This window comes from Candidatus Harpocratesius sp. (genome assembly GCF_054039255.1).
Map to the genome: position 1 here is coordinate 1 of NZ_JBPLBG010000027.1, position 42,377 is coordinate 42,377.

General features: G+C 33.0%; 35 protein-coding genes, 1 tRNA gene and 1 rRNA gene. 13 read left to right on the top strand and 24 right to left on the bottom strand.

Annotation, left to right across the window (positions count from 1 at the left end; translation table 11 throughout):
* A partial coding sequence (locus ACXLDF_RS04970; RefSeq protein WP_457557392.1) for a hypothetical protein occupies positions 1–1,220 on the top strand: 1,220 nt, incomplete at its 5' end.
* A 61-nt stretch (positions 1,221–1,281) separates the two neighbouring features.
* A complete protein-coding gene (locus ACXLDF_RS04975) occupies positions 1,282–1,995 on the top strand; it encodes a V4R domain-containing protein (protein WP_457557393.1) in 714 nt (237 codons plus the stop codon).
* Between the two features lie 138 nt (positions 1,996–2,133).
* Here the strand turns inward: ACXLDF_RS04975 and ACXLDF_RS04980 are convergent, their stop codons facing one another.
* Positions 2,134–4,629 carry a M1 family metallopeptidase gene (locus ACXLDF_RS04980; RefSeq protein WP_457557394.1) on the bottom strand — a complete coding sequence of 832 codons (2,496 nt, stop codon included), beginning with the start codon at positions 4,627–4,629 and terminating at the stop codon, positions 2,134–2,136.
* Between the two features lie 385 nt (positions 4,630–5,014).
* Here ACXLDF_RS04980 and ACXLDF_RS04985 point away from each other — a divergent pair, with 385 nt between their 5' ends.
* Entirely contained in the window at positions 5,015–5,242 is a 228-nt protein-coding gene (locus tag ACXLDF_RS04985) for a hypothetical protein (protein ID WP_457557395.1), read from the top strand.
* A gap of 124 nt (positions 5,243–5,366) precedes the next feature.
* Here the strand turns inward: ACXLDF_RS04985 and ACXLDF_RS04990 are convergent, their stop codons facing one another.
* On the bottom strand, positions 5,367–8,387 hold the full coding sequence (locus ACXLDF_RS04990) for a cation-translocating P-type ATPase (RefSeq protein WP_457557396.1): 3,021 nt from the start codon (positions 8,385–8,387) through the stop codon (positions 5,367–5,369).
* 115 nt (positions 8,388–8,502) lie between these two features.
* Between ACXLDF_RS04990 and ACXLDF_RS04995 the strand changes: the two genes are divergently transcribed.
* Complete coding sequence (locus ACXLDF_RS04995; RefSeq protein WP_457557397.1) at positions 8,503–8,958, top strand: hypothetical protein; 456 nt, start codon at positions 8,503–8,505, stop codon at positions 8,956–8,958.
* 327 nt (positions 8,959–9,285) lie between these two features.
* Here the strand turns inward: ACXLDF_RS04995 and kamE are convergent, their stop codons facing one another.
* From kamE to kdd, 6 genes are all read right to left on the bottom strand, one after another.
* Positions 9,286–10,077, bottom strand: a complete 792-nt coding sequence (kamE, locus tag ACXLDF_RS05000) for a lysine 5,6-aminomutase subunit beta (protein WP_457557398.1) — start codon at positions 10,075–10,077, stop codon at positions 9,286–9,288.
* A 1-nt stretch (position 10,078) separates the two neighbouring features.
* Positions 10,079–11,665 carry a lysine 5,6-aminomutase subunit alpha gene (gene kamD / locus ACXLDF_RS05005; protein ID WP_457557399.1) on the bottom strand — a complete coding sequence of 529 codons (1,587 nt, stop codon included), beginning with the start codon at positions 11,663–11,665 and terminating at the stop codon, positions 10,079–10,081.
* A 90-nt stretch (positions 11,666–11,755) separates the two neighbouring features.
* Positions 11,756–13,354, bottom strand: coding sequence for a lysine 5,6-aminomutase reactivase ATPase KamC (gene kamC, locus ACXLDF_RS05010; protein WP_457557400.1), 1,599 nt, complete (start codon positions 13,352–13,354; stop codon positions 11,756–11,758).
* 18 nt (positions 13,355–13,372) lie between these two features.
* Entirely contained in the window at positions 13,373–14,416 is a 1,044-nt protein-coding gene (gene kamB, locus ACXLDF_RS05015; RefSeq protein WP_457557401.1) for a lysine 5,6-aminomutase reactivase subunit KamB, read from the bottom strand.
* A 35-nt stretch (positions 14,417–14,451) separates the two neighbouring features.
* Positions 14,452–15,732, bottom strand: coding sequence for a lysine 2,3-aminomutase (kamA, locus tag ACXLDF_RS05020; RefSeq protein ID WP_457557402.1), 1,281 nt, complete (start codon positions 15,730–15,732; stop codon positions 14,452–14,454).
* Between the two features lie 107 nt (positions 15,733–15,839).
* Positions 15,840–16,883 (bottom strand): L-erythro-3,5-diaminohexanoate dehydrogenase, encoded by a 1,044-nt coding sequence (gene kdd / locus ACXLDF_RS05025; RefSeq protein WP_457557403.1) that lies wholly within the window; start codon positions 16,881–16,883, stop codon positions 15,840–15,842.
* A 224-nt stretch (positions 16,884–17,107) separates the two neighbouring features.
* On the opposite strand from kdd, the gene ACXLDF_RS05030 reads away from it, so the two are divergent.
* Together ACXLDF_RS05030 and ACXLDF_RS05035 are read left to right on the top strand one after the other, a co-directional pair.
* A complete protein-coding gene (locus tag ACXLDF_RS05030) occupies positions 17,108–18,616 on the top strand; it encodes a zinc-binding metallopeptidase family protein (protein ID WP_457557404.1) in 1,509 nt (502 codons plus the stop codon).
* A gap of 7 nt (positions 18,617–18,623) precedes the next feature.
* Positions 18,624–19,094, top strand: a complete 471-nt coding sequence (locus ACXLDF_RS05035) for an Lrp/AsnC family transcriptional regulator (protein WP_457557405.1) — start codon at positions 18,624–18,626, stop codon at positions 19,092–19,094.
* A 78-nt stretch (positions 19,095–19,172) separates the two neighbouring features.
* Here the strand turns inward: ACXLDF_RS05035 and kce are convergent, their stop codons facing one another.
* The 6 genes from kce to ACXLDF_RS05065 all read right to left on the bottom strand — a co-directional run bounded on the left by kce (position 19,173) and on the right by ACXLDF_RS05065 (position 24,436).
* A complete protein-coding gene (gene kce, locus ACXLDF_RS05040) occupies positions 19,173–19,994 on the bottom strand; it encodes a 3-keto-5-aminohexanoate cleavage enzyme (RefSeq protein ID WP_457557426.1) in 822 nt (273 codons plus the stop codon).
* A 60-nt stretch (positions 19,995–20,054) separates the two neighbouring features.
* Positions 20,055–21,296 (bottom strand): aspartate aminotransferase family protein, encoded by a 1,242-nt coding sequence (locus ACXLDF_RS05045; protein WP_457557406.1) that lies wholly within the window; start codon positions 21,294–21,296, stop codon positions 20,055–20,057.
* 457 nt (positions 21,297–21,753) lie between these two features.
* Positions 21,754–21,836 (bottom strand) — tRNA-Ser (locus ACXLDF_RS05050).
* 178 nt (positions 21,837–22,014) lie between these two features.
* Positions 22,015–23,421: an HflX-like GTP-binding protein gene (locus ACXLDF_RS05055; RefSeq protein WP_457557407.1), complete on the bottom strand. Its 1,407-nt coding sequence runs from the start codon at positions 23,419–23,421 to the stop codon at positions 22,015–22,017.
* A 46-nt stretch (positions 23,422–23,467) separates the two neighbouring features.
* Entirely contained in the window at positions 23,468–24,073 is a 606-nt protein-coding gene (locus ACXLDF_RS05060; RefSeq protein WP_457557408.1) for a helix-turn-helix domain-containing protein, read from the bottom strand.
* A gap of 156 nt (positions 24,074–24,229) precedes the next feature.
* Positions 24,230–24,436: a MoaD/ThiS family protein gene (locus ACXLDF_RS05065; RefSeq protein WP_457557409.1), complete on the bottom strand. Its 207-nt coding sequence runs from the start codon at positions 24,434–24,436 to the stop codon at positions 24,230–24,232.
* A gap of 340 nt (positions 24,437–24,776) precedes the next feature.
* Between ACXLDF_RS05065 and mfnA the strand changes: the two genes are divergently transcribed.
* Positions 24,777–26,069 carry a tyrosine decarboxylase MfnA gene (gene mfnA / locus ACXLDF_RS05070; RefSeq protein WP_457557410.1) on the top strand — a complete coding sequence of 431 codons (1,293 nt, stop codon included), beginning with the start codon at positions 24,777–24,779 and terminating at the stop codon, positions 26,067–26,069.
* Positions 26,070–26,294: 225 nt separating this feature from the next.
* Complete coding sequence (locus ACXLDF_RS05075; RefSeq protein ID WP_457557411.1) at positions 26,295–28,325, top strand: ATP-dependent helicase; 2,031 nt, start codon at positions 26,295–26,297, stop codon at positions 28,323–28,325.
* Between the two features lie 79 nt (positions 28,326–28,404).
* Here the strand turns inward: ACXLDF_RS05075 and ACXLDF_RS05080 are convergent, their stop codons facing one another.
* On the bottom strand, positions 28,405–29,988 hold the full coding sequence (locus tag ACXLDF_RS05080; RefSeq protein ID WP_457557412.1) for a xylulokinase: 1,584 nt from the start codon (positions 29,986–29,988) through the stop codon (positions 28,405–28,407).
* Positions 29,989–30,236: 248 nt separating this feature from the next.
* Between ACXLDF_RS05080 and ACXLDF_RS05085 the strand changes: the two genes are divergently transcribed.
* From ACXLDF_RS05085 to ACXLDF_RS05095, 3 genes are read left to right on the top strand one after another with little or no spacing between them, the layout of a single operon-like run.
* On the top strand, positions 30,237–31,667 hold the full coding sequence (locus ACXLDF_RS05085; protein ID WP_457557413.1) for a hypothetical protein: 1,431 nt from the start codon (positions 30,237–30,239) through the stop codon (positions 31,665–31,667).
* 12 nt (positions 31,668–31,679) lie between these two features.
* Positions 31,680–31,922, top strand: a complete 243-nt coding sequence (locus ACXLDF_RS05090; protein ID WP_457557414.1) for an Lrp/AsnC ligand binding domain-containing protein — start codon at positions 31,680–31,682, stop codon at positions 31,920–31,922.
* Complete coding sequence (locus tag ACXLDF_RS05095; protein WP_457557415.1) at positions 31,910–32,203, top strand: Lrp/AsnC ligand binding domain-containing protein; 294 nt, start codon at positions 31,910–31,912, stop codon at positions 32,201–32,203. Before ACXLDF_RS05090 ends, ACXLDF_RS05095 begins: the two co-directional genes overlap by 13 nt.
* Here ACXLDF_RS05095 and ACXLDF_RS05100 read toward each other — a convergent pair.
* The 3 genes from ACXLDF_RS05100 to ACXLDF_RS05110 form a co-directional block, all read right to left on the bottom strand.
* Complete coding sequence (locus ACXLDF_RS05100; RefSeq protein ID WP_457557416.1) at positions 32,158–32,514, bottom strand: nucleotide pyrophosphohydrolase; 357 nt, start codon at positions 32,512–32,514, stop codon at positions 32,158–32,160. The genes ACXLDF_RS05095 and ACXLDF_RS05100 overlap by 46 nt on opposite strands.
* Before the next feature lie 34 nt (positions 32,515–32,548).
* Complete coding sequence (locus ACXLDF_RS05105) at positions 32,549–34,327, bottom strand: GTP-binding protein (RefSeq protein WP_457557417.1); 1,779 nt, start codon at positions 34,325–34,327, stop codon at positions 32,549–32,551.
* A gap of 164 nt (positions 34,328–34,491) precedes the next feature.
* On the bottom strand, positions 34,492–35,244 hold the full coding sequence (locus ACXLDF_RS05110) for a hypothetical protein (protein ID WP_457557418.1): 753 nt from the start codon (positions 35,242–35,244) through the stop codon (positions 34,492–34,494).
* 121 nt (positions 35,245–35,365) lie between these two features.
* Here ACXLDF_RS05110 and ACXLDF_RS05115 point away from each other — a divergent pair, with 121 nt between their 5' ends.
* On the top strand, positions 35,366–35,686 hold the full coding sequence (locus ACXLDF_RS05115) for a hypothetical protein (protein WP_457557419.1): 321 nt from the start codon (positions 35,366–35,368) through the stop codon (positions 35,684–35,686).
* Between the two features lie 21 nt (positions 35,687–35,707).
* On the opposite strand, the gene ACXLDF_RS05120 is transcribed toward ACXLDF_RS05115, so the two are convergent.
* The 4 genes from ACXLDF_RS05120 to ACXLDF_RS05135 form a co-directional block, all read right to left on the bottom strand.
* Entirely contained in the window at positions 35,708–36,019 is a 312-nt protein-coding gene (locus tag ACXLDF_RS05120; RefSeq protein WP_457557420.1) for a hypothetical protein, read from the bottom strand.
* Between the two features lie 69 nt (positions 36,020–36,088).
* Positions 36,089–36,607, bottom strand: a complete 519-nt coding sequence (locus ACXLDF_RS05125; protein ID WP_457557421.1) for a nascent polypeptide-associated complex protein — start codon at positions 36,605–36,607, stop codon at positions 36,089–36,091.
* A gap of 60 nt (positions 36,608–36,667) precedes the next feature.
* Positions 36,668–37,177: a PUA domain-containing protein gene (locus ACXLDF_RS05130; RefSeq protein ID WP_457557422.1), complete on the bottom strand. Its 510-nt coding sequence runs from the start codon at positions 37,175–37,177 to the stop codon at positions 36,668–36,670.
* Positions 37,178–37,245: 68 nt separating this feature from the next.
* Positions 37,246–38,463: a proteasome-activating nucleotidase gene (locus tag ACXLDF_RS05135; protein ID WP_457557423.1), complete on the bottom strand. Its 1,218-nt coding sequence runs from the start codon at positions 38,461–38,463 to the stop codon at positions 37,246–37,248.
* 345 nt (positions 38,464–38,808) lie between these two features.
* On the opposite strand from ACXLDF_RS05135, the gene ACXLDF_RS05140 reads away from it, so the two are divergent.
* A complete protein-coding gene (locus ACXLDF_RS05140) occupies positions 38,809–40,011 on the top strand; it encodes a protein-L-isoaspartate O-methyltransferase family protein (protein WP_457557424.1) in 1,203 nt (400 codons plus the stop codon).
* A gap of 8 nt (positions 40,012–40,019) precedes the next feature.
* On the opposite strand, the gene ACXLDF_RS05145 is transcribed toward ACXLDF_RS05140, so the two are convergent.
* Together ACXLDF_RS05145 and ACXLDF_RS05150 are read right to left on the bottom strand one after the other, a co-directional pair.
* Positions 40,020–40,280 carry a hypothetical protein gene (locus tag ACXLDF_RS05145; RefSeq protein WP_457557425.1) on the bottom strand — a complete coding sequence of 87 codons (261 nt, stop codon included), beginning with the start codon at positions 40,278–40,280 and terminating at the stop codon, positions 40,020–40,022.
* 159 nt (positions 40,281–40,439) lie between these two features.
* A 23S ribosomal RNA gene (locus ACXLDF_RS05150) occupies positions 40,440–42,377 on the bottom strand; the annotation flags it as partial.

Below are 42,377 nucleotides of genomic sequence, written 5' to 3' on the forward strand. Positions count from 1 at the left end.
TTAAATTTGAGTTTTTGGAAAATATCGATAAAATCACAGAATTTGGAATTTGGGATTGTCATTTTATTGACCCAATCATCGATTTTTCATCATTCAAAAAATGTAGTGTAATAGGAATAAGCAGGTCAGATCTCCAGGAAATTATAAAATTACCCACCAATATCGAAAAATTATATATATCCGACTGCAAACAATTAAAAAAGATTGATTTAGATACTGAAAGCTATAAAAATTTGAAAAAAATAGATTTTACCAATTTTGTTTTAGAGGATTGGGAATTTGAATATGATGAGCGAATATCAACTGTACTTAGATTCGAGCGGACGAATATAAACACCAAATTAATAAAAAGCATGGATAAATTTGCCATGGTCTCTTTTAAGGAATGCCATTTTATTGACGATTGCATTGATTTTTCGCTGCTTTTAAATTGTAAGAAATTATACTTAAGTAATTGTGATCTGCATTCTGTCTCAAAATGGCCTCCTAAAGTTCAAATTTTACATCCATCTGAATGTAAAAATCTCAGAAATATTCCTCTGGAGGCCGATCAATACAAATATTTAAAGGAAATCATCTTTATGCACATTTTTCTGGATGATTGGAATATCGATTTTTCAAAATCATACTACTTAAAGAAAATTTGTGTTTACGAATATTTAGCTGATGAAGATACTGATTATGTTAATTGGAGTCGAGAACGCTTTAAGAACCCACTCCCTCTTGCACCACCTTCTGATAATCTGCCTCGAATTAAGGAGATTCCTAAAAATTGGGCACTGTGTGTCTCTTTGGAAGAGTTTAATATATCCAGCACCCGTGAACTTAAAGAAATACCCATCGAATTCACATACATTCCATGGTTAAGAATGGAAGTTGTCAATTGCCCGTATATTCCTTCATTCTCCTATTTACCCGTTCAATTTTGGAATATAGTTGATAGCGGTGGTGGTGAGAATTTCATGAGAATATATTATAAAAGACCCCATCCGCGACTGTATGAATACCCCGAATTGCTTAATGAGAAAGGTCAATTTTGTGAAGAAACATATGGGCCGAATAATCCTAAATGGACTCGGGAAAAGACACAATTTTTGAGATACATGAAAATGGTGGCCGAACAAGTCGATGATCCTGAGCTAAAAGAGTTTCTTTTGCATAGAGTTAATTATTACTGGCCTTCTGTTCGGTTGAATGATTCATTTAAGTTGTTATTGTAATGAAATTGATACCATTGATAAAAGGAGAACTTTTTTACGTTAAAAATTCCAAATCATTCGTATGTTTAAATACAACAAAGAGAAACATCACGTAAAATTATTTTGTCCTCAATGTAATTCACATATCGAGTTTCTAATTCCTGATTCAATATTTAGTGAACCTCATGATCATTATCCTTTTACTTTTCGTTATATTCATGGTAATCCTGCTCATTCTGTTACACTTTATTTTGATAAAGAATTAAATATCAGAGGAAAAGAATTTGGGGATTCACTTCAACTTTCAAATGAAATAATCGAAAATATGTTTCGAGAGCGTAGGCTAACTCAAAATGATGATTCGTCGAAAATTATTAAGACATTATTCAATACCTTTACCACAATAATCGATGCACGTGTTCCCAAGGCAGAAGAGATACATTATATTGTTGGACAACAATTAGGAGATAAATTTGAAGGATTATTTTTTTCAGAAGAAGAGGAAGAAGCCCTATTGGAGGAAATAACTCGTTTTTGGAAAAGAAATGGATTCGGTATTATTGACGAATTGAGATTCGAACCAGATAGAACAATTTTTAATGTTTATGAGTGTTTTGAATGTTCTCATTTACCAAATTTAGGACGAACAGTCTGTAAATTAGATGAAGGCTTTTTTACTATATTATTTAAAAAAAAGTTTGGAAAAAAATATGAGATTAAAGAATTAGAATGTTTTGCGATGGGTAATGATCATTGTCAATTTCAAATAAAGGAAGTTGGTCGAAAAGTTATTTAGATAACTAGACATATTCGCACAAATTCCTATAAAGATTCAAACAAAAATAAGAGAAAGAATCAAACATATTCGCACAAAATAAATACTTGAATTAGTCAAATAATAATAAAAAAAATAAAAATAGTGAGATTGGTTGAACTATTTGTGTTTGTTATAAAAGGTAGAATATAATTCAGCAATTTCAGCCGCCATTTCTGCAACGCCCCTAGCTGGAGGAACCATTTTTCCAATTTGGTCAAGGAAAGAAAGAACATCTTCTTTATCAGTTAACGCACCTACTGGAGGAATCATGGCGAGAGTGTTTCCTAAAACAGATTTAGGTAATTCTTTCATTAATTGCTGAAAATTGGAATGATAATATTTCCAAATCCAGTCTTTCGCTATGGGATTTCGTGCGATCATTATAAGAATTTGAGCCCGATTCAATTTTGGAATTTTAGTAAGATTAAGATCTAATGCTTTTTTGAGCAATTTTGGATCATTAAAACTGCCAAATGCTGCCAACCAATATTGTTTCACTGCTTCAGGGACATTATGATCGGTTACTTGACTTTCCATATAGTCCCAGGCATCTGGAAATTGTTCAGCACCTAAACGAACGATACTTTGGAAAATATCAGGTGAGATAGTTTCTCCTGCAAGTACAGTTTGGAAATATTCTGATGCAAATTTCTTTATTTTTTCAGACCCAAAATGACCACCCATCCATAGTAAATCATTCCTAGTTTGGGAAATCATAGCAATTTCTTCACTTTTAGGAAGATAACCTATTAATTCTAATCCATTTTCTGCTATAAGTCGGCCAGTTTCTTTTATTTTTTCTACAAATCCAGGTGCTAATAACTCAAGTCTAATTAGGTTGGATGCTATATTTGACAACCCTAATGCGCTGGATTCTTCACTATAATAATCGCGTAAAAAGGCAAGGTAATCCTCAATTGAATAATCTCCCCTCTGCATGAAATTGAAATAATCATTTTGAAGTCCAAAGCGATCGTATACATTCAATTGCATAGATTTGGCAAATTCACCCAATTTACGAAAATGTTCCACTGAATATTTTACGCGATAAAATCCTGTTTGATCTGCATTAAGTTTGAACGTAACTATATCTGAGGGTAAATCAAACTGAAAAGTTCGCGAATTCATAACAAATTTCAAAATTTCATCCGTTCCATTCTCTTTAAATACTCTAATTTTTAGTGGGATAAACCATATGGTTTGACTTTCCATGGGGAGCATGGTAAAGCGATGTTGTTCAAGAATAATGGTATTTTTTTCTTGAGATACTGTGATAAATGGATAACCTTCTTGTTTCACCCAAGAATCTGCAAATTCTGTTATAGGTTCATTTGTAGCTTCTTCAAATGCAGCCCAACAATCATCACTGGTGGCAGAATTAAAGGCAAATTTCTGCAGAAAATGACGAATTCCTTGGAAGAATTTCTCTTCACCAATATATCCTTCTAATATGCGCATTATAAGGGCTCCTTTGGCATAAATGATAGGAGCACTTGATGCATCTATGTTAATCTCTTGATCTCCAGGTAATTCAATTGGAACTGTTGATTTTAAGGAGTCTCTTGCAAATCCACCTAAACCTCGACCACCAATTAAAGATTCCCACGATTTCCATTCAGGAAAATAATAATCGGGTATAGCAGAGGTGAAATATGTTGCAAAAGATTCATTCAACCAGATATATTTCCATCGGGCTGGAGAAACTAAATCTCCAAACCACATATGAGTGATTTCATGAGCTACAACTGCTGCAATTGCAACCATTTGAGGTTTAGATGTTTTATTAGGGTAAGCAAGCAATAAATTTTCCCGAAAAGTGATAGCGCCATAATTCTCCATAGCTCCAGCAGCAAAATCTTCTACTACAATGAAATCACATTTTGAGATTGGATAGGGTGCTTGGAAGAATTTCTCTCCGTAATCAAATGATTTTCGTGCAATATCTAAAGCGAATTTTCCATATTTTGCCTTTCCTGGGGGAGCTACTATACGCAATTTTGGTGACTTACTCGAATCTTCTAAGAATTCAAATTCACCCACACCGAAATAAAGCAAATATGTACTCATAATGGGAGTACGCTCAAACTTAACCAGTTTTTTGCCTTCATGAAGTAATTTTTCTTCTAAAATATCAGTATTGGCTACTGCTTTAAGATTTTCTGGAATAAGGAATTCGAGATCGAAGGTTGCTTTTAAAGCAGGTTCATCAAAGCAGGGAAAAGCAGCACGCGCGTCTCTTTCCTCAAATTGAGTAGTTGCCATATAGGTAACTTTACCATCATAAGTTAGCCTGCTACGGTAAAATCCGTAAAGCATATCATTAAGAGTTCCATCAAATTCGATCTCCATTGTATATAATCCTTGCACAAGATTATCAGCCTTAATAACCAATTCTTCTTTTTCTGCTTGCAGTTCAAACGAACAACCAATTTTTTCGGAATTAGAAGAATAATTCAACATTACATTTAAGATCTTCAACTCTTTAGCATTTAGGCGGATTTCTGTTGTTGATTCAGATAACGAAAAATCAATACGGGTTAATCCATGAAATGTAAATTGTTTCAGATCAGGTTCTAAATGAACCCAATAATGGGTGGGTTTAATCTGACTCATAGTTTTCATCTCAAAAGAAATAACTGAAGTAATTGGATAAGCATCTGTTAATATTAAAATCTTCTCTACTGTTTATTCTTTCAATTAAGAATTACTGGAATTAATTCTAAAAGCACATACTTATGTCGAGTTTTGTCAATCAACAAGAGGATGTAAGAAATGTTTAAATGAAGTAAAATTCTAAGAGTATAGTAGTATATATTATTATTAGATTATATTGTGCGAATAAATTTACAAGCTAATGTTATTTAATGAACCCCTAATAGGGAAATTTAAGTAAAAAATGGAACAAACAAAACTTACCAACTGCGAATTTTAAAATATATTTTGAAAAAATGAAGGAATATTCAAAATTTTGCTGTTTTGGAGAGTGAAATGAAAATTGATGCCCTATGGAAATGATCATACAAAATTATCTGGAATAATAAGAGACATTCAAAAACATCGTGCTGTGGTAGAATTTCCCCAATTTAATAAAAAAATAATTATCCCTTTCCAATGTATTCACTCTCAAATTAACAAGGCACTTAACCAAGAAAGGGAATTGGAGATAGATACATGGTACTTGAAAAAAACAAGAGTAATTCCCCTTTTTGATCCCCACTCTTTTTAATCTTTTTATTTTACAGCGATGTATCCCAATATGGTTAAGAGATGAGCATCAATAAGATGATCATTTTTACGACATTTGATTTAAGAAAGCTGCAAATTAATTTTGACTTTTTTGATCATATATATTAAAAATATACTTCACGGCGACGATAGAACCATTTAACACCTTCAAAGGGAAGAATGCAAATGCCAAAGGCAATCCCTATCGAAACAAGCCAATCAATAAGGTTCATTGGAACAAAATTTAAAGAAATACCTTTTTTAAGCATCCAAATCTGAAATCCAGGAAAATATAAAGTAAATAAAAACAAAGCAAATAAAAAACAAAGAACTGAAATCACAACAGGATTAATATCTTCTCTCAAACTACGAAACAATGATTTATTTGGACGACGAATTTGGAGTGCTAACGAGGTTTCACAAATAAAAAGCGTTGACATCAACATGGTTAAAGTTTTAGCGTTAGTAAAATCCACATTTTTCCAAAGAACATAAGTTTCATGGGTAAATAAATAATGAATATTCCCTTTTCCAAAAAAATTATTTTGAGCGTTAGAATAAACACCTGTATAAACTAAGAAATATATACTTAACATAGAAATACTTAATAAAATCCCATAAACAAGAAGAAGTAAAAGAACATGTCGGGAAAGAATTTCTTGGGAATCTCGCGGTTTTTCACGCATAATATCAGATGAAATTCGATCAAATGTTAACATTAACCCAGGAAACATATGAACTGTGAGAGAAAGAAACACCCATTGGAAATAGAATTCTTCGTTTAAAAAATAAGGTAGATTGAGAATAACTGCCAATATAAATTGAACGATTCCTTCAAATAAATTAATACAAATGAAGAAGAACACCAAAGATCGAATATTTGAAAAAATCCCTCTACCTAGTTTAATACCTTCAACTAATGTAACGAAATTGTCATCAGAAAGAATCATATCGGCAGCTTCTTTCGCAATATCTGTTCCTTGAACACCCATAGCAATACCAACATCAGCATCATGTAAAGCCAAAGCATCATTAACACCATCACCTGTCATTGCCACAATTTTATCATGTTTATGATATGCTTCAACAATTTCTTGTTTATTCAAAGGAGAAACACGTGCAAAAACCTTAATTTGAGAGATATTTGGTATTTTATTAGTATCAGAAAAAATTGATTCAAGACCTCCTAAATGTACATTATTAGTAGATAAAGCAGACATTCCAATTTGAGCAGCAATAGCCTTTGCTGTTGGCAAACTATCACCAGTTATCATGACAACATCAACACCAGCATTATAGCAAGATTGAACTGCCTCCTTTATTCCATCACGTGGAGAATCCATAATTGCAACAAATCCAATAAAAATTAAATTTGACTCAATATCTTCTCTAATTTTAGGTGAATCCAAATCATCAGATGGAAGATTGTTAAACCTTTTATAGGCAAAACTTAGTAATCTATAACCTTGACTTTCAAATATATTTATACGATTCATAATAACCAATCGTAATTCATCAATAAATGGAATTGCACTATTATTTTCGGCTAATAATCGATCACAGAGTGATAAAACGACTTCACTGGCACCCTTCGTAAAGCTGATAAAGGAATTATCAGAAGTTTGTAAAATTTTTGTCATTCGCTTTAGTTGAGAAGAAAATCCAAACTCATGCACTACAGAAACTGGTGAATTCGAAAAATCATTAATAACTGCAGGATCACCTACCTTCTTCACCAATGTGGCTAAAGCTCCTTCAGTTGGAGTGCCTATTATCGTCCATCTAGATGAGGTCTTTTTTCCAATTTCAATATTCTGAATTTGAAGGGATGCATTATTATTCCACAAGCAATTTGCGAGCAATAATTGTAAATGTGGATAATCTTGAATATTTTCGATCTTTTCGGGTCTTTTCGGATTATCGGTAAGATAAAAATCTCCTTTAGGATTATATCCACTACCAGTTACCATAAAGTGCGATCCTCGAGCCCAAATATGTTGCACACACATTTCTCCTTTCGTTAAAGTCCCAGTTTTATCGCTACAAACGACACTAACTCTACCTAAACTTTCAACAGATGTTAGATTTCTGACAATTACGCCTTGATTAGCCATTGCAAGAGTTCCAGAAAGCATTACAATAGTAGTGAGAAGGGGAATATTGATAGGCATTATATCCATTGCAGAGTTTAAGCTTTTGATAATTTCCACCCTTCCAGTCGTAAATTTGATGATTATCAACACAATTGCCCAAAACGCCATAACTCCAATACCGAACCATTTACCAATATGGTTCAATTTTACTTGTATTGGTATTTCTTGGAAACCTTGCTCTTCTAACTTATGGGAAATTTTCCCTAATTCTGTATGAATACCTGTTGCATAAACAACTGCACGACAATTCCCAGATGTAATGTAAGTTCCAAAGAAAAGAATATTAGATTGTGCTTGTAAAGGTAAAGAACTTTTAACTATTTGAGAATCTTTTGGAGAATTATTAGAAAAAGGACGAGGTTTATATAAATTAAGTAGAGCTTTACCGTGATTTTTCGCCACAATTTCGCTTTCGCCTGTTAATGAAGCTTCATTAACTTGCAAATTGCTTGATTCTAAAATACGACAATCAGCTGGAATTCTGGCACCTGTATCCAAAATTAGAATATCTCCTCGAACAACATCAGTTGTGGGAATATCCATTTTCTGTCCTTCACGTATTACTACACAAGTTGGAGCGGATAAGGCGCGTAAAGCATTTAATTTCTTAACAGATCTGGCTTGTTGAACAACAGCAACAATAGAATTTAATCCAACAATAGCCAAAGTTGTGTAAATCATTGTCATATTTCCTTCACCAGAAACAATTCCGAAAAGAAACATGATAATAGCCGCAATAAGATAAATAATTATGAGCCAATTGAATAAAGGCGCCAAATAGACTCTTAAAAAATGAGGTTTGGGATGAGGAAGTTCATTTTTTCCTTCTTTAATGAGTCGTTCTTCGACTTTTTTGACTGTTAATCCTAATTCAGCATTTGTGTGCAAAAAAGACACTAATTCTTCCTTTTTCATAGCCCAAACAGGTTTAGAATATGAATAATAAAAAGGGGATGTTGTTTTAGTAGAAAATTGAGAAATATTTCGACTCATTTGAATCATCGGTACGATAATTATGGAAATTATATTTTTTTTCCTTTGATCTGATTGTTACTCAGAACCGTAAGAATTAATTTTTATGGTAGGTTAATGCTTCTGGTAGAGTATTATGAGCATCGATTTTCGTTATTTAATTCCAGAACCGATTTTTAATGAATTAATTGATCTTGCAAAGCAAGGTCACGCTGAAAATAATAAAATTGTAGCAGGTTGGATATTTGCTGACAGAAAAGAGAACTTTGGAATCGTAAAAGGTTATGAAATTACAAAAGATCCCGCAAAAGCTCACGAAAAACCAAAATCATGGATGCGGATGAAGAAACGCAAACTCTTCCAAATGCGAAAGTATAAAGAAGAAGATGGGATTGATATCGTATGGCAATTTCATACTCACCCTGATGGAAAAGAGGATTTGCATGATATGGACCTGCAAATTTTAAATTACCTCTCAACTGGAGTTATGATTATTATTACTCCAGATAATGTATTAGGCTGGTATTTTGATAAGCGAGAAACAAAAAAGCCGATTATTGATAAGATGGTCTTTGAAATTATAAATGAATAAATTTTTTAATTTATATATTACTTAACTTTTTTAATTAACCAAAATATCATATAAGACGAAATTATATTCCAATTCTCCATTTTCAAATAAAGAATTCTCAGATAGAGAGTATTTTTTTATATTACTTATAATTTATAATGTTACAACACTAATAATTAATTAATTTCTCTTGGATTAATTTGAATTTTTTATATAGATTAGTTTTAAAAAAAAACACATTCTCACTTTTTTCACCCTTTCTGGCAGAAAAGGAGCCAAAAAGATTGGAATAATATGGAGAATGTCAAACATTGCTAAGAGAATTTCTTTCTATAGTGTTATTTATCTTTACAATTTTCCTAAACGTCTGGTAATCTCTTTTGCAAAAAATGTAGCAACATCGTCTGCATATTTTCCTGGTCCAAATCCAGCGTCAAAACCTAATTCTTTTGCCAAATCATTTGTAATACGGGGGCCACCCACAATCAACACCACTTTTTTACGAAACCCTTCAGCTTCAACCAATTCAACTAATTCGGTTAAATTTTTGATATGAATATTTTTTTGAGTTACAGTTTGCGAAACCATCATTACATCAGCATTTAATTCGATAGCAGTTTTTACAAATTTCTCATTGGAGACTTGAGAACCTAAATTATAGGCTTCTATCATTTTATAACGTTCCAAACCGTAATGACCCATATATCCTTTCATATTCATAATTGCATCAATTCCGACGGTATGTGCATCAGTTCCGGTAGTGGCTCCAACAACGATAATTTTTCGACCAATATTGTTTTGTATAAATGCATCTGTTTCTTCCATAGTCAAGGTTTCAATTTCTAATTCTTCCACTTGAATTGCCGTATAATCGATTGTCGGAGTTGCAGTGGCATAGACAACGAAGAAAGTATACTCTTTATCAAGTGCCTCATGATGAACAACTTGAATATCCCGCATATTCAATTTTTCAACGTACTGACGAGCAGTTTCCACAGCACGATCTCCATCTTTAATGGGTAATGTAAAGCTTAGTTGAATTTTACCATCATTCATGGTATCTCCGTAAGGTTTAATCTTCGTTTCATCACGCGTTGTATCAAAATTTTTCTTATGAGAAGAATAAAGTCCGCCGCCCATTTTACTCAATTCCTCCAATGTTCAATTCTTTTCGCATCAAATCGATAAATGGATTGAAATACTGGTGATCTTTAACGACAACACCATTTAGACCCCTTCCACCATCAATAGGGCGTTTGATTCCAGCAAAAATCCCTTCAGATAATGCTTGAAACAATCCTTTTTTCTCTATTTCCATTAATAAATCATGAGCATGTTGTAGGACATTTTGAGCGCGTTGTTCAATGATTCCATTAGGTTTGAATGAAATTTCATCTCCTAAATCCTTCATATTATTAAAAATATACTTAGCATTTTCAATAGATAAGAAACGATCTTGCATAAATGGTGTATGAATTGCTTCGGTTAACATTCCGAGAAGACAAATTCTCTGATTGGTCATAATGGTAACTGCATTAAATAGCGCATCTTGAACATGTCCCCGAAAAATATTACCAGTCATAAACTTAGTAGGAGGCATGTATTTTAGTGGTGCTTGTGGAAAGATTTCGCGAGCCATCTGAGCTTGGGCTAATTCATATAAGAATCCATTCTCAATTTCAGGGTTCATCTCAAATGCATGACCCAAACCCATCTGTTCTGGAGGTAATCCAGCCAATAAAGCAAACTGCTCATTAATAAATTGAGAAGCCAAAACAGTATGTGCTTCTTCGTAAGCATCTGATGTGGTCAAATAATTATCTTCACCCGTATTAATGACTACTCCCGCGTAAGAATTAATCATCCGAGAGAAATATTGATCAATCATGGTTCGTTTCATATTGATATCTCGGAATAGTATTCCATAAAGCGCATCATTAAGCATAAAATCTAAACGTTCAAAAGCGCCCATTGCGGCAATTTCAGGCATGCAGAGTCCAGAACAATAATTGCATAGACGGATATATCGCCCTAACTCTTCTCCTGTTTTATCTAGGGCTTCTCGCATAATTCGGAAATTTTCTTGTGTTGCATAAGTTCCTCCAAATCCTTCAGTAGTGGCACCATATGGAACATAATCAAGTAAGCTTTGTCCTGTGGTTCGAATAACGGCGATGACATCAGCTCCTTGTTTGGCAGCAGCAACAGCTTGCACAACATCCTCAAAAATATTACCCGTAGCAACGATCACATAGATATATGGTCCTGTTTTATCTCCGTATTTATTCAAAAGTTGATCCCGCTTTTCATGATTTTTTGCGATTCTATTTAAGCTTTCTTGGGCAATTTCTTGAATAACAAGTCTTATTTCGAAGAAATCATGTAATGGGATACTGGTTAGATCGATTTCGTTTCGAGCCACACGTTCAGCAATTTCTTGGGGTGTTAATTTAGTTTCTATCATTGCATTCCCAATGTATGTTGCAGCACCTAGTTTAAGTCCATTACCCTGCTTAATGTTCTCCACTACAACATTTGGAAGTGGAACATCGAAATCATTTACCCCATCAATCCCGAGCAATCTGCAAACAGTTCGTTCGACACTGTCGGTTGTATGACGTTTGATAAATGTTTGCATTTGATTGGCAATCTTTCTGGCAGAATTCCGTGCTTCTTCAACCACATGCCAATCTAAATGAAGTTTACTTCTATTTGTTGGATCTTGCATTTCATTTCACATTTCTTTGATTTTCTTTGATTTTCTCTATTTTTCTCTGATTGTTTGATAATTATTTTTTATTTACTTCTCTCGAATTAATTAATATTCGTTCTTCATTAATTGTTTTGCAAATCGAATAATTTCAGGATTTAAGCCCAAAATTCGGGCAATGTTTATAGCATCCATCGGTATTTTACTCCTTCCCATAATGCGTTCTATACGGTAATCCATATGGTCTTGGATAAGAGCTACTGATCTTAAAGCGTTTCCCTTAATTTTTAATAATTCTTGGGATAATTCTTCAAGGTTAGCATTACGCAATCCAATTACTTGAAAATAAGCAATATTTTCATTTAATTCAATATCAAAATCATAATGAGTGGTAAGGATTGAAATCCATGGAACATTTTGAAGATAATGGGTTACAGATTTAAAAATAATTCTACCTTCAGACGGATTAGTCCCTCTTGCGAATTCATCCATAAATAGAAAACCAGGTGTTTTTTCATGTGTGGAAAGGAAAGAATTAAATTTTACAATTTCAGCTCCAAAAGAGGAGAGCCCTTGTTGAATATCTTGAGCATCACTAAATATCGTTCCAAAAAAACTACCAATTGGGATTTCAGCAGATTCTGCAAACACAAATAATCCACAATGGGCTAAAATAAGATTTAATAGTGTAGTATAGAGTAGGACTGTTTTTCCGCCCATATTTGCTCCAGTAATTAAGTTTACTCCTTGAGAAAAATGAACTGAAATAGGTGTAAATTCTTTGCTTCGTTGTGAAAGGAGCATTTCAATATATGGGTTTCTCATCTGAGTGAATGAGAGAGAATGCTTTTCATGAATATTAGGGCGAATTCCTTTAAATTGCTCAGCTAATTTTGACTTAGAGCGAAGCCAATCTAAATATTCTATTGAATTAACAAGAAGCCAAATTTTCTCAAGGAATGTTTGAATTTTTTCTGTTAATTTTTTTCTAATAAGCTTTTTCTCTAATTGTTCTTGCTGGATTATTGAAGATCGTTGTAATTTCAAGTCGTTCAACTTATTCTCCAGCATTCTTTTTTCATCTATAGATCTTGTTGTAAGAGAATGATAAGAAATTTGTGAATCTTTAACCGATTCTGGGTTTGTGATAAAGACATTTAAGGTCCGAGTAATTTTATATATTTCTTCTTCAATTTTTTTACGATTTTCTTGAAAGGATTGAAGAGATTCAGAATATTCAGGATAATAATAAAAAGTTGGCATCCTGTTATATTGTGGATCTAGAATATCAAGGATTTTATTCAAATCAGGAAAAATAATACTTTCAATTGTTATGTTTAAATGAGAATATAATTTTTGTATTTGTGAGGATATTAAAAGAGTATATTTCAACTCATAAAAATCAACTTCATCAAGACTTCTATTTTGAGTTAATTTATGTAAGATTGGTCTTATATCTTTTAGTTTCGTAAGTTCATAGCCAATTTCGATGTGTATTTTTGGATATTGCTTTCTATTTTCAATCATCAAGGCTAAATTATCTAATTCCTTATTTAAAAAAACTAGATCAGAACGACAGAATAATCCTAAATTGGATTTTTTAGTTCTCCCATAGGGTGTTTCAGGATTAAGTAGATCAATAACATATTTCCATCCTATCAAGACTTTTTCTTCTGATGTAAGAGGAATTTGTGTTAAGTTTTGCATCTTTTTTACACCTTTTATTTAATCTCCATTAAGAACATCAATTATAGGAATTTTTATGTGTCGACGGAGTTCTTGTTGAAGTAGAGTACTTTCAAAGTGATAACCTAAGGGGGAATATGGATTTACAGTAATACAGATTAATTTGATTGGTTTCAGAACTTGTAAAGTCCAGCTAGTTTTTTTCAATAGATTAAAATGTTCTCGATCTAAAAAGATTTTGGTGCTATCTGGAACTAAAATTATGATTTTTTTTTGTGGAGAAAGGATTAAGAACAATTTTTCAAGTAAAATATTTGAAAACACACCTTTAATAACAATATAATGGGAGTTGGAAGGAATTTTTTGTAAAATGGATGAATGTAAATCCAAAGAAGTCGATACTGAAAAAGAAATTACTTCTTTTTCATAAGTAATTATACCAAATTTTTGAATTTGTGAAATTAATGTGAGAATGGCTTCATCTTTAAAATATGGAGTTGTTAAGATTTCATATGCAAATTCTGTTTCATTAACAATATCATTAAAATTAGGAGAAAGTGAAGCACCTGTTGCCAAAATTGTGGCATTAGTTATTGTTGGTGAAGCAAAGCTTTTCCGATTTATTGCGCCATCCACAAGAATAATTTCCGCACCATAAAATCGAAATAATTCAAAAACATTTTCCAACTCATGACTTGAAGATGGTCCTGTTAATTCAACATATCCAGCACTTAAGGACCTAATAATAACAATTTTACCTAAAGGAGTATAAATATCTGTCGTTGCAAGAATTTCTGGAGAAATATCCATATTTTCTAAAGATTTTCTGGCAATAGCAAGTATTGTCCCTTCTGGTACGAAAATTTGTGGTTTGGGATTATTGAAGATTTCATCATATTTTTCTCCATCCCTTCCGATAGAAGTCAACGCAAATTGTTGGGTAGATCTAAGTAATTCAATAATATAGTTCAGAGTGGTTGTTTTACCGACATTTTTTCCCAATCCGATAATTGAAATTGTTTTATATTTCAAAATTTGGTTAAGAATATCTGAATTTTGATTGAATGGAAAGTTTGACGGCACTTTTTAACCAACTCTAATAATTCAAAAAAAAGGGATTATTTTGGTGATTTTTTTCTGGCTTCATTCCGCAAGTGTCGTTCTAAAACAGCAGGTTCAATGGTGATATTTTTACCGTTCTCACTTATGTTCTTAATGAGTTTAATAACACCAGTTAATTGCCCTTCTTCATCTTCGTATTCATCATGAATGATTCCAGGCGTATAATTTTCAGGCTCATCATAACGACAAATGACTCCTTCATAATTTCGTAGAATTACCTTGTGATCATTTTGTGATATAACATAATTCGGCTGAACTGGAATTTTTCCGCCACCACCAGGTGCATCAACAATAAATGTAGGAACACAGAATCCACTGGTATGACCACGTAATCCCTCAATTATTTCAATTCCTTTAGAAATTGTAGTTCGAAAATCAACCAAACCCATAGATAAATCACACTGATACAAATAATAAGGTCTTACACGAATTTTAACAAGTTCATGAACTAATTTTCGCATGGTAAAAAGACTATCATTTACACCTTTTAATAAAACGGATTGATTCCCTAATGGAACTCCAGCATTTGCTAATCTTTCACATGCGCGTTTTGAATCTTCAGTAATTTCATGTGGATGATTAAAATGAGTGTTTAACCAAATAGGATGATATTTTTGTATCATGGAAACCAATTCAGGAGTAATTCGCTGTGGCATGACTACTGGTGTTCGTGATCCAATACGGATAATTTCAACATGTTCAATTGCTCTCAACTGAGAAATAATATATTCTAATCGTTTATCAGATACAAGTAACGCATCTCCACCAGAAAGAAGAACATCACGTATTTGTGGGGTATTTCGGATATATTCAATGGCTTTATCAATTTGATCTGTGGAAGGTTGTTTGTCGTGAAAACCTGCAAATCGACGTCTAGTACAATGACGACAGTACATACTACACATATCTGTAATCAAAAATAGGACACGATCGGGATATCGATGTGTTAATCCTGGTACAGGAGAATCTTCATCTTCATGTAACGGATCCACAATATCATTTTTACATTGTATTAATTCACCAGCAGTTGGAACTGCTTGACGGCGAATTGGATCATGTGGATCATTTGGATCGATTAGGCTAAGATAATATGGTGTAATCGCCATACGAAATTTTGCCACGCATTGGCGAGCACTGGCTTCTTCCTCTTCAGTTAGAGGTAGATATTTCTTTAATTCATCGACGGTTTCAATTCGATTACCAACTTGCCACCGCCAATCGTTCCAATCAGAATCAGGAACGTCTCCAAATAATTCTTTTCGTCTGTTTACCCGCATGAAAAACACCCATGAAATAAGAAATTAAAAATATAATATAAAAAAAGATTTTTAGAAAGTCTATAAAAACCATATCTATTTTGGCACAAAATTGTTTCTTCTATAACTTATACGTATTTATCTTCGAATAATTTTCGCAATGTAGAACTTTCACGCAAGAGTTCTAAAGTTATTTCTGCATGATCTTTGGTATATCCATTCCCAATAATCATGGATACATCTTTGCCAACTCCTTCTGCACCTAAAGCGGCTTTTGTAAAGCTGGTGGCCATTGAAAAGAAATAAACAATCCCTCCATCTTTGCATGGTAAAATGCATGACATTTCGGCATCAGGAACATTTAAACAATTGATCACAAGATCAACTTCTTCTCCTCCAGTAGCTTCCATCGTTTTCTCATAGATTTCAGCAGGATTTTGCGCATTTGCAATTACAGCTTTATGGCAAAAACCAAATTTCATTAAATATTCAGCACGACTCTCATTACGTGCATTTCCAAGAATAAGCCCAGTTGGTCCAACACGCTTTCGCGCTTCATAAGCACATAACATTCCAGATTTACCTGTAGCACCAAGGATCAAGACTTTTTGTCCTGGTTTTACCAACTTAGCTGTTTGTGCAGGAGCACCGGCTACATCAAGTGCAGCTAAAGCGACAGCTTCACTAAAATCATCAGGAATTTTGGCATAAATTCCACTTTCAAACAAGATTGCCTTTCCTTTGATATCTACTCTATCAATGTTCATATTGATCTTTAAGATCTCATCAATTCGTAATGGAGTTAATGAAAGTGAAACCAATGTAGCAATCTTATCACCAACATTCAAATTAATTTTACCTTGTAATTTTGAACCAATTCGTTCTACGGTACCCAACAGCATTCCACCAGAACCAGTGACTGGATTACGATGTTTTCCTTGTGTTGCCACGATCTCCATTATTCGAGCTTTCATTTTTTCTTCGTCTGCATTACAAGATTCTTTAATTTGATGAAAGGAAGCTGAATCAATATTCAATGATTGGACATCAATCAAAATTTCATTGTCGTAAAAAATATCCATGTTATTATCGAGTTTATCGCAATTTTGAGGTAGACTACCCACTGGGGAAATAACCCGATGGGTTCCAAATTTGTTTCCTGGTTTTTCCATTTTTATACACCTAAGTTTTGTAAGGTAAATCAGAAGCACCAATATTAGGTTAAAAGAGATGTTCAGAACTTTACTTATATAAGTTCAAGTTTATTAACGAAACTAACTTAAAAAGTATCCATTTCTCCACCTATAATTTCATGCAAATATCTATAAAAAGTATTAGTGAAAATTTCGAATAAGAGAAAGCTAATTAAATAGTTTTTACTTTAAATTAATTATAAATGAAATATAAAGATCTGACACCTTCAAGTATTTGGGCAATATTTGAAGAAATTTATGGAAAATCTTCAAATAATCTGCCCGTAATTCCCATTCATCAGCGTATAAAACGATGGATTGTCAAAAAAAACCAAAAATATCATCTTAATTTACTAATTTCTGAGGACTCATTAGGAAATATTTTTATCACTAAACCAGCAACTCCAGGCTTTGAGCGATATCCTCCTATTTTGCTTCAAGCTCATTATGATTTAGCGACCACACCATCAAATTCTACTCAAGAAATGCTGACTTCAACAATTCACTTAGATCCACCGGGGACATGGTTTGAAATTATCGGGACACCACTTCTTGATGATTCTGTGGTTGGGGTAGGTCTGATTTTGACAGTTCTGACAGATAAATCAGGTAATTTACAACATGGACCAATTGAAGCATTATTCACTGTAAAAAAAAATGGTCAATTTATTGGAGCATTAAATCTTGATCCAACATTTTTTAATATTCAAAGCCATTTTCTATTAAATTTTGATGCAGTAGATATCGCCTCAATTATTAATGGAGCAGCGGGTTGTTCTGAATTTGTATTCTGGAAATCAATCAAGCTCTCATCATCTGATTCATTTGGGTCATTAAATTTCTACCATATTCGGGTTTCAGGGCTACAAGGAGGAGAACTTGGTTCAGAAATCCATTTTTTCAGGGCAAACGCGCTAAAAATTATTGCACGCTGCTTGATTAGTATTAATTCAGAATATTCTGTCTATATTGGAAATTGGAAAGGGGGAGAATTATATCGATTTATTCCACAATCAAGTGATGTTTGGTTTGCCCTTTCAAGTACAGATGCAGCGAGTGCAATAGAAATTCTTCATGATGAAATTCGTCGAATAATAAGAAAATTTAAGCGATTTAGTGAATATGGTCAAAGTTTGGAACCAGATCTTCAAATTATTGTTGAAGAAAGCAAACCATTTCTCATTTTAGATGCCACTCAATCCGCTGAAATATTGAGTTTAGCTGCATGGATACCTCAAGGATTGATACAAAAAACAGCTGTAGAAAACGAAGCGGGTAAAATATCAAATAATTTCGCTAGAATTCGCTTTTTAGATAATAAGATAGAATTATCATGCAAATCTCGAGGGGATAACCAATCAGAATTGCAAGCTTTTAATCGTACATTATCTTGTGCTCAATATTTTGGATGGAATGTGATAAATGATTATAATTTTCCAGTATGGGAACCCACTACTCCTGGAACATTCTTGCATTTAGTAAAACACATTTATGAAGACCGGCTTAATCATCCTGTTCGTGTTAACCGAAGTTATTGGGTCTTAGAACCAGGTGTGATTGCTCTAAAATTCCCACATATGCAAGCATTATCTATTGGTCCTACAGAAATTGGAGTATATCCCTCAAATTATAAAGTTCAAGTTCATGATGTTCAAATTTTATATGATGTCATGAAATCCTTATTATTTACATTGAAAGATCTGGCTGAGTGAAAGTATTATGAATGAACGGAGAAGTTTTCTTGATGATATTGATAAAATATTATTAAAAGAATTACAAAAAAATTGTCAAATCCCACGAAGTAAATTGGCAGAAATTGTAAAAGTTTCTTTATCTACAATTAATTATCGCATTAAACGGCTTGAGCAAGAAGGAATTATCCAAGGATATCACGCACACATTAATCTTACAGGTGTTCAAGAAGAATTTAATATTTGTCTTTTATTAAAAGCAAAAATTCATCCAAATTATATTGTTGAAGTTTCTTCCTTGCTTGAATCAATTCAGGAAGTTTGGGCAGTTTATGCAACATTGGGTTCCAAAAATTTTGTTATTTTCGCTCACACACCCAATCAACACACATTTATGAATAAAGTTTATCAGGAATTACTAAATTCGCATCTGATTGAAGATATTGATATGTTAGTAATCAACAATATTCTTAAGGAGGATTGTCTTCGTCGCTTATAATAATAAGATTGTAATGAAATATATGGTTAAAATAAAAAATATGAAAAAACGCTTAAAATCTTTGGATTAATTCAAATTTTATGGTTTCAATCCCAGAATATTTCGTGCTTCATTAGGTGTAGCAATCTCTCGACCTAATTCTCGCGCAATTCTCACAGCTTTTGCCACTAATTCGCCGTTTGATTTTGCTAGTACTCCTTTTGCAAGATAAATATTATCTTCAAATCCAACTCTTATATGACCCCCCAACAATAGAGACATCGTTATCATAGGAAATTCTGCCCTACCAATGCCACACACAGTAAAAGTTGCATCAGATGGAATACTTTCCACCATAAACAACAGATCTCTAGGTGTTCCACTAATTCCCCCATTAACACCCATTACCATATTGAAATGTAATGGTCCAGGAATAAAGCCCTTTCGATGTAATCTAAGTGCCATGTCGATCATTCCTTTATCAAACACCTCGCACTCAGGTTTAATACCGCGCTCTTTCATTCTGGTTGCAAAATTCTTAATCATATTTTCAGTATTAACAAAAATATCATCGCCTCCGAAATTGCAAGTTCCGCAATCTAAAGTTGCCATTTCAGGGTTTAATTCTGTGGGTTGCAATCGTTCGGAATCAGTCATGCCTACTGCACCTCCAGTCGAAGGTTGAATAATTACATCCGGGCAGCGTTTTTTTATCTCAGCGATGGCAGCTGCAAATCGATCCTTATCTTGAGTCGGTGTGCCATCATCATTTCGAACATGTAAATGAATAATACAGGCACCTGCTTTATATGCACTTTCCGCTTCTCTTCCAATTTCTTCAATAGTATAAGGAACTGCGGGATTATGCTCTTTAGACACTTCAGCGCCACATATTGCAGCAGTTATAATTACTTTTTCCATCATTTTTTTCTCACTATTATATTTTTATCAAATTATATTTTTACCCAATTGCATTAATTATTAGAGATTCTTTATTTCTTTCAAACTTTCTCTAATTGCTTCCAGAGTATAGGAGAGATCTTCTTCAGAATGGCGGAAAGCAATATATCCATGGTGATACGGTTGTAAGAATACTTTCCGGCGAATCAAACTCGTATAGAAGGCAGGACGTAACGTTTTGTATTTTTTCTCGGGGTCATGTTTAAATGTAATAAAAGGCATCCATGGACCACCTGAAAATTCACATGGAACACCAACATCTTCAATAATATCCTGTATACCTTTTCCAAAATCAGTCCCTTTGCGCCGGATCACGCCCAAAACATCATCTCGCTCCATTATTTCAATAGTTTTTAGGGCAGCTACTTGAGCAAGACTATTTGGAAAGAATGTTGAGCTTAAAAAGACGTCGTGTTCTAACACATCCATAATTTCTGCTTTTCCTACAACCACAGAAATCGCATAACCATTTGCAATAGCTTTTCCAAAGACTGCTAAATCGGGAGTTACTCCAAATTCTTTCTGCGCACCTCCTAGATTTACCCGAAATCCACTGCGAATTTCATCAAATATCAAAACTGCACCATATTCATGGGCTAATTTCTTCACTGCTTCTAAATATCCAGATTGTGGCATTTGAACTTTATGTCCTAAAGGATGACCGACAGGAGTAATTATAATAGCCGCTACTTCCGATCCATGAATTTTCATTAAGTTTTCTAACTGTTCTAAATTATTATATTCAAATTCAAAAACATCTTCATATAATTTTTCCGGAATTCCACCTTTAACTTCAACACACCAATCGTGCCATCCATGATAACCACATCGTAGAATTTTAGTTCGATTTGTATATCCACGAGCAATACGGACAGCTGTAGTAGTAGCATCAGAACCTGTTTTGACAAAAACGCATTTTTCACAAGAGGGAATTAGCGTTTGTAATTTTTTTGCTAATTTATTTTGAACGGGTTGAGTTAAAGACATACAAAATCCATTTTCCTGAATTTGAGCGATAACCGCTTCATCAATTTCATTTTCCCTATGTCCAATTATTATTGGTCCATAAGCACATAGATAATCAATATATTCATTTCCATCAACGTCATAAACTTTAACGCCTTTAGCACGTTTAAAAAATATAGGATATTCTCCTTCAACAAAATTATATGGTCTTCTAATTCCTAATATCGCACCAGGAATTAATCCAAGAGCTTCCTTATAGAGTGCATTCGATTTATCTAGTTTTAAAGGTTGTACCATGTATATCTCTCCATTTCGTTTGATCTTCTTTTCCTTGAGATATAAAAATATCAATATTTTTCTCCCAAGATATTCAAACGTATTATTTCACTGTATGAATCCGAGATTCACATCAGAATTCAACAGATTACGATTCCAATGTTCAATATGAATACTTTCATTAAAAGATGCCGAAAAGTTAAATCGTAAAAAATGATTTCTGACAAATTTTATCTTTGGTATTTGATTTCTTAATTTGAGAAATAAAAACTTAGAAATAATTAAAAATATCATTGTCAGATATAAAATCATCAATAGTTATTAATTAGAGTAAAAATTTAGAAAATTTATTTAAATCGGTTATTTTATCTATTGCGATGCTTATTTTTTCTAATTTTTTAGATATTTACAAAATAATTTTAAGTTCTAATGAAATTTTCTAAAATCAAAAAACAACAAAATTTGAAGAAATATTAAGCGCGGCGGGAGGGATTTGAACCCTCGCGCCTGTAAAGGCACTGGATTAGCAGTCCAGCATCTTAACCACTTGATTACCGCCGCTTTGCAAAAAAAAGAGATTTTCTCTTCTAAAAAGTGTTATAAAATCTTCCCTCAAAAAGAGGAAACAAGATAGGAAAGATCACATAACAAAAAAAATTTTGCTTCTACTGTAGTACAATTGATTGGTTATTGGGCAATTTTTGTTGATTTCAGCGATTTATAGAGAGAAATACAGTAATTATTGATGAAAATGCATTCTTTTATATTTTCGTATATCGCTAATTACATTTTCCAAAGTTGATTTATTCTGTGCAGAAATAGAAAACCAATGTTCTTGAGGATAAAGGAGCTTTAGATATTGAATTCGTTCCTTTAGATCATCTGACGTTAGTAGATCAATTTTATTTAACAAAAAGAAGCGCGGAAGATCATCGATATTAATTCTTTGTAGAATAGAAAGGGTTGTTTGAATTTTTTGATTAATATCTACCATAGAATCTGAGCAATCCACCAAAATCAAGAGTAAATTCGAGAATTGGAGCTCCTCCAATGTGCTTAAGAAAGCATCAATAAGAACAGGAGACATATCCATTATAAATCCAACAGAATCAGTAAGAATTACTTCATCACCAGCCCATCGCCCGTAATTATCAAAATGAGGAATGGTTACTTTACGACTTACTGGTGAAATTGTTGTAAACTCATGATTTGCGGTTTCTAGATGAGTTTTAGCCAATGTATTCATTAATGTGGATTTACCTGCATTAGTATATCCGACTACACCAATATTAAACAATTTACTTCTGTTTTTTCTACGAAGATATCTTTGATGCGAGATTTTTATTAATTCTTTTTGAATTTTCTTTTTACGCTGGCGAAAAGCACGTAATTGAGGTTCCCAACCCCGTAATCCCTTTCCCATGAAGTCACGACCTTGTTTTTCATTAAGGTGCATTCCAAATTCTTTTTTAATGATATTAGTTTGAAGAGCCATACGAGCTAATTCAATTTGGAGTTTACTTTCTCGAGTACGGGCATTCAATTCAAAAATTTCAAGAATTACATCATCCCTGTCTTTGACGAGTACTCCAAGCTCTTTGGATAATGTAGAGATTTGTGAATAACTTAACCGATTATTAAAGATTAGTGTCAGTTCAGATCGATGAGAAAGTGAAGGTGGAAAATCAATGGAATCTATTTTTACATTCTCTTCAGAATCTTTAATTTTAGATTCTACACTCTCTATATCATTCTTACTCAAGTTATCATCAAATACTAAAATTCCATCGACTCCCTCATCAGAAGGATGTCCAAAATCAGATTGTAAATTTGAATCATAATTCATTTCAAGATCATTATCAAAATCGGTCTCAAAATCGAAATCATGTGAATTTTTCTCATTTTTAGCAGAATTTACCAATCTAGTCGCATGATCATTAGTATCAAAATATCCATCCAGAAACTTCTGTAATTGCTTGAATTTTCCCTTTCCAATAAAATAGGTGGGGTTGATTCTATTCAATATTTGGGTCACTTGCCCACAGATGGTGTACTCCGCACTTTCCACCAAGCCTTCCATTTCAGCAAATGAGTATTGATGTAAATTTGGATGGAACACTTGGATAATTACTGCATATTTCTTCACAATAAAACGAACCTTAGAAGGTGATCAAATTCAATATTTATGGAGATTACTGGTCATATTCCGGTTTTTCCCCACGTTTACGAAAATAGATGACTGAATCTGCCGATTTCGATCGAGGCGCCATAAATTTAGATAAGATCTCTTCTTCATCTCCAGCATTTTCTTCTTCAACAAGTTTTAGTCGGTATTTTTTTTCAAATTTACGAGCAATATCAATTGGTAATGGAGTAGTGTTTTTCTCAATTCTTTTATAGTAATTATCTTTTACAAGGACAGAATGTGCGAAATCTTTTGCAGAAAGCCCTAATTTGGTACGGCATTTTAATAATATTTCTGGAGCATTATCCACAACTTTTAAATTTGCGATCTTAGCATTTCTTTTGCGTGATATGGATCTTTGCGATGAGTGTTGAGAGCGTAGCTTGGATCCAGAACCTACACCAGAACTAGTGCCAGTTTTGTAAATTGATTGAAATTTTTCTGAATTACGCTTTCTTCGGATTTGTTTTGCTCGAGCTAGGCGATCAGCTTTAGGTTCAACACCATATTCTTTACAATCAGGGCATACATACATAAGAACTCCTTCAATTTCACGTCGCACTAATGAATATGTTTCTCGTCCGCACAACTCGCATTCCTTTCTTGGTCCCATAATCAAACGCTCTCGAACTAAAATATTAAATTAAATTTTTTTTTCCAATAATCAAAATGAAGCACAAAAAATAAAATTAATTAAGATATGAAAAGATGGTGATCTCAATAAATGAAAATTTTTTTGGACATTTCTTTAAATAAATTAATGGTATACTTATCCTCCTGCAATTTTAGGTAACACAGTGATTTCATCATCATCTTTAACAATTGTATTCAAATCTACTTTGTGTCCATTAACCAAGACAGCAAAATGCTTTTCTTCTAAATTTAGTCGGGAAAGAATCTCAGAAATGGTGTGAGTTTGATGGGATACAAAGGTGAGGATGCCAGAGAATTCATTAATTTTTTCTAATTCTTGCATAAATCAATTTAACCTCCTTTTTTATTCGACAATATTGTTTTCTAACATCTTACCTCACACGAACCACTTATAAAAATATTACGATTGTTTACAAATAGGAATTATATATAAAAAATTACCATAATCTTTTCATATATAATTTATCAAGTGATTAAAGTGTAAATTGTCTCGAATAAAATAGTTTATACTAGATCTTTCTAAAGTTTTAAGGTTGTTTTGAATTTGAAGGTAGGATAAGGAGTGAAAAATCTTTCTCTTTGAGAATGTGGCATGAAATCAAGGGTTTATATTTGACATTGAGAAAAATGAGTTATATACATAGAGAATAGAGGATTATATAATGGAATTAAGTCAACGAAGCAAAACTAACATCGATTTTGAAAGCCTCTTTTCTCATAATACACTTACAATTTCTTCTTTTCCTAAATATGGTTCAAACCCCGAATTAATTAACAATATGTTGAGAAATGATGTCCTAAATGATGTTTCATATAAGTCAGGGCGAGTTCTTGGTGCTATGTCAACCCAACCGCATTTTTTTGCTGCAAAACTGTATTCTGAATATATGGAGAAAAACTTGGGTGATCGTGGTTTAAACCCAGGGACGGCGAAAATTGAAGCAAAATTGGTTCAAATGATGGGTTCCTTACTTGGAGCATCACATACTGATACAATAAAAGGAAATATGACTTCAGGTGGAACCGAGTCCAACATTATTGCAATTTATTTAGCAAGATCCCTTCAACCGGAGATTTCTCATCCCAATATAGTCTTATCTGAAGCAGCTCATTATAGTTTTGAAAAGATTGCCCGACTTATGAATATCGAATTACGCTTTGCACATTTAAAAGATGATTTCCATCCTGATATGCACGAATATCAAAGCTTAATAAATGATAGTACCATCGCTTTGGTGGGTATTGCTGGAACAAGTGCTTTAGGTTTAGTAGATCCCACCGATAAAATAGCAGAATTAGCCCGCAAATATCATAAGTTTCTTCATATAGATGGAGCTTTTGGAGGTTTTGTGCTTCCATTTTTAGAAAAATTAGGGCATCAATTTCCAATTTATGATTTTAGATCCCCATATGTTAACACAATCAGCGTAGATCCACATAAAATGGGTATGAATGTAAATCCATCTGGAATTTTTTTAGTAAAAGATGGTGATGATGATAATTCTAAGGTTAAAAAGGAAAATGGATTTAAAATTCCTTACTTAGCAGGAGGAGGTTTTAGAACCTTTAATATTTTAGGAACACGTCCAGGAGCACCAGCCATTTCATTTTGGGGTCTTATCCATTTTCTTGGTTTTGAAGGATTTTTGGAAATTGTTCAGCAAGCATGGGATTTGACTAAATATTTGGAGGATCAAATTCAAAAAATACCTCAGTTAAGTACTGTGTGTTCTCCTGAAACAAATGTATTAGGTATCCAATTTTCTAACGGAAATAATATAAGATCTTCTAAGAAAATTAAAAAATTAAATCAAATTCTGCGAGAACATGATTGGTATTTAGGTTTCTTTGAAAATAGAGGATTATTACGCTTTGTAAGTATGCCGCATGTAAATCATGCTCACATTGATGAATTTCTCAATGATTTAAAACGAATTCTTTATTATCATTTTTAAATTTACTACAATTATCAAGTGCGGATAAGTTCTTATATTATTTATAATATTGATAATTTTCTCCATAAATTTCGCCAAAAATTAATAAGATCACAATACGGGGAATTTTTTTAAAGGAAAAAATTGTTATAAAGATAATTTATTGCAGTCATATCAGCATACAAGAACCAGTCCGATGTTTAAAAAAAAAGAACAACTGGACAAAGTGAACAAGTGATCAATTTTATGGTAAAAAAAGTTATTAAACTGAAGACCAAACCAATAGAAATTCCCCCAAAATTCCAAAAGGAATTAAATTCAGAACAGCTTCAAGCAGTTTTACACTCAAAAGGACCTGCTTTAGTTATTGCCGGAGCCGGTTCTGGAAAAACACGTATGTTAACATATAGAGTTGCATATTTAATTAACCAACACGTTCCCGCTGATGCAATTCTTTTAGTTACATTCACAAAAAAAGCCGCTCAAGAAATGATAAGTCGAGTGCAAGGGTTAGTGGGAAAGGAAATCCGAGGTTTAAAAGCAGGGACATTTCATCATATTGCCAACTTAGCTCTTCGAAAATATGCATCACAGATGGGTTATTCTCCAAATTTTACGATCTTAGATCCTGGTGATCAAAAGCATTTGATGAAATTAATTGTAGCAAATCGCTTTAATGAACATGATCGCCGTCGTATTCCTAAATCACCTCAAATACTTGATATTTCTTCCAAAATAATTAATTTAGGGAAATCATTAAAAGATGTATTATCAGAATATTATCCTTCTTATGAAGATTTGGGAAAAGAAATTGCTGAAACTATAGAAGTATTTAAAAAACAAAAGAAATCCAATAATGTAATGGACTTTGATGATCTTTTGGTGAATTACCTTAAGTTTCTTCGAAATGACTCAATTTCCCAAACATATAGGGATTCGATTCATCATGTATTGGTAGATGAATATCAAGATGTTAATGCTATCCAAGCTCAAATCGTAATCGAACTAGGTAAACATGCAAAATCGGTAACTGTGGTAGGAGATGATGCACAATCTATTTATCGTTTCCGGGGAGGAAATTATGAACACATGCTAGATTTTCCAACAATTTTTCCAAATTGCCAAATATATAAATTAGAGACAAATTATAGAAGTACACCAGAAATATTGGCTCTTGCGAATGCAAGCATTTCTAAAAACAAAATTGGATTTTCAAAAACGCTAAGAGCAATTCGTGAAAGTAAAGAGCGCCCAATGATGGTTCCATGTTATTCTTTAGAACAAGAAGCTCAATTGATTTGCCAACAGATATTATTCCATCGTGATGAAAATATCCCATTACACGAACAAGCGGTACTTTTTCGTGCCAGATTTCATGCAATTGAGCTGGAACAAGAATTGGTCAGACAAAAAATTCCCTATGAAATGCGTGCAGGGGTGAGATTTTTTGAACAAGCCCATATTAAAGATTTAATTGCTTTCCTTAGCATTTTAGCCAATCCAACAGATACAATTCAATGGATTAGAGTACTTTCAATGCACGAAGGGGTTTCGGATAATGGTGCGCAAAAAATCATCACACAATTATCAAAACGTCCGAATATACTAAATGGGTTTGTATTCTGTAATTTAGAAATCGAAATGCGGGGTAAACGTCTACGAAAAATAGGATTGGAAAATCTTCAAACGCTTCAGAAATTTTATCAAAAATTAGCATTTAAGAACCATTCAAAAGAACTACTTCCAGAAGAGCATTGGCCATCTTTACCAGAGATCATTAGAAAAATAACAAATTACCTTGAACCGATATTTCCTTCTCGATATATGAAGAATTATGAAGATAGATTAGCAGATTTAAAAGAATTACAAAATTTTGCTGCAAAGTATCATTCTGTTCGAGAATTTTTAGCAGATATTCTCACCCAATATAATTTACAAGGAGAAACTATCATTCAAGGGGATAAAACTGAAGATGAAAAGCCATTAATTCTCTCTACAATTCATCAAGCTAAAGGATTAGAATGGAAAGTAGTTTATGTTATTAATTTGGTTGATGGTCGAATGCCTTCATCTCGATCTATTGGAGATCCTCAAGAAATCGAAGAAGAACGCAGATTATTCTATGTTGCTTGCACCCGAGCTAAGGATGTTCTTTACCTTACCTATCCTGAAATAATCCCTAGATTTGATCATGATCAGCTTAATGGTCCTTCTCGATTTTTAGAAGAGATTGAAGAAGATGAGGTCTTTGATGAAGTTGAAATTGAAGAAGCTTAATATTGATTTCTTTTAATTCTTTTCATAAAATTAAAGAACATGAAAACATGAAATTAAAAAAATTTCCAGTTTTTTCAATCTAGCGCTTTAATTTATTTAACCGTTGATACATTCTCCGGTTATTGGAATAAATATTTACAAATTCTCTAAATAAACGATCATAAAGTTTTTTATTTTCAATTTTTGGAGTATATTCTGCTTTAAATGAAATTAATTTAGGAATTTCCTCCCATGTAATTTTTCCCAAAGCTACTGATGCAATAAGCGATGCTCCAATTGAATTTGATTCTTTACCATGAGAAACCTGCTTAATCTTCCGATTGAGAATGTCTGCATAAATCTGACACCAGACATCACTACTGGCACCACCACCAATCATGGAAATCTCTGAAAATTTCCTTCCAATCAGTCTTTCTTCAAATTGGAGCAACCACCGTGAATTAAAAGCCACACCTTCGAAAATTGCCCGCAATAAATGACGACGATCAGTATCCAAACTGATATTGAACAATCCTCCACGTAAAGTGTGATCTTCAATTGGACTGCGTTCCCCATACAACCATGGAGTGAAAATGAGATTGTTTGCTCCAGGTGGAATTTCACTTACAAGTTTATCAAAAATCTTATAAACATCTGGCTGACCTTCATCATGAAGGAGCTGATCTTTATGATATAAAATATTGTCTTTTAACCATGCAAGTGTAATTCCTGCAGCTTCTTGTTCCCCAACGATCATATACATGGAAGGGATTGCAGAAGGAATTGATCCAATGTAATGATCAATATCTAATTTTCGGCGTGGAGTGTGAGAAATAATCCAAGATGAACTTCCCAAGCTCACATGCCCTTGTCCAGTTAATATTGCCCCAGAACCGACTGCAGCACTAGCCATATCACCTGCTCCAATTATCACATTTGTATTGCGAGGAATTCCCAATTCTTGTGCAATTTGTGGGAGAACAGGACCAAGAATATGAGTTGCTGTGTGTAAATCTGGTAGTTTTTCTCGATCTAACTGAGCCAAACGGATTAATTTATCATCGAAATGAATATTATTGATATCAGTATCGTTTACAAGCCACGTTAAAATTCCACAGTCATAAGAAGTGGCAATTTTGCCGGTAAGACGATAATTAAGAAAATCTTTGCAATCGAGAAATTTCCATGTCTGATTATAGATATCTGAAAAGTTTGTTTTAAGCCAAAGAATATGGGCAATAATGTCTTTACCAGAAAGTCCCGGAACCCCCCCAGTGCGGAATAACCAATTGAAAATAGTACGGAGGTTGTAGCCACCAATTATACCACCAAATTTCTCTTTAATTACGCTTGAACCTCGACTATCAAGCCATGTAATGCAGTTGTGTAATGGATTCCCATCTCGATCAACTGGAATGGTTCCATCCATTTGATTACTTGAAGTAATCGCAATTATTTTCTTTGGATCAATGTGAGTTTGATTAATTACTTGATGACTAGTTTTCAACAGTGCCTGCCACCAATCTTCAGGATCTTGTTCAGCGCATCCTTGTTCAAAATAATACATACCATAATTTTGAAAAGCAAATCCTAATATCTCACCTTTTGTCGATATTATAGCTGTCTTCATACCTGAAGTCCCGTGATCAAAAGCTAAAATAAAGTCTGATTCTTTGTTTGACATTCCACTCTCGCCGATAAACAGATAAATTAGTACTAACTAAATAATTAAAGCTTTTGCCATACGGATTTTTTGGCAAAATTTAGTGTAAGATTTAAAGAAGTCAGAAAATAAAAGGTATTTTTGCCTTCAATTTGATCAATTAAAAAAAAAAGATCATTTTTGTTCAATAATTATAAATATTTCCAACTTTTCTTATCAATAACTTCAATAACCTTATTTATAAGGATTCCTTATACAAAAGGAGTTTCATGAAGGAGCTAACCCGTAAAATTTTTCTTCTTAGCTTATGCAACTTGCTTTGGGGTTTGATTCCTTTACCAGCGAAACAGCTATTTTCGCAATTCTCATCATTTTCTATAATTTTTATGCGATTTTTGGCAATGACTATTATTTTACTCCTAATTATTATTGGAATTATGATTTTCGAACATTTCAAGAAAACAAACGAAGAGAAAATTAAAGTAATTCAACTTTGGAGTTATTTATTAGAAAAAAATGCAGATTTTTTCTTTTTTCCTCAATGGCTTTATCTGTTAGTTATTGCGATATTTGGCTTGAATGTTATGACTTTTCTCTTTTTCTATTGTCTAAAAACAATTGGAGCAATTACAACAGCAATTGGAGTAATTTTAAGTTTGATAATTATTGCAGGAATTAAATGGGGGATGGGTAAAGAAGAAATTTCAGGTTTTAAATTAATTTACTTAATCACTTTAATTGTAGCTTCAATTATATTAGGATTAAATTCGCAATCAATTGAATCAAATTCAAAATTTTCAATTCAATCATTGATTCTTGTGATTGGATATGGAGTAGTTCTCTCCTTTTTTGTTATTTCAAGCGGGATGGATCGATTGTCAAATACAGAATTTACAATTATACGAGTAAATTCTAATTATAAATTTTTGCGAGTTTTACTTAAACTGACAATATTAAGTATACTTTGTGTGATTACATTCATTCCACTTCTATTTATTGCAAAAATTTCAATACCAAACCAGTCCTTACAAGACGAAATAGCACTATTCTTTTTGGAATTACCTGAAATTGGAGCGATTATGTTTTCTTTGAATGGACTCATTTTAATTTTAGGATTAACTATTGCTCCTTATACATTATATTATTACTTGTCAACTTCTTGGCCGAAATCCGCGCCATTTGATTTGTGGGTTGGAGTACTTCAATTACTTGAACCTATTATTAATATTATTCTCGGTGTAACAGTATTATCTGAAACTTTTCCAACATCTTGGTTATTTATTATAATATTTTTACTTAGTATTTCAGTTATTACAAAATTTGTTAGTGAAACGCAAGCACAGATTCATGCTTATTTGTTTATAAAGATAGAACCTCAATTCCATTTTTTGGCTATGAAGGATTTATATTTAATCAAATCTGCCAAAGAAGTTAGATCTCTTGTAGGAGAATTTGATCTTATGGTAGAATTTCAATTTCCTACTGCAAAAATACTGAATAAAGTTATTTACAATCAAATTTCTAAATTACCCGGTTTAAAACGGTATGAATTATTATTTGTTTTGAATCAAAGTCAAAATATCGATCGATCCATACCAGAACAATATAAAGGCATCTCAATAAAAGAACGCATGGAATTTTCTAAACTTTCTGAAAAGCAATCTGAGCATTTTGAGCAAAATTTTAATGATTCACTTTAGGAGAAAAATATTATGGAAATTCAAGTTGTTAGCTTTCTAAAAATTGAAAATCAACGAAAAAGAGAATTTCTAGTTGCCTTAAAAGATATTCCTGAAATTCAAAAAATGCAAGTAATTTCAGGTTATTTTGACATTCTTATTGAGATAGGAGTACAAATTTCAGAAGAACTTGTCAGGATCTTCGAATTAATTGAACAAATTCCAGGTTTAAAAGAAATACACTCACATTTTGTGCTAGAGGTATGGCAAAAATGAACGTGAAAATTATGACCTTTTTGAAAATTCAAGTTGGTAAAAGCTTAGATGTTATTGCAAAACTTCGAAAAATCCCAGAAGTTCGTCAAATTTCATATATAACAGGTGAATATGATTTAATGTTTATTCTAGCTGCTGAAAATACACAAACCCTTTATTTGAAATTTTTAAATGATATTGATCAAATTCCTGAAATCATTGAGAGTAGTAGCCACTTAATTATCAAAGAATGGAATCAAGATGAAGGAGAAGATTTGAAATCAGAAGAAAAACGCTTTTGATCTCTTTCTTGGTATTTTCGAAGAATTCGTTGAAAAGCCCTTGATAAATCAATTTGATAATAATTCGCAATACATATCAAACTGAATAATGCATCTCCTAATTCTTCAGCTAACTTCTCATGAGGCAAATATTTTTTATTTTGCTTTTTTGGCTTAAAACCTTCAAAAGCATTTAATTCACGACTGATTTCGCCAACTTCTTCGATAACTGAAGCCAACATGGATAATGGAGGCCAATATCCGCCAAAATTCTTAATTAAAAGATCCACTTGTTGCTGTAAAAATCCTAAAGTATTGTTCTCTTCAGCCATAATATTATTCTTAATGAACACTGATTTAAATGCTCTAATATTTCATTAAAACACCGCATTTATTACAATACTTAAATTTTTTAGGTAGTACATTTCCACAATTAGGACATACGATTTGTTTGGGACTAATAGATTCCCTTTGTTTGATAAAGGGATTTGGTGACGGTTTTTTTGGCACAGGAGGAATCATTGTAGATTTTGGTGTTAAAAAAGGATTGACAGTCCCAGTAAACGTTTTTGCAGGAATTTTTAACTCTAATTTCTTTTCAAGTAATTCACGTTTATTTTCGAAAGATTTTTTCTCATTTGAATCTTGTCCGGGAATAAAAGGTGCTAATGAAGAAGATGAAGTAGAATGTATTCCAGAAGAAGATAGTTTTGATGAATGTGGTGCAGATTGTTCTTTTGTAAATGAATTATTGGGTAAATTAACAGTAGATATCTCTGAAGTGGATGTTGTTTTATGATTTGTTAAAGATGATGAAGTAGTAGGTTTTGTTGGGAATATAAAAGGAATTGTATTCTTTTGAGAATTGTCTTTAGATGAAGTACTTAATTTATCTCCATTTTTTTTGACTGATGATGAAATAAAAGGGTTTTGTTCTTGGGGAACTATAATTGAATTATTTAATTCTGGTTCTTTTTTCGCTATAAAAGGATTTTCAAAACCGCTCGTAGATTTCACTTCTTTGCTGCTTTCTGAAAAAGGAGATGAATTTCCTTGATTTGTGGATGGAATTGTGTGAATGTAGTGTTGTTTAGAATTATCTTCCAATTTGTCAGATTTTAGAACGTTTGGAATATGTGGATTTGGTGGTGGTTTGGGGATAAACAGTTCTGAATCAATAGTTTGAGACGACATTGGTTGTGGTTTTGGAAATGTTTTCCGTGTTCCTGTAGTAAAAATACCTTGATTTTCAACAGCTTCAAGTGAACTATCATTTACTATATCATCAAGCTTCTTTGTTGATGAAATGTTTTGATCTGATGATTTAAAAGGATTTACTTTAAATGAGTTTGAAGAAAAATTCAGTGAGGGTTTAACTTTGATAGGTTCAAAACCTGATTTAGGTGAGACTCCACTGCTATTTTTATTATATAAAGGTGCAGGTTTCGGTTTACTTACCATTCTTTGTTCAGCTTCAGAATGCTCAGTTTCTCCAATATTGAATGGTTTTGAAGTTATATCGAATGGTGATGGTTGTGTCTTACTTTCTGAAAAAGGTGTTTCTGAGGTCCGCAACTGTTGTGCTAAGTTTTCTTCAATCAATTCTTTAGGGACTTCTTCACCTATCATCATTAAAGCCAAGATCTTAAAAATATCTCCAACTCCCACACCATTTTTTGCACTAGATTCTACATATAAAAAACCTAATTTTTTTGCTAATTTTTCAGCTTCTTTCTGAGACACAACACGTTGATCTTGTAAATCACTTTTATTACCAACAAGTAATGTAGGAATTTCACCCACTTCTTTGCGAATTTCTTCAATCCACATGGGAATATGATCAAAGCTTTCTCGATTTGTTATATCAAAAAGGATAATGCACCCCATTGCTCCCTTATAATATAGTGGTCGAACATATCGAAAGCGCATTTGACCTGCAGCATCCCAAATTTGCAATTTTACGTTATATGTATAGTTTTGAGCGTTTTTTACTTCTATACTCTTGACTGCGAACTCGACACCTATGGTCATCTTATAGTTCTCTTTAAAGAAACCTTGAGAGAAACGAACAACAATGGCAGTTTTTCCACAGCCGCCATCACCAATTACCACACATTTAAAGAGAAAATCATATTGATCAGTCAAGAGATTCACGCCTATAAGGATAACTTTTTTATTATATATTAAGTAACATAAAGAAATTCTTGCCTAATAATGCAACTTTTTTAGTCTGATTTTTATGAAAATGATAAAAGAGTATAAATAGAAAATATGCAAATTTATGAATTTTTATTTATAATTCTGATATATTAATTATTCTGAGACCCACAATATGGACAAATAGAAAGGGGTTCAGGAAATCGCCCGTTGCACTTTTGACAAGTGAAAAATTCAATCTTACTTTTCATATTACGTGATTTTGATTTCGATTTGGAAGTAATAGAGATATCGCTAATGTGAGATTGCCTAAATTTGATGATTTTTTGGGAGGGAAAAGAATTACTTAATGAAGAAGAATTAAAAGGGTTGCAAGAACGAATAGCTAAACTGGAAGAAGATTCTTTTGAAGGTTGTAAATTTTTAGGAAATTCGGATTGAACTATGGACGGAGATGACAAAAATGAAGAAGAAATAGGAGAAGGCGCATTGTAAGAAGGAAAATTTTCATGTAAGTTTTCAAGATCTGGCTTATTGTCTTCTATTGATCCATAATCATCGTTTAAATCCCGAAATTCAGAAATGTTATTTGAATCTGTTTGAATTGAAAGAGTGAAATCATCATCTCGGGATAAGAGTTGATAAAAAATACCATTATTACTATCAATAAAGATATTTAAATCCAAAGTTTCAATTTGAAAAAAGAAATAAATAGAAGAGAAGGAGGGAATGTCAGAAATATACATTAAATATTCAAACTCATTAGTGGGGATCATGACTTGAGATGCCCAAGAATTTCCTTTATCAAATGAATAAAAGCATATCAACTTGTTAATTGGATTAGCTACTTTGCATACAATGCGATATTTATTAGCACTAGGAGATATTTCTGCAAGTTGATTCATATAAATAATTAATCGTTTAAAATCATAAATGCTTTTCCAATGCATAAGAATGAATAAAGAATATAGTGATATGATCTGAATAGTAAGTGATTTCAAAAGTTTAGTTCCAATTTGTCAAAATATGAAAGAAATGAAAGATATCATTGAGTTATATAAACTTGCTCAAAATTTAGAAATTGCCAAAAAAAATGAAAATTACCCTTTAGCTTTAGAAATTTATAATCAAATTATTAAATTAAAGCTTCAACTGTCTAATCGATTTGGAATTGCAAAATCTATGGCAGAAAAGGCAAATTTATTAGAACATTTAGGATTTCATCAAAAAGCTTTAGAAGAATATTTACAAGCATTTAGATTTGTGGAAGATTCAAATAATCGAGAATTCTCATCCATTATTGACCAAAAAATAGTTGAACTTAACAAAATGATGCAAAAAAAATAAGAAATAATGGCAATGGAAAAATTACCACATAAAAATGCCTAATACGATCCCAATAATAAAGCTGAGACCAATAAATCCATAAAACCAATTTAAAATTAATTTTTTCGAATTTGGAACTTCTTTTAACATTGTTCCAAAACTAAGAACTAAGCCAGTTAAAATAAGAAAGTAAATTATTGGTGCTAAAACATTAGTTGAAAAGAGATCCCAGGAAAATAACGCTACAAGAATGAGTATTGATACGATAGTGCCCAGAAATACATAACTCATATAGAATAATATTTTTTCTGGACCTTCCAGTTTTTCCGTTTTTTTTGAGGCAATAGCAGACATATATAATCAAAGAAGCTAATTTCGATAAAATTAAAAAAAATTTTGGAACAGATATTAAATTTTAGCGATTTATTTCGTTTTTAATTTAATGATCGCTTTAGCAAGATCCCCGTTAGTTTCTTGAAGAGTTTGCTTAGCGATTTCAGTAGATACATTAGTTTGCATGACAACTAATTGAATATCTTGTTCAGTAATTTCCACGTTAAGAGATAAATCAGTGTTTGCGTCTTCAATATCTTTTACATCTTCAAGATTCTCTGATACTTCAGTAGCCTGTCCTGAATAAGTTCCGGATGGATATGGCTCTGCATTACCAATTACTTGATATACATTCATTCCTTGTTGATTCACTCGAATTATTTGAGGTGCTTCAATTACTAAATCTTCTGTATCAGTTTGAATAATAACACGATTTGCTTCAATTTGCTCCATATCTCCAATACCTTGTTGTTTAAGTCGTCTACGCATTTGGCGATTTTGAGGTACGGGATGAGCACGGTGCTTTTTTTGAAGAGTAGCGCTTCCTTTAGCGCGCAATTCTCTTGCCTGTTTTTTTTTATTTTGCATTGATTTAGGAAGTTTTCCCATTATTTATAATCTCCTAAAATGATTATATAAGGAATAAAAATACAAAAATACAATAAAATTTTATTCTTTTAAAGAATTGATGGAATTGATGCCTTTTCGGACTTTTACACAGCTCCCTTTGACTCTTTGTTTTATATAAATTGGAGGATAGAAAAGTTTACCAATTGCAAGAAGTTCATCAGTTTCATTTACAATAATAACCTCATCACCAATATGGAGTGAAGGATCGACATCTACAACATGTTGCGAGAATACTGATTTTCCATCCTTAATGAAATCTTGTACTTCGGTTAGAATAACCACACGTAAAGTGGGTATTGATGTATGATGTAGAATTAGGTTAGCAGCACTAAAACTTAATGAAAAAGTGCCAGTTTGAGGACGGTAAGATGCAAAAATCTGGTTATCAACATAAATAAACTTTAATTTTTTGGTTTTATGAGAAAACTTAAATGTCATTTTAGGAAAACTGCCTAATAAGACAGAAGCAACGGTAGTATTGAATTGATATGTAAAAATTCCGCGAAGAAATGATTCAATTTCATTTTGATTATACATATTTGGCGACATATGAACATCATTACTATTATCAAGGATAAGAAAAAAAATAATAAGCCAGAATAAGAAAAAAAGTGCCATTAAGCATACATTTCAAATTTATCATGTGTTTTCTTGGATGTTTTCATTACTTTAGCAATGGCTCTTTTAAAATGACTTACTTTAACTTCTTCTGAATTATCTCGAATTGCAAACATTCCAGCTTCCATAACAATTGCTTTAATCTCTGCTCCAGTTGCATTTTCTGTCAAATGTGAAAATTGTTTGAAATTTTTTGCTTTTTTCTCTAAATTCATAGATTTACTATGAATTTCAAAAATTTTAATTCGAGCTTCTTCATCTGGTGGGGGAAATTCTATCAATCGATCAAATCGACCAGGTCGTAGTAATGCAGGATCTAATATATCTGGTCGATTTGTTGCACCTATTATTCGAATATCACCACGATTATTAAATCCATCTAATTCACTTAAAAGTTGCATTAATGTTCTTTGAACTTCGCGATCACCAGAAGTTGCAACTTGCAATCTTTTTGAACCAATGGCATCTAATTCATCGATAAAAATAATTGCTGGTGCATGATTACGTGCCATTTCAAAAAGCTCGCGAACCATCCGTGCACCTTCTCCAATAAACTTTTGAACTAATTCACTTCCTATAATTCGGATAAACGTTGCTTGAGTAGCATTAGCAACTGCTTTAGCGACCATAGTTTTTCCTGTTCCAGGTACACCATATAAAAGTATTCCCTTAGGAGGAATTACACCTACTTTTTCAAATAATTCAGGATTTAAAAGAGGTTTTTCAACAGTTTCTCTTACTTCAATTAACTGTTCATCTAATCCACCAATATCTTCATATGTATATTCATCGGGCTTTTCAGTTATTTCCATAACTTGAACAAGGGGATCCACTATTGTAGGTAATCGTTCCATGATCGAAAATGTCCGTTGGTTTAAAGCAACGCGATCATTTACATGTAATTCATCAATATTTACTTTTGGAGCAATATTGACAATAAAAGAGGGTCCAGAACTCGATTTTACAATTGCTCTATGGTCAGGTAGAATATCTGTAACATGAGCAGAGATTAATGGAGGTTGACGGAGACGATCTAGTTCCTTCCGCAAATTATCCAAATCTCTTTGACTCGCCAACAATTCTCGCTCTAATTTTGATTTGGTAGCTTCTAAATTACGGAGTCTTCGTTCCAAATGCCGCGTATATGTTATTAAATAGTTTGAATCTTTTTCTTTTTCAATGGAAGCTTCAGATTCTTTTTCTTTTTCGATGGCCATAGAATAATCCTCATTATAATTCGAAAAATCAATTTTCAGTAAAATAAAGGCACTTATTTGATATAATAAAATAAATCCTTAAATATTTATTTTAGGATTTTAGAAATCTGTTTAGATATTCATCTTATTATTTAATTAAAGATTTAATTTTTAGTTTTAATTAGATGGTTTTCTATTGATTATAAATTTTTTATTATTCTTAATTGATTTTCAGAGAATTATTAATATAAATCTTCAAAAAATATATTCCTTCAGCAAGATTAACTTAAATTTAGCTTCATTTTTTCAAAATGAGTAAAAAATAAGTAGTTTAATTTTCTGAATATTTTAGGGGGATATATCAATATGGATTATCAGAAAATATTTTTACAATTATTATTAAATCATATAAAAATGGGTTATCTTAGGAATAAAAAAATTTTTCAAATTTTAAAGGAACTTCCACTTGATGCGTTTTTCACTCAAGAACAATTAAAATGGTTTGTTTTAAGAGATCGTCCTGTATTATTTTTTTATAAAAATGATATAATTAATCGAACTGTCTCAGCACCACATATGATTAGTATGATAACAACTCTATTAGAATTAAATGAAACAGATCATGTTCTCTTTTTGGGTGCAAAAGGTGGTTATTTAGAAGCAGTAATTTCAAAAGTCGTAAAATCAATTACAATTCTTGAAGAACAACCTGATATCGCAAAATTTACAAAAGAAAAACTAGAAAAATCAAAAATTAAAAATTTCAATTTACTCATTCAGAATCCATTATTTGGTATGGAAAAAAAAAAGAAATTTTCTAAAATTTTATTATCAGGAGCAATTCCTTTAATTCCCCATACTATAATTAGCAATTTAGAGTTAAATGGGATAATGGTCGCTCCCTTCATCTTAAAGAATATTAATTTACAATCAATTTTACAAATAATTAAACGACAAGATATTTTTCAAGTAGCAAATTTTGGAAGTGTCATTTTTTCACCTCTTTATGTTTTAGAACTTCCAAAATTAGATGAAAAAAGGGATTTAACCTATAAAAAAATCTTAAGTTATATTAAAATTAACAATCTTTCAAATTCAAGAGAATACACGCCATTTTTTGAGGAATTTAATCAACTCCCAAAAATACAATTTGGAAATCCAATTTTTCACAAAAATCATTCATTTCGTTTACAAGAATCAAAAGAATTACTGAATTCATTAAAAACAAATGAAGAATCTAATCAAATAGGTATAAAAAATAGATTTGTTGATGTAATTACTGAAAAAATTGATATATTCTTTTATAATCCTGAATCGGTCTCTTTTACTATTGATTTAGAAATCCATTATAAACAAAGTAATTATTTTAAACGAATTTCCCAGATTCATTTGAGCCCAAATAAAGAAACTATTTTCTCTTTTGATTTAGCAATTCCTCTTGAACCAGGAAATTATAATATTGAATTTGTTGGAGTTACAGAAAAAAATTATAGAATTACTCAACAAATTCAGAACCTACAAATATTCCATGATGAAAAATCGATTATATTTATATTTGAACCAATATAAAAAAAAAGTTAAATAATTATATCAAAGATAGATAAATCTTCATTTTTTCTGTTAATTTGTTGAATCCTTTTAACCTCATCTTTATCAATTTCGTAGTCTCTAATTGAAAAATTATAATCAATTAGTAAAACAAATTCATGAGAACAAATCGTTTTTCTCTTAATAGGTAATTTTAATAAAGAACCTTCTTCAATATGAAAAATAGATTCAGGAACAGGTATTCGTTTGGATTTATTACAAATAGGACAAACGATTAAAATTTTTCTCATATTTTTTTCCCTTTCAAAAATTAATTATCTAAGGTACCATAAATATCTAAAAATAATATAAAAAGATAGAAATTTTTTTCCCATGACAAAATTTTGTAGTTAATTTCATAGCGCGTTCTGGAGTCCTGACTCAAAGCCAGGGCCCATATGTTCCTTTTCCAGTCCAAACACTCGCTCTATTGAGATCGGCCGGCTACGCACGTCGCAAATGCTCCGTGTTTACACCGCCTGACTCACCTACCCGGTCTTTTACCGGTGAGCTCGTCTTGAACTACGGTTACTGTCGCCAGTCCCCGTTCGCAGAATGCTACAAGATCCTTTCGGCAAAAAGAATCTCACAATCTGCACGTGTTCTTGAATGGGAGTCTCGTTTCGAGGCATCCTTCACGCTTAGATGCTTTCAGCGTTTATGATTTGCCGCGTAGCTGTGGGGCATGCTCTGTCGAACAACCCCTCACCAGAGGCGACCGCGCGTTGTTCCTCTCGTACTGGACGCACGCTGCTCTCAAACTCCCAACAGCACCGTTAGATAGAATCCGACCTGTCTCACGACGGTCTAAACCCAGCTCACGTTCCCTTTTAATGGGCGTACAGCCCCACCCTTGGCCACTGCTGCATGGCCAGGATAGGAAGAGCCGACATCGAGGAAGCAAGCCGCAGGGTCGATATGAACTCTTGCCTGCGACAACTCTGTTACCCCCAGGGTAATTTTTCTATCACTTCCACCACCTACCAAAGGTTAATGAAAGATCGTTAAGCCAGACTTTCGTCTCGGAACCCCTTGCTGTCGAGGGTTCCATCAGGCCAACTTTTGCCTTTCCACTCTTCACCGGATTTCTGTCCCGGTTGAGTTGACCTTAGGGTAGCTTGGATATCTTTTCCAAGCTCTGGCGCCCCACCGAAACTGCCCACCTGCACCTGTCCTCGCAAGCGACTTGCAAGTTAGACATGCCCCGATACAAGGCTGGTGTTCCATTGTCGCTCCGCTACACCCGAAAGCATAGCATCGACGCTCCCAGCTACACTCTGCATGTATCAGAGTATGTCAAGAACAAGCTGCAGTAAAACTCCATGGGGTCTTCTCTTCCCAACGGTGCGTGACGGACCGTTCGCCGTCCTGTAGGTTCACGGAGTAGGATGTTGGGACAGTTACCACCGCGTTGGTCCGTTCATGCACGTCGTTACTTATACGACAAGGCATTTGGCTACCTTAAGAGAGTTATAGTTACTCCCGCCGTTTACAAGAGCTTATTCCGGTTGGACCCGGTTTTGACTGACTTGCACTGGGCAGGATTCACTTTCTGTACACAACCTTTCGGTCTTGCAGAAAGCTATGTTTGTATTTAACAGTCGGGTGATACTAGTTATTGCAACTTAGAGCCCCCCGCTTTCGCAAAGGCTCCAAGCAAGCGTTCTTCCGAAGGTTCCGCTCCATTTTGCCGATTTCCCTAACAACCCGTAATTCCACACGCCTGAGGCTTCTCACCTTGGGCACACCTGTGTCGGTTCTGGGTACGTCTTAGAAGTTTGTTGAAGATTGGCTTTTCACTGGGAATTGAAATCGTCTCGAACCGCCCACAGTAAGGCGGCTATTCATGCTTTAGTCTGGTTCTCGCCGCAAAGGCACACCCCAGAGTTATACATTTAAACGGGAACGACAATCCCGCTCGAACTATCCACTTCCGTCACCAATCCCCCATTCGTCGCCGAATACCTAGCTTCCAAGTACAGAAATATAAATCTGTTTCCCTTTCGGTCAAGACGGTTAAGAATGACCTTAGGAACGACTAACTCTTGGCTAACGACGTATTGCCAAGAAACCCTTGGCCTTTCGGCGGATACGATTTTCACGTATCTCAGCTGTTACTACTGCCAGGATCTGCACTGGAGCACGATTCATACGACCTTACGGCCGTACTTTATCTCGAGCCCCACGCCCCTCTACCGGATCATACTCGCTCCTGAGTATGCCCCCCGGTATCGGTGGTAGACTTGAGCCCCGTCCATTTTCTGGGCCATTTTTCTTAGCAAATGAACTGTTACGTACTCATTATAGGGTGGCTGTTTCTGAGCCTACCTTTTTGCTGTCTTCGAAAA

Excerpts from the sequence above, each read along its gene's own strand:
- ACXLDF_RS04975 (WP_457557393.1), top strand. The coding sequence starts at position 1,282 with ATGTTTAAATACAACAAAGAGAAACATCACGTAAAATTATTTTGTCCT.
- ACXLDF_RS04980 (WP_457557394.1), bottom strand. The coding sequence starts at position 4,629 with ATGAGTCAGATTAAACCCACCCATTATTGGGTTCATTTAGAACCTGAT.
- ACXLDF_RS04985 (WP_457557395.1), top strand. The coding sequence starts at position 5,015 with ATGCCCTATGGAAATGATCATACAAAATTATCTGGAATAATAAGAGAC.
- ACXLDF_RS04990 (WP_457557396.1), bottom strand. The coding sequence starts at position 8,387 with ATGAGTCGAAATATTTCTCAATTTTCTACTAAAACAACATCCCCTTTT.
- ACXLDF_RS04995 (WP_457557397.1), top strand. The coding sequence starts at position 8,503 with ATGAGCATCGATTTTCGTTATTTAATTCCAGAACCGATTTTTAATGAA.
- kamE (WP_457557398.1), bottom strand. The coding sequence starts at position 10,077 with ATGGGCGGCGGACTTTATTCTTCTCATAAGAAAAATTTTGATACAACG.
- kamD (WP_457557399.1), bottom strand. The coding sequence starts at position 11,665 with ATGCAAGATCCAACAAATAGAAGTAAACTTCATTTAGATTGGCATGTG.
- kamC (WP_457557400.1), bottom strand. The coding sequence starts at position 13,354 with ATGCAAAACTTAACACAAATTCCTCTTACATCAGAAGAAAAAGTCTTG.
- kamA (WP_457557402.1), bottom strand. The coding sequence starts at position 15,732 with ATGCGGGTAAACAGACGAAAAGAATTATTTGGAGACGTTCCTGATTCT.
- kdd (WP_457557403.1), bottom strand. The coding sequence starts at position 16,883 with ATGGAAAAACCAGGAAACAAATTTGGAACCCATCGGGTTATTTCCCCA.
- ACXLDF_RS05030 (WP_457557404.1), top strand. The coding sequence starts at position 17,108 with ATGAAATATAAAGATCTGACACCTTCAAGTATTTGGGCAATATTTGAA.
- ACXLDF_RS05035 (WP_457557405.1), top strand. The coding sequence starts at position 18,624 with ATGAATGAACGGAGAAGTTTTCTTGATGATATTGATAAAATATTATTA.
- kce (WP_457557426.1), bottom strand. The coding sequence starts at position 19,994 with ATGGAAAAAGTAATTATAACTGCTGCAATATGTGGCGCTGAAGTGTCT.
- ACXLDF_RS05045 (WP_457557406.1), bottom strand. The coding sequence starts at position 21,296 with ATGGTACAACCTTTAAAACTAGATAAATCGAATGCACTCTATAAGGAA.
- ACXLDF_RS05060 (WP_457557408.1), bottom strand. The coding sequence starts at position 24,073 with ATGGGACCAAGAAAGGAATGCGAGTTGTGCGGACGAGAAACATATTCA.
- ACXLDF_RS05065 (WP_457557409.1), bottom strand. The coding sequence starts at position 24,436 with ATGCAAGAATTAGAAAAAATTAATGAATTCTCTGGCATCCTCACCTTT.
- mfnA (WP_457557410.1), top strand. The coding sequence starts at position 24,777 with ATGGAATTAAGTCAACGAAGCAAAACTAACATCGATTTTGAAAGCCTC.
- ACXLDF_RS05075 (WP_457557411.1), top strand. The coding sequence starts at position 26,295 with ATGGTAAAAAAAGTTATTAAACTGAAGACCAAACCAATAGAAATTCCC.
- ACXLDF_RS05080 (WP_457557412.1), bottom strand. The coding sequence starts at position 29,988 with ATGTCAAACAAAGAATCAGACTTTATTTTAGCTTTTGATCACGGGACT.
- ACXLDF_RS05085 (WP_457557413.1), top strand. The coding sequence starts at position 30,237 with ATGAAGGAGCTAACCCGTAAAATTTTTCTTCTTAGCTTATGCAACTTG.
- ACXLDF_RS05090 (WP_457557414.1), top strand. The coding sequence starts at position 31,680 with ATGGAAATTCAAGTTGTTAGCTTTCTAAAAATTGAAAATCAACGAAAA.
- ACXLDF_RS05095 (WP_457557415.1), top strand. The coding sequence starts at position 31,910 with ATGGCAAAAATGAACGTGAAAATTATGACCTTTTTGAAAATTCAAGTT.
- ACXLDF_RS05100 (WP_457557416.1), bottom strand. The coding sequence starts at position 32,514 with ATGGCTGAAGAGAACAATACTTTAGGATTTTTACAGCAACAAGTGGAT.
- ACXLDF_RS05110 (WP_457557418.1), bottom strand. The coding sequence starts at position 35,244 with ATGAATCAACTTGCAGAAATATCTCCTAGTGCTAATAAATATCGCATT.
- ACXLDF_RS05115 (WP_457557419.1), top strand. The coding sequence starts at position 35,366 with ATGAAAGAAATGAAAGATATCATTGAGTTATATAAACTTGCTCAAAAT.
- ACXLDF_RS05120 (WP_457557420.1), bottom strand. The coding sequence starts at position 36,019 with ATGTCTGCTATTGCCTCAAAAAAAACGGAAAAACTGGAAGGTCCAGAA.
- ACXLDF_RS05125 (WP_457557421.1), bottom strand. The coding sequence starts at position 36,607 with ATGGGAAAACTTCCTAAATCAATGCAAAATAAAAAAAAACAGGCAAGA.
- ACXLDF_RS05130 (WP_457557422.1), bottom strand. The coding sequence starts at position 37,177 with ATGTCGCCAAATATGTATAATCAAAATGAAATTGAATCATTTCTTCGC.
- ACXLDF_RS05135 (WP_457557423.1), bottom strand. The coding sequence starts at position 38,463 with ATGGCCATCGAAAAAGAAAAAGAATCTGAAGCTTCCATTGAAAAAGAA.
- ACXLDF_RS05140 (WP_457557424.1), top strand. The coding sequence starts at position 38,809 with ATGGATTATCAGAAAATATTTTTACAATTATTATTAAATCATATAAAA.
- ACXLDF_RS05145 (WP_457557425.1), bottom strand. The coding sequence starts at position 40,280 with ATGAGAAAAATTTTAATCGTTTGTCCTATTTGTAATAAATCCAAACGA.